This window comes from Sulfitobacter sp. M22 (genome assembly GCF_021736025.1).
GTDB lineage: Bacteria > Pseudomonadota > Alphaproteobacteria > Rhodobacterales > Rhodobacteraceae > Sulfitobacter > Sulfitobacter litoralis.
In genome coordinates this window covers 56,944-114,614 of record NZ_WMEC01000002.1, presented here as the reverse complement: position 1 = coordinate 114,614, position 57,671 = coordinate 56,944, and the positions used below count along the sequence as shown (strand labels likewise).

Genomic DNA, 57,671 nt, shown 5'->3' with positions numbered 1-57,671 from the left:
CGACAATTTAATGCTGCACTGGGCAGTGAGTGTCCCGGTGACCTTGCTCATCACATCTGGTGTTACCAATGGCTTTAACATGATTGACGGTGTTAACGGGTTGTCGTCTTTCACGGCCATAGGTGCAGCGCTTGGATTGGCATTTATTTCTTTCCAATCCGGCTATACTGAAATGGTACCGCTGACCCTGTTTTTGGCTTCGGTCGTGCTGGGTTTTTTTGTTCTGAACTATCCATTTGGGCTGATATTTTTGGGTGACGGAGGGGCATATACGCTGGGCTTCATCCTAAGCTGGTTTGGCGTGTTCATCCTTATCAATGCTCCTGACGTGTCCCCTTGGGCGGTTCTTCTAACGATGTTCTGGCCTGTGGCTGATATGGTGCTGTCGATTTATCGACGTTCACGAAGTAAGGCAGCAACGATGACGCCGGATCGCCTGCATGTACACCAAATGGTCATGCGGGCTTTGGAAATTCATTTTCTAGGTCGTGGCCGCCGACAGCTTGCCAACCCGCTTACGACTCTCGTTCTGGCTCCATTTATTATGGCCCCGATCGTTGTTGGCGTAATGCTTTGGGATCAAAGTAAATATGCGTTGATCGCGTTTGTTGTGTTTAGCGTCCTCTTCTTTGGATCTTATAGCCTGACATTGCCGATTTTGCGTAAATTGAAGCGACGGGTGCAGTGGGTTGTGGCGCACAGCTGAGACATGTGTTGTCGGAAGAAAGGGACCAGTTCAGATGTCTAGCGACAGCCTGTCCAGCCTGCACGGGTGAAGCTAGCTCCTGCGCGCGATATGTGAAAGGCGTGGTGCATATTTGTGGAATTAGGTTTGCGATGTCTTATAATTTGCTTCCTTTGGTGTAATTAGTGCCATCAAAAGGAGCGGCATAAAACCGCAACAGAACCATGCTTTGGCCGTAAGTCGCTTGGAAAAGGCCGCGCAAGCAGCTAGGAACATAGCGAGCGCTAGGGTGCTTTCCATCGCGCTTGTTATATTGGCCTACTCAAGCCACAGAAATATGGAATTATATGCGAGGAGCTCATCATGATAAGCTCCGTTCAGTCGATACAATCGCATTCTAGGCAGGTTTTTTCTGATGGTTTCTTCCATTCTCTGTGTTTGCACCGGAAATATCTGCCGTTCCCCCGTGGCTGAGGCCACTTTGCGCGCCGCGTTGCCTGATGTGGATGTGACCTCAGCTGGACTTCACGCCTTGGTTGGTCATGATATAGACGCTGACAGCGCCACAGCCGCGCGCGAACAAGACATTCCGTTGATCCCGCATGCTGCACGCCAGTTTAACACGGAGTTGGGCGAGCGGGCCGAACTGATCCTAGTGATGGACCAGGATCACCGTGACGAGATCACGCGCCGCTGGCCTCAGTTCAGTGGCAAGACCATGCTTCTGGGCCATTTTGAGAAGGGAAAATCTATTCCGGATCCTTATCGGATGGGCATCGGCATGCATCAACGCGCGGTCGAGATGATCCGCGAGAGCGTCCCGCTTTGGGTGCAACAACTGGCCGCGATGCGCGGATGAAGGGTTCGTCCATGACTGAGCGTTCACAAAAAACTATGTCGCATATCGAAGAAAATGATGGTGATCTCGACCTTGCCGATCTGCTGGCGCAGCTTCTTGCTCGAAAATGGCTGATTGTCTCCTTGGCTCTGCTGGGTGGGTTGATTGGGCTGATCATCGGGCAACTGGGACCGAATGAATATCGCGCGACATCCGTGGTGCAAATCGAAAAGCGTTCCAGCGGCGTGGTTCTGCCGGAAGAACTGATTGGCAACCTGCTTTCCGGGGACCAGGCCCGCGAGTCGTCTTTTGAGACAGAGATACATGTGATCCGCTCACGGCTTATCCTTGGCCCCGTCGTCGAGGAGTTGGGCATAAATGCCCGGGTGGAACCGGTACGCGCACCCATTATCGGGGATTTGCTGGCGCGCAGGTCAATTCCCATTCTGGGATCATTGTTGTCTGATGCCTATCAGAGACCTGGGGAAAACATCTCGCTGAACCAGCTTCGGGTCAGTGAAGCCCTGATTGGCCAGCCGATTTTGCTACGGGTGACCGGTTCTGATCGTTTCGAAATCACCGCTCCAAATGCAACCACTGTCACTGGCCAAGTTGGCACGCTTGTCACCTTGGGGGATGATCTCCAGTTACAGGTGACTGCATTGAATGCGCCTGAAGGGCGCGAATACCAGGTTTTTGCCGAGCCTTTGCGAAACGGTGTCGCGCGATTGCGCAAAGGCTTGTCCGTCAGCGAACGCCGAACAACCGGCATTGTTGACTTCGGCTTTACCAGCCCCGACCCAGACTTCAGCCTGGTCGCTGCCAACACGGTGGTGGAGTCATATCGTTCACAGAACCTGCAACGCCGCTCCGCTGAAATCGACCAGAGCATCGACTTTATCGAAAGTAAAATACCGGAGACACAGCTGGAATTGGAAGCCGCCTCTACGGCCCTATCCAACTACCGCGAATCCCAAGAAAACCTAGAGCTCAGTTTAGGCACACAGGAATTGCTGGACCAGGTTGTAGAGATTCAGGCGCGCTTGGAGGATCTGGAGTTTCAGGAGCAACAACTTGCGCAGCGTTTGACCCCGAACCACCCTGATTATCAGGCACTTCTGGCCGAGCGCACGCAATTGGAAAGTCGCCGTGACAACCTGCGTGCTGACTTGCAGGATGTGCCTGCAGCAGAGCAGGAATTTGCCCGCTTCCAAGAGCGCGTGATCAGTGCGCGCGAATTGGAGCGCCAATTGATCGCCCGCGCAGAACAGTTGCGCGTGTTGCGCGCCAGTGCCGTGGGCAATATCCGCGTGCTGGAACCGGCGGAAGTGGCCCGACTTGTCGGGCCCAACCGTCATATCCCTGCGCTTGGCGGTCTGTTCGGCGGGCTCGCTTTTGGTATGCTCCTGGTCTTCGCGCTCAACTTTCTGCGCCGTGGCATCGAAGATGCGCACGAAGTGGAAGAACTGGGCTTGTCTGTGTTGGGATCCGTCAACAAGGTGCCAAAACTGGCGGGCGCAAGAAATGGGATTCCTGCTTATGCTCTGGTCCGGCATGAGCCAAACAATGTCGCCGTTGAAGCCTTCCGCGGATTGCGTACAGGGATGAGATTTACCCTGGCGGCGCGCAATGCCAAAACGCTGATGATTACGTCGTGTGCGCCAGCGGATGGCAAATCCTTTGTCTCTCTGAACCTTGCCATGATCAACGCAACCTTGGGAACCCGGGTTTTGTTGATTGATGGCGATTTGCGTCGGGGCAAGCTGGGGCGAAATTTTGGGGTTGCAAGTAAGCAGCCAGGCCTTGTTCAGGTGTTGGTCGGCGAAGCTGATTTGTCGGCTGCAGTTCATAGGGATCCAGAAACCGGGCTCGATTTTATCGGAGCTGGGAGCCGCCCTCCCAATCCGGCAGAATTGTTGGAAAGTACTGCATTCGCAGACCTTCTATCTGTCCTTTCTGAACATTACGATCTGATCATTGTTGATGCGCCACCGATCCTGGCCGTTACAGATGCCGCCATTATCGGTCAGAAAACGGATATTTCATTGATGCTGGTTCGCCACCTGGTGACCACCAAGGCCCAGTTGCAATCTGCTCTCAAGGGGCTTGAGCTTGCTGGCATCACACCAGCAGGCGTGATCATCAACCAATACGACGTTAAGAAGAGCCGCTATGGCCAGTATGGCAGCTACCACTATGGGGCTTATAACTATGACTATGCCTCAGAGGACTGATCAAGCAGTGCTGCGCCCAAATAATTTCATCATGGCTACGATCATTGTGGACTCACACGAAGGCATCCGTAAGCCCGGGCGCGAACACATGTATTGTATGACTTGAAGTATCTCTTCCCTGCAAAGGACACGGATCTGCAGCTTTGACAGTGGCTGCCGCTGAGATGAAATGCGCCATAGAACAGAGGTTTCAAACAAGAACGACACTGCTTGCCGAAAATCAACTGATCCGGATATGTGGGTTCTGGATTTTTCAGTCTCAGTATCGCATACCTGCCCAGGAACATAATGCGGAACGAGCAATAATGTCTGTCCTCTCGTAGTAGGACGTGTGAATATTGAAAACTATAGAGAGCGGGCGGGATAATATGCAGAACGGAATACAGCGCAAGGCAGCAAAACTGGTCCTCGCAGCAATGGTTCTCGTTCTGGCAGGCTGCGCGGGACAGATGCGTTTTCCCATTTCCGAGAATGCGCAAGAGAAACTGGTCGAGCAGAACATCAATGTCGTGCGTATCTCGACGGAAAATATCGCCCAATATCGCACCCCCGTTTTCTTCAGCAATCGCACGCAACCCGCCAACCCGCCCGGGGATCCTGATCCATATACGTACCGGGTCGGGGCAGGCGATGAACTGCGGATCATGGTCTGGTCCAATCCAGAACGCACCCAAGCCGCCGGAGCCTCAGGCACCACAGGCAATGTTGATCAGGGTATTGTGGTCAATGAGCATGGCCAGTTTTTCTATCCCTTCGTGGGGGCCATCCGCGGTGCCGGGCGCAGTGCGAGTGACATCCGCGCAGATCTGACCAAGCAGTTGCGCACCTTCATTGCCGATCCGCAGGTCGAAGTGACCGTTTCGAGCTTCAACTCCCGGAAAGCAACGGTGACTGGCGTCGTCGGGACCCCTGGTCCAGTACCCATTACAAACGTACCGTTACGTTTGTTGGATGTTCTCAACCAAGCGGGAATCGACGAAGCCGGGGATCTGGCAAACGTCACGATCCGTCGCCGGGGCACTGCATATAACGTCAATCTAAAGGCGTTCGTGGATCATGGTGCATCCCGTCAGAACCCCATCATCCTGGATGGCGATATTATCAACGTATCACCGATCCGCGATAACAAGATATTCACCTTTGGGGAAATAGCCACCAAAGAAATACCGCTGCCCTCCAATGCACCGGTTTCCCTGACTGAAACACTTGCTGAAGTGGGCGGTATCGACCGCATCAGGGCAGATTCTCGCGGAATTTTTGTCTTCCGTCGCACCCCTTCCACACCTCAAGGCTTTGATGTCTTCCAGTTCAATCTCAAGTCAGCAACAGCTCTGGTGCTTGCGACAGACTTCAAGATGGCCCCACTGGACATCATCTTTGTCACCAACGATCCGATCACGCGCTGGAATGACACGGTGGGCTCGCTAGTTGCCCCATTGACTGGATTGATACGGGTTCAAACTGTCGTAGACTCAGATTAGGAAGCAATCTTTTTTGCTTCAATAGGCTTTGTGGTAGTACTCACCTGTGAAGGCTTGTCAGTGATCGATTGAATGTGAGGGAGATCTTCACCTGCGTCCATAAAGGCACTCAATGAGCTTTCAAACTGCTCGCCAGCCAGACAGTCTTCGGCGAAGCTTTAGATGAAATTAGAATAAATTGGGCCAAAGACATGCAATGGCTGTTCTGCAATAGGAGCTTCTAGCAAATATGCTAACAAAGCCGCAATTGAAGTTCCTGAAATCGCAGACCTCACCGAACCGAAACTTTTTCATTCCTCAATAAGATCAATGTCGCTTGGCCCGTCAGAAAATCTCTGCGCCTTGTTTGATGCTTGACCTTTTGAAGCCGATGCGACGCTGCTCACATTACCCAGAGCCCGCTCAGTTAGAGAAGGCGAGGGATGATCCGGAAACCCCTCTCCAAAGTGCCGTATCATCGCCATATATTTAAGCCCTAATGCGGACATTTTGCAGATCTGGTGGCCGTCGATCTGATCGCTCAGCACCAGCCCCCCAGACTTCGGCACAATTTCGAGGCCGTGTTCACTGAAGGCTGAGATCAACTCGCCCCAAGAATGGCAGGTGGCATAGGCATGCTGCGTAATTTCGCTCAGTGCTTTCAAATCCCACCGTAGCTGTGCATCCTTTGCGTCTGATGCCGTAGGCCCGATGTTTACAGGCGGTGGGGCCGCTGTAGCTATACCTGTTTCAGACATTGCCGAAACGGCCTCACCAACTTCCTGCGAGCCCAGAGGTGAGAATACCAATTCTGGCAGCACGGTTTCCCAGGAATCACGACGCGCATAGTGGGCGTACTTTTCATCCCCATCCGACTTGCGCCAGTGAACAACGGCACCAACAGTACCTGATGCAAAGGCGTATCCCTCCGGATGCAGCCAGGATTTCGACATCCGACCCATGACATTCCCTTGCAGATCAACCAACTCCCAGTGCGGCTCTTGGAACTCCAGCCGCAGTGGATCGCCGACCTTGCAGCCCCGGATAGCATTATGAACCCCGTGCCTGTCACCCTGGCGACCAGGGAAAGACAGATCAGAATACTTCAGATCTGGTAATTGGTAGACGCGCGCAGGCGGCGTAGAAGTGGTATCTAGCCTGACTCCTCTGCGAAGTACTGAAGGGCTATGGGTTTTCAACAGGGCATGTTCGCCCGAGGTCATGACAACAAGGCTCTTTTGAGCCCGCGTCATTGCAACATAGAACAGACGACGTGGTGCGTCTTGATCTTCATTCTTCGACGGCTTGTCCCACCCTCCGTTCAAAATCACCACGTGATCGAATTCGAGCCCCTTGGCCCGGTGCGCCGTCAGTAGAAGCAAACCGCGCTGATCACTGCGCGTATCTCGAGACCATTCTGCCAACCACTCGACAATGTCGGGCACTGGCATCGTCTTTGTCTTCAGCTCCCGCGCCAGCTCAGCTACGCCCTCCGCCAGCAGCTCTACCCACTTATTGATGTCCTGCTCATTAAGGACACCGATGATGTCATCTATGCCCAACAGCGCTCCTTGCCGCTTCCGAAGACCCGCCACGAGTGTTTGCATTTCACGCAGGCGCCATATGTTCGGCAGATCCTCGTTGGCCATCTCGACCTTCAGCCCCTGCTGTTCGGCATAGGACCGGACGGCACCAAGTTTCTTCCAATCGCGGGAAATGATGGCAGTGCGTGACCAAGACCATTCCGGATCAAGCCTCGCCAGACGCATCAGCTCGTCAACTGCCGCGATGGCCTGGGCGGCATCTCCGCTCGGGGCATCCAGAAGTTGTACCCTTCCTTGAGCCACGCTATCTACTTTCTCGAGAACGCCACCTTCCGGATCGCGCTTCCGGTCGGTGTTGATCCTGATCTCATGATCGACTTTCATCCGGTCCGATCCCGCGGAGATCACCGAGTTCGCCGCGGAGATGATATGGCTGGTTGATCGGTAGTTCTCGACTAGGAACGCAGGGCGGGCCTTGTAGTCCTCCTCGAACTTTCGAATGAATTCGATCGAGGCCCCGTTGAACGCATAGATGTTCTGATCATCATCGCCGACGGCGAACAGGCTAAGCTTCAGGTCAGCGTCCTCAAGTGATCGCCCTGCCACCGCAGAAATTAGCTGATACTCCTCCGGCCCGATATCCTGGTATTCATCCACCAAGATCCAACGATAGCCTTGAATCAAAGTGTCCCGCTGCGCCTCAGCCTCGGATTTCGACAGGCCTTCGCCCTCAAGCTGCCGCACGGCTTCCATAACAATGTTGTCGAAGTCCTCGGTGTCCGCGCGCTGCCCGGCAAAACTGGCACCAACAAGTTTCATCGCCAGTGCGTGACAAGTGGAAACGGTGACGCCGAATGCGTCAGCACCCACCAAAGCTCGCAACCGCACGCGAATCTCAGCAGCCGCGTGCCTATTGTATGCCAATACCAGAATACCGCGCGGATCTTCACGCTTCATACGCAGAAGATAAGCAATCCGGTGAACCAGCACGCGCGTTTTGCCCGACCCCGGTCCGGCGAGTACCAGGACGTTCGTCCGGTCTCGATCATCGGTTACAATATCCTGCTGGACCTTGTTACCAAGCTTCTCGACAATTGCGTCCCACGATTTGCTGGTAGTCTGGCGCCGGACCTCGCGCCCCATGCCTGGCATCCACCGCTTCATGAACTGCTCTTTATTGAGCAGGAAGTAATCCTCTGACAGACGCGCCGCATCGGTCATCGTCCGAAGACCGGTTTCCGCATATGTCGCCATAACATGGGTTTGCAGGGTCTGCTCACCGTAGTGATCTTCCAGTGGGGTGAAATGCGATTGACTAAACTGCCCGCCTGCCGGGTCGAGGTAGACAGTCATCGCCGACCGGAAGACAGTAAGCCCCTTACCAAGGGTCAACACGCCCTGCTCGTGAAGCCACATCAGGCCGCGCTCCAGTAGCTTAGTCATATCCCGCACACCACTGGTTTTCAGGAAAGCATCTTGTGTCAGTTGCGCCAACAGATCACCGACCGTTGTCTCGACCTGCAGGTCTTTGCCTCGCGCTCCCTTGTCCAGCCGCCCTGTCAGGTAAGTCAGCAGCAGCTCGGATGCGAGCCACCGCAGTTCTGCCGTTTCTTGAACCGTTTTCCAGGATCGCGCCAAGGTGACCATCATTGTGTTGCTGCTGGCCTTGCGCAGCGAGATGTTCCCACGACCCCCGTCCTGACCTCGGCCATCCTGGGCAATACCGCGGATCAGCTTGTCAATGATATTGGGCCGGACGTCAGGATGGCCCTTGTCGCGCAGACGCTGGCAGGTCTCAGAGAGATTCAGTGGAACAGGCGTCCTGTCATCGATGTCGGGTGCCAATTCCTGCATCTGTGAGATGAGGTCAGCTTCTAGGCTTGAGGCTTGCGCCAGACGTTGAGCAGATGATTGCGCGACACCGACATGCACAAAGACCGTCATCGCCACGTCATTGCGTGCGATCCCCAGATTTTCCAAAGTCGCCATGGCCTTGTGCAGAGCCCCGAAAGAGATGCCGGATACCCCACAGAGCTCATCCGTCGACACACCTTCGTCCGGTGCAGCCGCCATCAGATGCTCAACAATCGCGAGGAGCTGCTTACGATGCGCTTGCGTCAAATCCGCGTCCATGAGGCGCGTCTTCGCCTCCGCAACAGTCCGAACCCGAAGCGATGAAGGTAATACCTGAACACGGTTCTCTTCTCGGGACACAAGATGCGCCTCTTCGAGCCAGGAAACCGCAGTTTTAACGCGGGTGTCATCGGTTGCGCTATCGCGCTGGAATTCTTGGTCCTTTTCAGACTGCACGATCTCTCCCGGCGTGGCCACGACCTTACCAGTTTTCTTCGTTCGCTCATCGATCCGCCGAAGAGCTTTCAGGATTGCCCCTATCTCGTGACGCGCCAGCCGCGAACTGGCCGTCAGGCGAAACTGCCGTTCCACATCATCGGCGGCAAACAACAGGACGCAATGCGCGTCCTCCCTGTCACGGCCAGCCCGCCCGGCTTCCTGCAGATAGTTTTCCAGAGAGCCTGGAATATCCGCATGGACAACCAGCCGTATGTCCGGTTTGTCTATCCCCATACCGAAGGCATTGGTTGCGGCGATCACGCGTAATTCACCTACGCGAAACCGTTCCTGCACGCCCTGTTTATCGTCGGCGCTCATCCCGGCATGAAAATGCGCGGCATCCAACCCTTGGGATTTCAGGAATTCAGCCACGCGCTCGGTTTCCTTGCGCGAGGAACAATACACGACCGCCCCCGAGCGTCCTTGGGCTGGCAGCAGCTCCTCAATGACGGCCAGCACATCCGACAACTTACTGTTTTTCGTCGTCGGGCGCACGTCGAACGCCAGGTTCGTCCGCGAAGCGCCACCATCGAGAGGTAGAAGCTCGATACCTGCCTTCGTCTGGAAATGCTCGATAATATCCGCCACGACCTCAGGCTTGGCCGTCGCTGTCAGACAGATGACCGGCGCAGTGGCCTGATCGCCGGAGAATTCCTTGATGAAGCGACCAAGGTACCGATAGTCGGGTCTGAAATCGTGCCCCCATTTTGAAACGCAATGGGCTTCGTCGATCGCCCAAAGCCCGACCTCGCGCTGCGCGAGAACACTGCGGATCGAAGTACTCCGAAGCTGTTCCGGAGAGATGATCAGGATTCCGGCATCCCCCAGACGGACCCTATCAAGAGCATTCTGACGTTCGGGCATGGACATCATGCCGTTGATTGTGACGGAGCAGGAAATCCCGGCCCGCTCCATCCCCTGAACCTGATCTGACATCAGAGCGACCAATGGTGAGATGACGACAGTCAGGGCGCCGATTTTGTCGAACCGCGACAGCGCCGGTACCTGGTAGCACAGGGATTTCCCCGTCCCCGTCGGCAATATACCCAGCAGACTGTTGCCCGACATCGCCTCCTCAACGATGCGTTCCTGTAAAGGTCGACCGTCTGGATCAACCGGCTTCGGTCGAAAGCTCGGAAAACCAAACCACCTCTCCAATGCGCGAACGGGATCATTCTGCTCGGCGCACCAGCCGCATGACGCGTCCTTGCAGGAGGTGTCCCTCAGGTGCTTTACGATCAGCGACGCTTCCCGAAACTGGGCACGCACCCATGGAGGCATAACGGAATCCCCCCCAGCGACGGTGATCCAGGACAATGCATAGGCCATTGGCCAACCATTCTGGGGACTATTTAGACGATTCAGCGCCTGCTCGACGCGCTTTGCACAGGCGCGCGGGCCCAACAGACGGCGCACGGCCGCACATGTTTCCTCAAAGCTCGGGCAGTCCTTGCCGCGCACATAGCGGAACACGGCATCGAAACCGCCCGTCCTTTCCATGCGTGTGGTCAGATAGTGGTAGGCTGTGAGGGCGTCGGGCTCCTCAGCGTCCAGCTTTACGAAGGCATCGAGTTGGTTCGCAAGTACATCAAAGACGAGTCTTGCATCCAGTTCGGGGTCGTTCACATGCCCCGTCGCCAGACGGCCATCGTGGTAGTGCTTCACCAGATGATGATAAGGGTTTCGAGGAAATGCGAGCGGGTTGAGCCATAAGGTGTCGATCGGTGCCTGCATGATCTTGGTGAGGCGCGGACGTGCCGCAATGAGATGTTCCAGATCATGGTTTAGGAAATTATGACCGATTGGATAGGCCACGTCACCGAGCTGTGCCTCAAGCTGATCGAGAAGCGAGTCAGAGAGTACCCCGTTTGCCCTAAGGGCCGGACGCTCATCGTGGCGCACCGCCGCCAAGGCGAAAACTTTTGCCTTGCTCGGATCTACTTCGAGATCAATCGACAAACATCGGGATAAAATATGATCATGACGCAATTCCATATGCTTATGATTACCAATGAGTTCGAGCAGAACATAGCCCATCAAATGATATGGTTCGCGCCAGTGCCACAAAGGAGCATTTTAGTATCCACGCCTTGGTCCAAACCCCCCGTCTTCCAGACGGGATAGCTTCAGCGCGAAGAATCGTCCTTTGATCTTATCCTCCCAAAATGAGCCGCAGCTGGGGCAAAGGCTCATTTTGGGAGGATAAGATCATGCAATATTCGACTGGCAAGCATTGCGTCTTCTATCACCGTTATCACATCGTCTGGTCGACGAAATACCGCTACAAAGTGCTGACTGGACCACTCCGCCTGCGGGAGCGCGACATCTGCCGTCGGGTATGCCGCGAGAACGAGGTCGACATCTTGCGGGGGGTCCTGTCGAGCGATCACGTCCACATGTTCGTCTCGGTGCCGCCGAAGCTCGCCATCTCGGATCTGGTGCGCAAGATGAAGGGCCGTTCGTCCCATAAGGTGCAACCGGAATTTCCAGCCATCCGAAAGCGCTACTGGGGCTGCCGGTTTTGGGGCAGGGGGTATTTTTCAACCACCAACGGCGCCATCACGGAAGACATCGTACTTCAGTGTCTTGATAATCACATCCCTGATCCTACCGGCACCAGCCGGTAGTCGTTCAGTTGCGGGCACCTATGCATGCTTGTCCTACACTTATGTAATAATCGCGCGCTTCGTTGATGAAGCCGTAGATTTCAACATATTTGATCAATGCCTTTTCAAGCAGTTCAATTCGTTGTGCGTCCGTCATGTTGGTCTGCTCCCGCTGCGAGAAGATACTCGCATAAAACATGTTAATAACTGGTTAACGAGGCAGCGGTTCGCGCTTCTGGTCAACGGAGGATACAAACAGGGCGCAATGATACTGACATCAACCTACGACTTCGCGAAGTGTGGCGAGATCTCTGGGACCCCCTGGTCGCCACTGCGTTTGCTGAACCGCCTGCTGCGCCATCCCGTCGCCGTCCAGATTGAGGGCGCGAGCTATCGGCTACGCCATCATGCAGATCTGAACCCGGAGCACACACGCTCAAGCTTGCCTTGGCCGAGAGTGACTTACGCTCAGATTAGGCTGTTACTTCCCCTTGGGTAGTCGGCTGCAGCGGCAGCAAAATCGAGAATTGCGCGCCTTGGCCAAGCTGACTTTTTACACTGATTTTACCATCCATCCGGTCCACCATGCGTTTGACAATTGGCATACCCAAACCGGTGCCGCCGTAAGTTCTCGCCGTGGTATTTTCAGCTTGTTCAAACTCCTTAAAGATCTTCTCATGATGCTCCGGGGCAATGCCAATGCCTGTATCAGTGACAGCAAGGCTAACCTGTCCATAGGAATCTTCGTCAACTGTTACGGTGATAGAGCCTTGGTCTGTGAACTTGACGGCATTTCCAATCAGATTTTGGAGGATGGTTTGGACCGCAGATCGATCAGTGAAATAGGTGTTACCAACAAGTTGATCATCAACAAATAGGCTTACCGACTTTGCTTCCGCGAGATCCTGGAATTCAGCTAAGGTATCACTCACGAGCATACCTATGTCGGTTTCCTCTTCCACAGTTTCAAAGTGACCAGCATCAAGTTTGGCCAAGTCGAGCACGTCGTTCAAGAAGTCGAGCAGCTTGTCTGCCGAGCGGTTAAGTATGGACATCAGTTTTTGTGACTGCTCCTCGGTCTTGGCAGTCTCCAGCAATTTTATTGAACCTAAAATGCCTGTGAGCGGCGTCCTGATTTCATGACTGACGTGGGCCAGGTACCCACTCCGCGCCGCCATGAGCTCCTGCAGGTCAGTATGCAGATTATGCTTCTCCACAGCTAATGTCCTCGCCTTGATGATATCATCAACGCAGTGGGCCATACCTTCCAGAATTTTGACTTCACCTTGCGTCCAAACTCGGGGAGCTTCGGACATGCAGCATATCGCGCCAATGACCCTTCCGGAAATTGTGTGGATTGGGCTTCCGATGTAAGAACGCAAACCATTTTGGATTGCAAACTCATTATCCTGAGTGCGGGCGTCCTCTAGTAGATCAGGGATTACAACCGTTTTGCGACAGGCTCGCACATACTGACAAATCGACCCTTCGACTGGAATATCAGAGAAATCTGGATTGTCAGAATCAGGCCCGACGTATGCTGAAACATAGCAGCGCCTTTCCTTTTGCTCGATCACCGATATAAAAGCGACAGACACACCAAAAATGCTGGCCACAAGTGAACTGATATTACGCAGGCTTTCATTCACGGTGCCATGCAGTAATCCAAGAGTTTGAAATGTATATGTTTTAGCCATAGCAGGCCCTTTTTAAATATGTGGTATCAACCTATGCGCTACTAAAATTTCATAACTTTATTCATGGCAGAATTGAGACAAAAAGATACTGCAATCAATTTTAGTGAACAAAAGGGCTTAAAAACCACGAACACAGAGCATGATTTGTGATCAAAGCCAGCCTTGATATGCCTATTCTCCAAGTCATCAGTCTGACTGATGGATGATGAGGACTTTGCCCAACTCTCGTCATTGTTCGCCTGCTGCGCACTACTCAGCTGCTCAGTTCAAGGATGGCGAAATCCCTGCAGGTTGCCAGCAGGCATGGATTGAAGTCGGTTCCGGCCATTATACGGAGAATGTGCTTAACTTAGACATCCTTAAAAACACAAGATATCCGTCGACTCCCAACTTCATGCAGGGGCGGCAGCTCTCCAATAACGTGTAGCTGGCACTAGCAACACATATTAAAATATGGTTAATGACATGCATTCACCAAAAGAGCTGGTTCAGTTCTTAACGATTTGCCGAGTTATTTTTTACTGTTCGAGTTCACGCGCAATGGGCTCATTTCTGAGTAACGTAGGCACACAATATGTTCAAAACCATATCCCGACCTCTAAGATATATTCTTTGCATACTTGGCATGCATCGATGGACAGATAGCAGGAGTATGCCTGAAGAAGTCTGCAAAAAATGTGGGCGCAGACGCCCGAAGTATTGATGCTCATACGTTCTGGGCCTTACTCTGCCAAGAGTTGTGCTGGTTGCTTTCTTGTCAAGATCGCGTGCTGCGTGCTATTTAGATGCTTAATGTTAAGGATTGCTAAGTCTTGGTAGGTCACCGGCCTACGGGCCGAGAGATTGGCATGAGGTTCTGTATCTTCACACAGATGTAGATTAATCAGTCGCGACCTTGCTTAGGGACAAGATAGAGTTGCGCTGCTTTATCTTTACACAACTATCCACCCCTGCTAAGATTCGCGCACTTCAGGCAAAAACGCTTGAGTCTTTTTGGTGTGCCAACAGCGTCACTCCAAGTGTTGACCGGAACATCTGCTCGGTCTCTCCACTAAACAATCAAAAACGTCCTCTTTGGTCACCGGCTCACTGCCGTGTGTATTGTGCTCTTCGTTCCAGGTTTGTCTTGGCGGTCGGCGTGATGAAAGAGGTGCGAAAACCATCAGCGAGGTAAACAAAAATGAAAATCAATCGTCGTCAGACGCTGGGCCTGCTCGGGTCGACTGCTGCATTGGCCACGCCCGGCCTTCTTTTCGCGCAGGACAAACCGATCACGGTGTCCGCGCTTTATGATCTGTCCGGTGGGCTGGACGTTTATGGCAAGCCGATCGTGGACACTTTAAAGTTTGCTGTGGCCGAATTGAATAACAACGGTGGCCTTTTGGGGCGTGAGGTCGATTTGCAGGTATTCGATCCCCAATCCAACATGCAGATGTACGCCCAGTTCGGGCGGCGGACAGTGCTGGCCGACAAACCCGCTGTCGTTTTTGGTGGCATCACGTCATCATCGCGCGAAGTGCTGCGCCCCATTATGCGCCAGTTCAACACACCTTATTTCTACGCCAACCAATACGAGGGCGGCGTTTGTGACCGCAACATGTTCGCAACGGGTGTGACACCCGGCCAAACTGTTGAAAAACTGGTCAAATACTCGTCCGACACATTCGGTAAAAAAGTGTATATCGTTGCAGCCGACTACAACTATGGCCAGATCACAGCAGACTGGGTGCGCAAATTCACCGCGGACAACGGCGGCGAAGTTCTGGACGTTGAATTTTTCCCGCTGGACGTGACAGACTTTAAAACATCGATCTCGAAAATCCAGCAAGCCAAGCCTGATTACGTCTGGTCCGCACTTGTTGGTGGCGCGCACATCTCTTTCTATCGCCAGTGGTCTGCCGCTGGTATGCACGGCGAGATTCCGTTGTCTTCGACCACATTCGCGGGCGGCAACGAGCATGTGATCCTGACTCCCGAGGAATGCAACGGTTTCATGGTCTGTCAGAACTATCTGGAAGAGCTGGACAACCCCACGAACCAAGCCTTTGTGTCCAAGTTCCACGACATGTATGGCGCGGATTACCCTTATATCACAGAACTGGGCGTCGGTGCCTATCAGGGTTTCAAGTTGTGGGCCGCAGGCGTCGAACAGGCGGGTACAACGGATCGTATGCAGGTGATCGAAGCGCTGGAAACCGGCATCGCGCTGGAAGGTCCGAGTGGTCGCGTTCAAATCGACCCCAAAACTCACCACACCATCATGGACGTGCATATCGCGCGTGTTCAGGACGGTGGATTGGCTCCTGTGCAAACATTCGAGCAGCAGCAGCCTCTGGATACAGCGCTGTCTTGCGATCTTATCGAGAACCCCGACGATACCACGCAATACGTCATTGACTTCTAAGGGGCAGGAATGGATTTCGCATCAATTCTGACGATCGAAATCCTCGGGTCCGCCGCCGTTCTGGTGCTTATCAGCATAGGACTGGCGGTGGTCTTCGGGATGATGAAGGTCATTAACATGGCGCATGGCGAATTCCTCATGATCGGAGGATATGTCGCCATTTACGCAACCAATTGGGCAGGGCTGAACTTTTGGATCAGTTCGCTCATCGTTGCACCGCTGTGCGTCGGCTTTCTAGGGTTTGTTCTGGAATGGCTGGTCGTGCGCCACCTCTATGGTCGGATGATTGATACCATGCTGGCCACCTGGGGGATCAGTCTGGCGCTGATTGGCGGGATGACCATGCTGGTGGGCAACACTACAACAGGAATTTCCACGCCGCTTTCCAGTGTTATGATCGGCGAATATTCAGTGAGTGGTTATGGCATGTACCTGATCGCACTGGCGTTGGCGGTCTTTGCGATGCTTTACGGGCTGTTCAAGTTCACAACCTTCGGCCTGAAGGCCCGTGCCACGACGCAAAATGCGGACATGGTTGCGGCCCTCGGTGGCAATCCGCGCCGCATTTACTCCGCTACATTCGCTCTTGGCGCAGCCCTCGGCGGTCTTGGTGGCGCGGCGCTGGCCCCGATCACCGGCGTCATCCCGACCATTGGTGCGACCTATATCGCCAAGGCATTCATCACAGTCATCAGCGGCGGCGCTGCCGTTATCGCGGGAAACCTGTCCGCTTCGGTGCTGTTCGGCACTGTCAGCCAGATATTCACCTATGTTTATACGCCGGTCATCGGCGAGGTCATGATGCTGCTTGCGGCTGTCGTCCTAATCCGGATCCTGCCTACCGGCATCACCGGCCGTTTCTTCCGGAGGTCCATCTAATGACACGTACACTTCAGGCGCTTGGCCTGCTGGCTATCCTTGCTGTCGGCCTGGCCACTCCCGGTATGATCGAGCTCTACAGCGTCTACGAAATCACCATCTACATCATCATGGCCATTCTGGCCCTCAGCCTTGCGTTCATCTGGGGCAAGGGGGGCATCATGTGCCTTGGTCAAGCCAGCTTTTTCGGGGTGGGTGCCTATGCCTATGCAATCGCAGCGATCAACTTCGGTCCTGGCCTGTCTGCCGTAGCGATTTCGGTCGCGGTACCGACGGCCTTTGCTGCAGTACTGGGCTATTTTATGTTCTACGGGCGCATCAGCGACATCTACGTCGGGGTCATCACCCTGGCAGTGTCTTTGATCCTTATGAATCTTACCAACTCAACCTCGGGGCCGCAGTACCGCATCGGCGAGGCGCAGCTTGGCGGGTTCAACGGCATCACCGGAATCCCGACACTGGCATGGCCTGATGGCACACCGCTTGATCCCGGGGCCATCTTCCGGCTGGCGCTGATCGCGCTGGTTGTTTGTTTCGTCGCAATCAGCCTGTTCCTGCGCACCCGTGCCGGCAAGGTTGTGATCGCCATTCGTGAAAACGAATACCGTGCTGAACTACTGGGCTATAACGTCGCGCTGAGCAAGCTGACGACCTTTGCCGCCGGCGGTGCAATTGCCGGACTGGCGGGATGTCTCTTTGTAAACTGGGGCGCTTTTGTCAGTCCTACCATCTTTGCGCTCGTCCAATCCGCACAGGTGATCATCTGGGTGATCGTCGGTGGGCGGGGCACCCTGATCGGACCGATCATCGGCTGCATCGCATTGCAGTGGGCGACAACTCAGCTTGGCACACAGCAGACCATTCAGGTGAATCTTGTGCTGGGCGTCGTGCTGACTTTCTTTGTGCTGGTCGTGCCCGCCGGGATTGCGCCGCTGTTGGGTAAATGGCTGGGCAAACTGGCACGCGCCAAATCGGGCACCAGCCCCACGGGAACACAGGCATGAACTTAGATATCCATACCGATGTTATTCTGAAAGCCGAGGGTCTGGGCATCAGCTTTGGCGGTGTGCATGCGGTCAAATCAGTGGATTTCGAACTACGCGCGGGCGAATTGCGTTGCTTGATTGGACCGAACGGGGCAGGGAAGACAACCTTTTTCCGTCTGCTCAGTGGTCAGCATCAGCCAACGCGCGGTACCGTGAGTTTCAAGGGCAAGCCATTGAAGTCCTTGTTGCCTTTTCAGGTCTCGCGTCTTGGCATCGGGATCAAGACACAAGTGCCCAGCCTGTTTGAAGGTATGACTGTCGCCGAGAATATCGAACTGGCGGTCGAGCGCGGAGCAAGCCACAAGGAAAACGCAGCGATGGTCAATGAGGTGCTGGACCACATCGGTCTGACCGCACTGCGCGACGTGTCCTGTGCCGAGCTGGCACATGGTCAGCGGCAGTGGGTCGAGCTGGGGCAGATTCTGGCGTCGCGGCCTGCGGTTGCGCTGCTGGATGAGCCCGCTGCCGGCATGACCCATGCCGAAAGCGTCAAGACCGTCGAGATCATCCGTGGCATCACCAAATACAGCGCGGTGATCGTCGTTGAACACGATATGGATTTCATCCGCATGATCGGCGACCGCGTCACGGTTTTCGAGCAGGGCGAAATCATTGCTGAAGGCAATTTTCAGGAGGTGGCGAAAGATCCGCAAGTGCGGGCAGCCTACTTGGGGCGGAAAGGGGCCGATGATGCTTGATATCATGGGACTAAGTTCGGGATACGGGCGTGTGCCGGTGTTGCGTGGCGTGGACATACAGGTCGGGGATGCCGAGTGTGTGGGCCTGCTGGGCCGCAATGGTATGGGAAAAACGACCATGTTGCGCGCGATCATGGGTGAGTTACCTGCGTGGGGCGGCAAGATTACAAAGTCGGGCAAGGATCTGACAAAGACGCCGACGCAAGGGCGTGCGTGCGCCGGAATTGGTTACGTGCCGCAGGGCAAGCAATTGTTCAAGTTGCTGAGTGTGCGGGAAAACCTGCGCATGGGCTGCGTGAAAGACTTTAGCGGTTCTGCAAGGCAGATCAGAGAGGTGCTGGCCCTGTTTCCGCGCCTTGACCGGCTGCTGGACCGTCAGGCCGGTATGCTGTCGGGGGGCGAACAGCAGTTGCTGGCAATTGCCCGATGCCTGTGCGGCAACCCGGACCTGATCCTGCTGGACGAGCCAACCGAGGGCATCCAGCCTTCGATCTGTGACGAAATCATTGATGTACTGAAGCAGCTGCGCCGCGAGCGGGGTCTGTCGATCATTCTGGTGGAGCAGGACATAGATTTTCTGTGGCAGATCTGTGACCGCGTCCTTGCCATCGACAAGGGCAATGTCGCCAAGACCATCGAGCCGAAAGCGCCCGGTTCCACCGCAGAAGCCAAAAAATTCATTGGTATTGAGGGCTAGTTCATGACCATTCGAAAACCCGACGCTCAAGATGTCGCTGAGGCGAGCCTTTACTATAACCTTGATCTGAACGAGGGGGATGTCGAAGCGTTTCGCCAACTTCTGGATGGCGTGAATACCGATTATCAGATCGTCGACAGCCTGACAGAGGATCTGCCTGAAGTGCGTTTTCCCCGTACGACCGGCGTCCGGCCAGAGACGCAGGATAACCCTTTCAACGCATGGTATGTGCGCTCTTGTGTGACAGGTGCGGAAGGTGGCGCGCTTGCGGGGCTGCGGGTCGCGCTGAAGGACAATATCTGTCTGGCGGGCGTGCAAATGATGAATGGCTCCGACACCCTGCGCGGCTACACGCCAGACATTGATGCGACTGTCGTCACTCGTATGCTGGAGGCCGGCGTCGTGGTTGAGGGCAAGGCCCAGTGTGAATATTTCTGTGTTTCGGGCAGCAGCCACACCAGCGCGCTCGGCCCTGTGCGCAACCCTCATGACGAGACGCGTTCGGCGGGAGGGTCATCCTCGGGCTGCGGCGCATTGGTTGCATCGGGGCTGGTTGATGTGGCCATTGGTACAGACCAAGGTGGTTCTGTACGGATTCCGGCGGCATATTCAGGGTTCGTCGGCATGAAGGCGACCCATGGTCTGGTACCATATACAGGCGTAATGCCGGTAGAGATGACACTGGATCACGCAGGTATCATGTCAGGCAATGTGCGCGACAATGCCCGCGTTCTGGAAGTGATTGCTGGTACCGACGGGCTGGACCCGCGCCAAGTGTTGCTGCCGGAAAACCGCATCTATACCGATGATCTGGACACCGGCTGCAAGGGGCTGCGGATCGCGGTGGTGACCGAGGGCTTTGGTTGGGATAATTCAGAAGCCGACGTAGACGAAGCCGTGCAGGCTGCCGCCCGTCATTTTGCCGCGCTTGGCGCAATGGTGAAAGAGGTCAGCCTGCCAATGCATCGCAACGGTCATGCCATCTGGTCACCCATCGCCATCGAGGGCACTGTGCGCCAGCTGGAAGGCAACAACTATGGCTCCAACTGGAAGGGGTTATATGTGACGTCGCTGATGCGGGCCCAACAGAACTGGCGCGACAACGCGGCTCTGTTTCCCGACGACATGAAGTCCGTGCTGCTGGCTGCGCATTACTATGGCACACGCTATCACGGTCAATATTACGCCAAGGCCCAGAACCTCGTGCGCAAGCTGAAGGCGGCCTATGAGTCCGTTCTGGCAGATTACGATGTGCTACTGATGCCGACGGTGCCGCTGCAGGCACCAAAGCTGCCTGATCCCGATTGCGGCACAGCCACCTTTGTTGGTCGCGCGCTTGAGATGAATGCAAATACTGCCCCCTTCAATGCCACGGGTTTACCAGCAATGAGTTTGCCTTGTGCCATGCGGAACGGACTTCCTGTGGGCATGATGCTAGTCGGCAGGGATTTTTCTGAGAGTCTAGTGTATCGCGTGGGCGCAGCCTTTGAGGCGGCATACGACTGGAAGACGCTTTGATGCATCCACTGAACTGTACTTCAAAAGGCATCCCGGTCGGGCTCCTTTTTTCAGACAGCAGCCCGACCGCGGCTGTAGAGGCCACGCAAGCCGCCGCGACAGAACTGGCGATCAGCGAAGTCAACGCAGCAGGCGGTATCAACGGAACTCCTCTCGTACCGGTCACCGTGCCGGTAGGGCCTCGACCAGCTGACTACTTGCGGGCCGCCGAGACCCTTTGTGATCAGTTCGGCGTTCGTACGCTTTTCGGCACACATATGTCGAATTCGCGTAAGGCAGTGCTCCCAATGATCGAAGGGCGTCAGGCATTGTTGTTCTATCCGACACTATACGAGGGTTTCGAGTTCTCTAAGAACTGCATCTATACTGGCGCGGCGCCCAACCAAAACTGTCTGCCCCTCGCGCGGTACCTGCTGCGCCACCACGGCCCGCGCGGCTATTTCATTGGCAACAATTACATTTATGCCCATGAATCAAACCGCATCATGCGGGATCTGTATGAACAGGTTGGCGGGCAGATTCTGGGTGAGGATTATCTGCCGATCAACGTGTCCGAAGATGCACTGGACGCGGTGATGGCGCAGGTGGTCCAGGCTCAGCCTGATTTCATTTATTCCACTGTGGTGGGCAGTGACACAGTGCGCCTATACGAAGCTTTCGCCAGAACGTCTTTGCGCGCGCGGGGTGTTCCCATGGCCAGCCTTGCGACAAATGAATCTGATCTTGCACGGATGGGGGCCGATGTCGCTGAAGGGTGCATCGCCGCCGCTCCCTATTTCTCCTCAATTGACACGCCCGCAAGCCGCGGTTTTGTAAGCGGCATGCAAGAGCGGTATGGCCTGAACATGCCTGTTACATCGGGTGCCGAGGCGGCGTATTTTCAGGTTCACCTGTTCAGCGCCGCCGCGCGGAGCTGTGGCGATCTGACGGTCGAGCGGGTGCGCGAGGCATTGTGGGGCGAAACCTTTGAGGCGCCTGAAGGGCCTGTTCACCTCGATGCGGATACGCACCACAGCTATCTATGGCCGCGGGTTGCGCGGGCAGGAGACGACGGGCGTTTCCACGTTATCGAAGCCGCCTCCGAAGCCGTCCGGCCAGAACCTTACATGGTCGACCATAGCATAGGGGAACCTTCCGCCAAAGATGTCTAGCGCTCGCCGTAAGCCACGCATTAGCGAATTGAAGGGCACGCGTGTCCTTATTTTCCTGCCGCCTGGCGAAGAGGCAGAGGTTCTTGTGACGCACCTGATCAGGATCGGGTGTTTGCCGCGACTTGAATGGCCGATCCCGCCCCGACTTCCCGATGACACCGATGTGGTCATCGTCACGGTGGAGGCCGATGCTCGAGAGGAGGTGCGCAGGTTGATAGACAAGCTGACCGACCACACTCCGCCGATCATCGCGCTGACCGGCTATGAGGACCCCTCGACGCTACAGCTTGTGCTGGAACTGGGGGCGGTTGCAGTGATCGAACGCCCGATTAAACCTTTCGGATTGCTGACCAACCTGATGATCAGCAGGGATGCGTGGCGGCGCCGGCAAGGAGATGCCCGCCGCATCGCCGATGCCGAAAGCGGGGCGTTGTCGTTGTTCTCGGTGCATGTGGCCAAGCTGATCCTGTGCCATGTTCACCAGATAGACAGGGTTGAGGCGCACAAACACCTGCAGAAAACCGCGATGAACAGCCGCAAATCTATAGAGACGGTGGCACAGGAAATGATCGTCGAACACCCCGGCCTCGCTGTCCAGCTTGGCGATCCGGACCAGGCTGGCCCCAGTCAATCTGATGGCTAACGCCAGCCCCCCACTTTGCCGCTTGGCTACATGACTCAAGCAAGACGAAAGGTGTGCAATGCACAATTTGAACGATCCGAGCCTTCTGAAGAACGATTGTCTGATTAACGGATGCTGGCAGGGCGCTGCGACTGGCGCACAGATTGACGTGATTAATCCCGCCGATGGAACATTGGTTTCGACCGTCCCGGCGCTTGGCGCTGCTGAAATCGAAGCGGCGATAGCATACTCCGAACAGGTGCAAAAAGAGTGGGCAGCGCATGCTGCCGCCGAGCGCAGCAATATCCTGAAGCGGTGGTTCGCACTAATTATTGAATCCACCGAAGACCTGGCAAGGATCATGACGCTGGAACAAGGCAAGCCCCTGCATGAAGCGCGCGGCGAGATCCACTATGCCGCCTCGTTCATCGAATGGTACGCCGAAGAAGCCAAGCGGGTTTATGGCGACATCATTCCTGCACCAAAACGGGGGCAGCGCATTTCAGTATTACGCCAACCCATCGGAGTGACTGCGGCAATCACGCCATGGAACTTTCCCGCAGCGATGATCACCCGAAAGGTGGCACCAGCGCTGGCGGCCGGTTGCTCAATGATTGTGCGTCCGGCCGATTTGACACCGCTGACTGCGCTGGCGTTGGGCGAATTGGCCTGCCGCGCTGGTGTTCCTGCTGGTGTGCTACAGATCGTTACCGGATCCGGAATAGAGATTGGCAAAGTCCTGACTGCAAGCGATGTGGTGCGGAAGCTGTCGTTCACTGGCTCGACCGAGGTTGGCAGGCAGCTGATGGCGCAATGCGCGCCAACGATCAAAAAGGTCAGTCTTGAGCTTGGGGGCAACGCCCCGTTCATTGTCTTTGACGATGCCGATCTGGAGGCCGCTGTTGATGGTGCGATGGCGTCGAAGTTTCGGAATGCCGGCCAGACATGTGTCTGCGCCAACCGAATTCTGGTGCAGCGTGGTATCCACGACCGTTTTGTCGAAAAGTTTGTCGCGCGTGTCGCGGCGCTGCGGGTAGGCAATGGTCTTGAGAACGGCTCGGATGTCGGGCCTATGATCAGTGAAGCCGCGCTGATCAAGGTGCTTGCCCATATAGACGATGCAAGGGGTAAGGGCGCGAAGCTGTTGCTTGGCGGTACGCGCTCAGATGGCCTGTTTTTGACCCCGGCCGTTCTGACAGGGGTAAACACCAATATGGATGTGGCGCGCGAAGAGACCTTTGGCCCGATGGCACCGGTCTTCATCTTTGACACCGAGGACGAGGCCGTCGCAATGGCCAATGATACGATATTCGGACTGGCCGCATATTTCTACACCCGCGATCATGCGCGGACGGTCCGCGTGTCCGAGGCGTTGGAGTATGGCATGGTGGGTCATAACACCGGACTGATTTCCAACGAGGTCGCGCCCTTTGGCGGGGTCAAGCAATCGGGGCTTGGCCGTGAGGGCTCGCGCTACGGAATCGAGGACTATCTGGAGCTTAAATACATCTGCAGCGCAGTTTGAAACTGCCTGTCAGGTCCGGGCGGACGACCATCATTGGATGGCCTGAACCGACACCTACCATCAGGAGATAAGTGAAACATGACAGATTTTATCCAGCCCTTCCATTTCCAAACTCCGGGCACAATGCAGGTCGAATGGGGCGGGGCCGCCCGTCTGGGGGCCTTGCTGGCAGACATGTATGACGAACGTGATATTCTTGTCGTCACCGACAAGTTCTTGCATGAGGCCGGGGTGATTGACCCCGCCAAGGCGTCCTTGGCGGAAGCTGGCTTTCGTGTAACTGTCTTTGATGACGTGGTAGCCGACCCGCCCGAGGAGGTACTGGAACGCAGCGTTGTCGCGGGACGCGCTGCAGGGTGCGATATTGTGGTCGGGCTTGGTGGCGGTTCGTCGATGGACATCGCAAAGCTGGTTGCCGTCATGATGAACTCTGATCAGGCGCTGCCTGCAATGTACGGAATCGACAACATTCAGGGCGGTCGTGTTGCGCTGGTACAGGTGCCGACAACTGCGGGCACCGGCTCCGAGGTGACTAACATCACAATCCTCACCACCGGTGCCTCGACAAAGATGGGGGTTGTTGGCCGACAGCTTTTTGCCGATCTGGTGTTGCTTGACGGGGCGCTGACGGTGGGTCTGCCTGCCATCCAGACTGCCGCGACAGGAATTGATGCGATGGTCCATGCGATCGAGGCCTACACCAGTCTGAACAAGAAAAACCCGATGTCCGATTTGCTTGCCCGTGAGGCGCTTCGACTATTGGCTGACAACGTCGTGGCAGCGTGTGAAGACGGGACGAACCGCAAGGCGCGTGAAGCGATGCTTATTGGCTCTAACCTTGCGGGGCAGGCTTTTGCGAACAGTCCTGTGGCTGCGGTCCATGCGCTTGCCTATCCTCTTGGGGGGCACTTTCATGTGCCCCATGGTCTGAGCAATGCACTGATGCTTGGTCCGGTTTTGCGTTTCAATAGTACTGCGGCGGCACCGCTTTACGCGGAACTTGCGGACGTGGTCATGGGCCAATCGGATGCGGACACCCAGACGCGTTCCACGGCCTTTGTGGATTTCATGGACAATCTCATGACCCGCACGAGTGCCCCGCGGCGATTGCGCGATGTGGATGTGCCGGAGTCCAGCCTTCCTTTGCTTGCTCAAGACGCGATGAAGCAGACCCGCCTCCTTCAGAATAATCCTGTCAACGTAACAGAAGAAGTGGCCTTGATGCTCTACGGCGAAGCTTACTGAGCGTCTGGCCCAGTATACCCCGCCGTTCACCCCCGGATATTTGCAAACGCATCATTGAACGGTTGAAGAATGGCTGGACGTCCGAACAGAGTGGGACCTGGATTGGCGGATCGCAGAAATCCAAGCCCCTCCCACCGTTCTTAATTGCGACACCGTTCTTGGCATATCTGTTGCTAAATCCATAGAATATGGCTGCTCCAAGTAAGGGGTAGCAAAATGAAAATTTCATTCAAAAACGACGACAACGAGTATCAAACCTCGGTTGACAACAATGACGCCGTTGCGCCTAATATTGGTCAATATTCCAGAGCCCTAGGCCAAAATTGTTTGCTCTGCGGCCTTTAGTCGTGCAGTGTAAAATACCTATAATTTCGAAAGAGATGAATCCTGTTTGACCTCAGAGCAAGCACACAGAGCGGGGTCATGTCGGGAAGTAAAATGGTTTTTATGAGCTGGATTAAATTTGTATTTCTAACATTTATCTTGATTTTGCCCGTTAGCGTAGCGGCAAATTCTGTGGGACAAGCGATTGCAGTCAATCAAGGCGCGTTTCTTGATCGGGGCGGGCAGCGGTTTCAGTTAAATCAGGGTTTTGCACTTGTTCTGGATGATGTGATTACAACAGATGCCGCAGGTCAGGTGCAGCTCCTGTTTCAAGACGAAACACGGGTCGTTGTTGGTCCAGGTTCACAGCTAAAAGTCGAAAGCATTCTGTTCAATGGCCCGGCTACTGCTAGCCAGTTTACCGTGAGCGCCGTCGAAGGGGCATTTCGTTTTCTGAGCGGTAACAGTGCGAAGTCTGCCTATTCCATTCGTACGCCCAACGGTACGATGGGCATTCGCGGAACTGAATTTGATTTCAGTGTAGCGCCGCAAAGCGCTGTAAATCTGGTAACATTCCGTGGCGAGGTGCAGCTTTGCAACCGCCGCAACCAATGTGCGTTGTTACGTGGAGCATGTGCTGCCGTGTCGCTCAATAGTAATGGAGTATTTGCGGTTGCAAAAACCAAAGCTGAAAAAGCGACACTTTTGGCCGATGGCTTTCCCTTTGTAGCGGAGCAAAATGGGCTGCGCCGTGATTTCAGGACACGAACCTGGACCTGTGGTAGTCAGACGGCAACATTTGGAGAGCAATCGCCCCTCATTCAGTCCCCTGCGCCAGACAGACCCACTGATCCTGGCCCTGGCGGTGGTGGAGCAGGCGCAGGCGGTGGCGCAGGAGGAGGAGGCAGTGAAGGACCAGGTGCCTCAGCAGGTGGTGGTGGACCTGGAGCCGGCGCAGGAAATGGCGGCGGAGGCGCAGGAAGTGGCGGGTCGGGCGCTGGCGGTGCCAGTGGAGGAGCCGGTGGTGGCTGAGCTATGGGTATGCTTAATCACGGAAATCGGATAAACGCTGCGTTAAGCGGGCGTAAAAACCTGCTAAATCTATATTCAGAGACTGGGCCAGCGTCTCGCACTGTTCAACCCTGTCCACCGGTTCGACATCGCCTCGGGCAATCGCTGAGATGGCCGAGGTGTGAAGCGCACACAGTTTCTGAAACATGGGTGTCTCGCAAAGCATGTCATCACCGACCAGCGCGTAAATTTTTTGCCTTTGTGAAACACCTTTAAAGGACAGTTGACCGGCTTCAAGAAATGCCAGACCTTCGGAGGCCTTCATAACATCTTCGGAAACGAGAATATCATGCCCTACATCGCGGCAGCTGGCCTCAATCCGCGCGGCGCGGTTCACCACATCCCCAATAGCGGAATAGTCGAAGCGCTCCTTTGATCCGACATTTCCGATACACGCCGTTCCCATGCCAATGCCGATGGCAATCCCGATATCCTTGGGGGGGGGTGGATCCATGGAAAGATTCAGGTCGACCATGGCGTGCCGCATCGCAAGCGCTGCAAGACAGGATTTGCGGGGATAATCATCTACATCAACGGGTGCATTCCAGAAAGCCATAATGGAATCACCGATATATTTGTCGATTGTTCCCTTCTGACGCATAATTTCAGATGAGAGTGCGCTGAAGATATTGTTCAACAAGGTTACCATTTGCGGGGCAGCCATTGTTTCGCTCAGCGCAGTAAAGTTACGGATATCACAAAACATCACGGATACGGACTTCATCTCACCGCCAAGCTTGAGTTTATGACCACTCTGCTCGATCTGGTGCAAAACTTCGGGGGCAACATAGTGGGAGAATGAGCGTCGGATCATTTTCTTGTCACGATCTGCTACAAAATATTGAAATGCCGTCATAGCTGAAAAGAACAGAACTCCTCCAAACACTGGAAGTGTTACATCTAATAGAATGCCGTGTTTATAGAAGAGAAACCAACTTGTTGCTACGATCAGTGCTCCGATAGAGGTTGCTGTGAGGATAGATAGAAAAGCGCCTGACACAGACATGATCCAAAGGATCAGCCCGCCCAGGACTACAAATACAAGTATCTCGACACCTTCCACAAAATCGGTTCGTGACAAAAAGCTGCCTTGCAATATCTGTTCAATAATTTGGGCATGAATGGAGACACCCGGCACATTTTCGCCCAGTGCTGTTGTACGGATATCCAAAAGGCCGGCAGCAGATGTCCCGACCAAAACAATGCGCCCCTCGAAATTGGCACTCAGATTTTCCATGCTGCTCGTAAATACATCAGCAGCCGAGCGGTAGAGTGAAGGATGATCTGGACGAAACCGGACCCATAGACTGGCATCGGCTGTGGTTGGGATCTCTATCGATCCGACGCGGATTGATCGGGTAATGCCTGATGCGTTGGATTCGCCGTTTATAATGAAGCTCCCTTGTCCAAGAGCGACACGAAGTGCTTCTAGTGCAAGACTGGGTATGACCGCATCATTGGCATCGCGCCATAACAACGGAACCCGGCGAACACGTTCCGTTGTATCGTATGGGCTCATGTTGATACTCCCCAATCCCTTCGCTGCATCCGACAGCTCTGGTAGTGGTATTGAGAAACCAGATGAGCGAACAAATCCCTGACTTGGATTGTCGCCGATTTCTACAACGCCGCTCTTTTGCGGCAGTTTGCCCTCGCTTTCATTAACTGTGCTGGCAATGCCAAGAATAACCTGCCGGTCTTGTATGGCTTGAGCAAAAATCCTGTCATTATCCGGCAGTGTGTCTGGATCCCAGCCTTCTGAAAGTCCATCATAGCTTGGTTGGAGGAACAGTCGGTTGGGGGAAAGCCGGTCAGGCTCAAGAAACAGGACGTCAAATACAATCGCAGCTGCGCCACCGGCACTCAACCTGTCTACAAGGTCAGCCAGGACATTGCGTGGCCATGGCCATTGCCCAAATTCAGCCAATGATCGCTCATCAATGTCAACGACCCTTACAGGCAAATCTTCAAGTCTACGTGGATGCCATTTTTGGAGCTCGTCAAAGTATACTAACCGCAACGATTGCACCGGAGTTGGATCGCTGATCCGCAGTCCAACGAGTGCAAAGAGCAAGACAAGGCCAAAGCCAATGAACAATTTGCGCATGCGGCTCTCCTAACCGTCCTCTGGGTTCGATCTTTTGCCCTGCCGCGCATCAGCACCAGTGACATGAGCACCCGCAGTTTTCTTCGTTACCCTGAAGCCTTGGAACCTGCCCAACCGCACAGTGTAGCTGTGGCACACATATTTACCCGAAGATCAATTCAAAGGTACCACTGTAAAATCAAACTCGGTCCCACGGATCCCCATCGTCCCGTTGGGCGTACGAAGGGAATAGGCGGATTTGGCACTGTTCCCGCTCAGAAAGCGGAAGGCCCCCTCAACGGCGCTCACGGTGAATTCGCTTGCTGTATTGGCGCTGTCGAACAGAATACTTTCAACAACAAGATGCGAGTTTACGCCAATGGCAATGCGGGTTTCATCTCGAAACAGGAGTTGCACCTGGCCTGATGCATCTGTGGTAATCGCGTCCCCTATCGAAACAGAGGCACCTTGCGCGAGAGGTCTCCTCTGACCGTTACGCTCGACAAAGGCATTTTGGCTGATCGAGACGACTTGCCCAACAGGGTTTGCAAGCACTGCGCCTGGAAAAGCCACAAGGCTCAGGAGCATGGTCAAATATGTAATCTTGATCAGTGCTGGCATGATGTTATCTCCATCTAATAAGCTAAAGTTGTACAACCATTTTGTTCATAGACACCACTTTTGCGTGAGACACCCGGATGTCAGGACTAAACATCTAAACGCCTCAGCCTTTTCTGTTGGGTTTCTTCATCCTAACCAATAGTGCTGGTGCCATTTAGAACATCGTAGACAAGCCGATCCCGCGCAAAAAAAGCACGATGATCCATTTCATATGCTTGCAGTTCAAGTTCTTGGAGAGTCGTGTCTGAACGGCGGTGGTGATGGTGAAACAAAGCCCAGCGATCCAGTTTGGCTTGCTTGGCCAGGCTCATACTCTTTTCCCAAAATGTGTGACCGAACCCTTTATGTAAATTGTACTCTTGAAAAGTATAGGTTGCATCCAGAACGGCGAAGGATGCTTCAGACATGAAGTCAACAAGAGCCTTATCCAAATGGCCATTGTCATGTTCAAAATCAGGAGCATAGACAAATGAGCGCTCGTGGGCATCGAAACGAAATGCTGTACAGCCTCCTTTATGGTTCGTCTGCATCGTGCCAAGCCTGACGCCGTCACCAAGATCGATGCTCCCAGACTTTGGTAGAGCCTGATGAGTTAAACGGCATTTCAAGTCTTTCAATGAAAAAGGCAGAAACGGACCTCCCAAGAGCTTTTCAAGCAAGACCTTGCCATCAACAGCATCGTCGCAACCTGCGAACCAAATGGTGATATCGATATCTGGGGTCATCAATGGTGTAAAAAAAGGCAGCCCTTGAACATGGTCGTAGTGTGCGTGGGATATGAAAATATCGAGTTTCTTGGTAGCCGCCGCTGTCACTTGTTCGCCCAAAGGAATGATACCGGTACCTGCGTCCAGAACGAAAAGGCGCTCACTAAGTTGCAAGGCAAGGCAAGATGTATCTCCCCCATATGCAACAAAAGCAGAACCCGCCGCAGGTGAAGATCCACGCGTCCCATAAAAAGTCGCTTCGAAGGTTTTCATTCAGGATTTCTTTCGTCCCCAGCTAGAGGCGCGCCCATCGGCAATTTGTTGTGCTGCAGCCTGTAAAGCTGCTAGATTTGATTGAGAGTCACCGAATTCGGACACCTCAAGTACAGAAGACATTTTCTGATAGGCGTGTTCAAACTGACGCCGCCCCTTTGACCAATCCAGAAAACCCATACCTTTCAGGTTCTGGATCTCGAAGATGACATCTTTACCTGGATCCGTCATAGCTATTTTTCGCTCGGCATTTACGGTCATCGACCGCGTCAAAACAGCGAACATGCCGGGAAACCGCACACCTTTTCCAAAAAGCATTTTCCGCAATGCCCCAATTCGACCCGGGACATGATCATAGTCTGATCTTACACGCCATTCTGGGACACGCTTGAAATTCATAACAATATTGGCACCTGGCTTGAGCGTTCGCATGGTTTCCAGTGGTGCGTTGTCAATCAATGCGCCATCAATCAGCACTTCGCCGTCCTCTCCCAACATTGGCGGAAAAACACCGGGAATAGCCGTTGATGCGCGCACAGCCTGCCACAAAGGCCCCTGTCTTCTTATGCTGATGTCATTATGGGTAAGACTTGTTGCCACAGCATAAAAGTTCAGTGGAAGGTCTGCTATGTCGTAATTTCTATAGTGCTTTTTGAGTTGTTGATCGAAATAGCGGTGTTCAATAATGGAATGAACGGGCGCGGTCAGGCGCTTCATCGACCGGCTACGTAAAAACATGTCGTCACAAATATCCATGACTTCATCAGGTGAAACACCCATAGCAAAGGCCCCAGCCATAGCAGCGCCCATACTGGTGCCGCCAACCATGTCAAAATGGTAACCGTGTTCGGTAAGTGCCTTGACCATGCCAAGATGCGCGGTTCCAAAAGCGCCACCACCACAGAAAACGAGGCCAACTGCTTCGCCTCGAATAAAACGTGCCAGCCGTTGAAAATCGGCTTTGGTATCCAATGCAACATGATGATGCAGACCTGCGGGCCTGTCGGCAAGCCATTGTGCGGAGTTCTTCGCAGAACTCTCGCCAGAGTGCCGCATCAGTACAACATGGGTATTGGTCCGCAAGGAGGTGGTATAGATATGTTGTTCAAGCTCGGACACGGTGCTTTGGCTGGCAGCGCCTGAACTTGTATCCACAACGATGATGTTGATCTCGGAGGCTTCGGACACCTGTCTGGCCCAGTCAGATTGTTGTGTTGAGTTATCACAAACCAAAACGAGTCTTTGTTCGGCTGCCTCTTGGACCATGATCCAATCGGACACAGTTTGTCCGGAAGGCACATCACCTTCATGTACAATGTGCCAGTTGGATAAAGGCGCAAAAGCCTGCAAGAGTTCCCCTATGAACTTTGGATCGAGTCTTTCGTTGGATGCGGGGAAAATTCCTATGATTGATCCAGCACGTGGATGCAGGACCGGTGGCCGGGTATTGGCTGCTGTGATCCGATGTGCCAAGGCCCGAATAATCGACGATGGGAGTCCCGGGACACTCTTCACCAAGGCATCGTAGACTTGGCGTGTTAAGACCAGCACCTGGCTGCGGCGTGCTGCGACCACAGATGCGCTCCGCGTCTCGCCAGAAAAAAAGGCCATTTCACCAATTGGTTCGCCAGGCGCAATCTCTGCAATAGCAGTCTCACCCGAGAAGACGATGAACCTGCCGTTGAGGACAATGAAAAAATCATCTGCCGTCTCCCCCTCGACGATTAGCGTTTCTCCCCGCCTAAGCTCTCTAATTGTACAAAGTTCAGCAACTTTTGTGAGTGTCGTATCATCAAGTTGCTCAAGAACAGCCACCTTGCGCAGATTAGCGACAATATTGAAGATATCTGACGGCTGATTTTCCTGCATATTTATACCCTTACTGAAGTCCATCGCTGCAGCAAGCAAAGGCTGTAATTGCCTTGGGATCAACCAGCTTACACGATGCTGTACTGTTTAAAGGATGTCTCATGTTCCACCCCGCTAGGCGCTAGACTGCAGGATAAGGCTTGGCATACAAATGCTTTCACCTAAGTTGACGCAAGGTCAGGAAAAATATTTTATCGACGGCAGTCTGCCCTCAAAGGATGCTCGGCGAACGTTGTGCCTGAGCTGGCTCCCTTTTCTGTCTGGACACTCAGGCATGACCGAGACTGGTGGATATCTCCAAACGTGTTTGTTTATCCATAAGATCGTCAACGATGGCGGCGGTTGGTACCGCTCGATTTCCCCTGAGAAACTGCGGATCGTCGAGGAGGCACTGGGAGAGAGCGTCAGCATTCCCACTGGGGCAATGCCGCAATGGCGTTGCACAGAGCCTGTTGTATCGTTGCCGGGATCTGGTGCTGGAGAGAGGCCGTGTCAGTCGACAATGAACTTACAATCAATCCTGCCGTTCGGCAGATGAAAGGGCGCACCCAGCGACCTGAAGCGCTAGCGTTCATTAAAAAAATTAAATGCAAAATTATGGTTTCGAGTCAAGTGGCTAAGTTCAGAAAGTGCGGTTATCAGCTCAGACCGTGATATTTCAGCCGAAGATCAATTTTTTTTTGCGCTCGCGCTAAAATTGACTAACGCTTCAAAGGACCTCTATGGTAGCACCAGCGAGAATCTAATCAATCGAATAAAGTTGCGATTACTGAGCTTTAACTGAACTATTATGACGACATGAGAGTGTTTATGAATAAATATATTATCTTATGCGTAATTTCTGGCTCTCTTGCAGCGTGTGCAAAGTCAGAGATAAACGAGCGTTGCACACCTTCAGTCGCCACTTCCGTAAAGGGTGGTGAGTTAACTGATCCGCCTGTTGGGTATGACTGCGTCCCAATGCCCCTCATCGCCACACCAATTGAAAACATCAGTGACAATGATGGCGGTGATGACCCAGGTGGTGAGGACCCAGGTGGTGAAAATCCTGGGGGTGAGAATCCCGGCGGAGAGAACCCAGGTGGCGGCGACCTTGGTGGCGGCTCAAATGCCGGTAACGGAAGCAATTCTGGAGGCGGCAACCCTGGTGGGGGCGCAAGCGCAGGTGTCGGCAGCAATGGTGGCGGTAGTGGCGGCGGCAGCCCGAGCGGCGGCAGCCCGGGGGGAAGTGCCAGTGCTGGCAGCGGTGTTGGCGGTAGCGCAAGCGGCGGATAAATCTTAAAATTGCCGAGGAGGAACTCATGAAGAACGTTTTTTTAATAAGTATTGCGATGTCCTGCGGGTTTGGGGGCTCAATGCTTCATGCCCAGAATTACGGTACATCGGCATCGCATAACTGGAATTCCTCTTACGGAGGTTCGTCAGCTTTGGAGCGCAATACGCGCCTGAATTTTGCGGTTGAACAAAATAAGCTGAACAACGGCTTCTACGGTCCTTCCACCACAACGATTACGACAACAAACACTTACGACCACAGCATCTCCAACAATGTGAATGCGGCGGAAGGGGCATCTGTCGATCTTGAAAACAGATCTGCGGAAGGGACCGGAACAAGCAGCTATGTGGTCGGTGCCATTAACACATCGACAAATAATATTACTACGAACGGGAACGGGAACACCACAACCGTCAGTAATACTGCAAGCTCAGAAGCTGGATGTATCGATGGGGGAATTTCAAGCTATACAAACCGACCGGTTGGTAATGTCGATATATCGGCAGGAGCTGCCGTAAGCGGTACTGGCGCAAACACATATAGCGTGTCACCCAATAGTTGTAGTAGATGAAAATTACACTGAAACACCTTAGGCTTGCGCCAGTTTTAATTGGCGCAATTCTTTCAGCCTGTGCCCCCACGGCCAATAATCTGAGCCTGGTTGAGGGCCCAGCCATAATTGATGTTGTAACGCCTTTCGACAAAGCTTTATCATGTCTGGATGGCAAGATTGACAAGAGATTGGGATTTGCGGTTGGCAACATTCCTGATGGCACTGGCCGCGAGGCTTACAATGATGGCGGTTTAGGTAAATTCGTTACTCAATCAGGCGGCGATATTGTACAATCAGCGCTCTTCAAAACGGGTGTGAAGGTTATAAACCGCAGAGACATGGGAAGTGCGGCTCTTGAAGCCCAATGGGGCATTCGCTCCCTGAAAACCCAACAAAATGCCCATTTTGCAGTTACCGGAAGTGTCAACAGCTTGGACTTCATACCGGGTGCAGGTTCTTATATTAATATTGGGGGTGTGGGCGCAGGTTACAATCAAAGCCGAATTCTGGTCGGCTTGGACCTTGCGATGACCAATGTAGCGACTGGCCAAGTGATTTCCAATATCGCTTTGCAAAAGCAAATTGTATCAAATGATGCCGGAATTTTTGGTACTCGATACAGAAATAGCAAGTTGATTGATTCAGACATAGGCGGGGCACGTCGCGAAGCATTAAATGATGCACTGCGCTCTATGCTTCAACTCGCAACATTCGAACTTATGCTCCAACTTATGCCACCGCAAAAGTACGAAGAATGCATGGATCTTATCGACCCGCGTTATGGTGTCATCGGTGGAGAGAAGACAGCTGGCGAGCAATATGCTGCATATCGCAAAGAAGTGGAGCAAGTGCTGGAAGGCTCAGACAATCTGTCAGTTGATCAAGGGCCATCTGGAGAAAGTGACGATTTTTTTACGCCTCAAACTGCAGGCTCCAGCGATGCATCTGAACAGGAAAACATTCCCAGTAGCGCACTTGAGGCATCCTCAAACCTGGCGAATAACACTGCGTCCGACGATGCAAGCCCCCCTTTGCAAGAAGAAAAGCCCGTACCTCTTTATAAGAGAGATGACGGCCTGTCACGAGGACGCTGACATTTTGAATTTCACGAATAGGCATAAAAATAAATTACATACTTTTATGTCTTGTTGCATTCGGCAGCCCAACGCTGAAGGATGCTCCGTCGCAAAAAAAGAAATTGGGTATGACGGTGTCCCAGCTAACAGGAATGGAAATGATTATCATGAAAATCACTAAACTTTTCGTAGGCGCACTTGTTGCTGCCACTTTGTCAACCGCTGCTTCCGCACAGGTTGCTGCCAGCTTTGACGGGTTGGTTGAGGACGTTCTCTCTGAAGCCAACGCTGCATTCTTTTCGTCCGCAATAAACGTTGCCGACATTGATGCATCGGTTGATATTACAGCTGGTGTTGACGCTGTTGCAGGTTCGATCTCTGGATCCTTCACGACCTCCACTGATGTCGCAGGCTCGGACATTAACGGATCGACTCGCGATATCACTTCGACCGTAGTCGACGCGACAATTGAAGCAGATGCAATCACGCAGAACTTCGGTGAGATCTCGACAGTTGCCGCTGGTGCGATCAGCGACAGCACAATGGAACTGAATGAAACAGGTGCTCTTGCCTCCTCTGCGATCACAACCTCGTCCGGCCTCACAGACTTCAGTGGCAACGCGACTAACACTGCAGGCGGAACCCTTGGTGCGGTACAGGGTGCTCTGAACACAGGCAACATTAACGGTAGTGTTACCGTCGCAATGGCGAATGCAGCCGGTGGTGCATCGGCCGTCAAAACAGTTGCTGCTGGTGCGATCAACACAGGCGCCATCACAGCTACATTTGTGGGTGGCGATGCCGCAGAAACTAACGTAAACCCATAATTACCTTATCATAACCTCTATTAGGCCCCGCTGTATTTTATGCAGCGGGGTTTTTTATACTTTATCTCCAAAGCGCCGAGTGACCCATGCCCGCAAAGAGGATTATAGTCTCATGATTGACGAGGCAGTGTTGGAGCACGCTCGGGATAACCTAAAGCGTCGAACTGCTGCGCTAAACGACGTTCGGATCGCCAAGGTAGTTCAACGAGACTTCACTTTCAAAGAAATTAAAAACGGGTTGGCGCGTGGCGGACTCAACGACTGGATCAGGCCGTTACTCGGCCAACACCAAAGATCTGCGGCGATATATCGGTTGACCGTGAACGACCAAGATGGGGCGAATAGACTACGGCAAGCATTTCTTGATCGGGGTTCTCAAAACGGCAACGTGTTTGCGCGAAACAACAATGTCGCTGATAGCACAACTGTCTATGTTGGAAGTTCACAGAAAGTTGGCCAAAGACTTCAGCAGCATCTACTCACCGGACCAATAGGCACCTACGCTCTAAAAATGCATCTGTGGTGTCCTTACGCAGATAATTTTCTAAGCGTTGAAATTTCTGTTTTGCAAGGCACTGCCGAACCATCATTGTTACAAGATGTGGAGGACGCTCTCTGGATAACATCGCGGCCGATGTTTGGGAAATTCGGCGCACGTTAGCTCCGGCTCGGCCGTCTTTGTCCAGATTCAAGATCGAACCAGCTCCGGCAATTTTGGGCACCTGCCGGCGACCGTCCCCGCCCGTTTTTCATGCCAAGCCATTATGCGAGGTCCGATAATTCTTAGCGCTGAGCCTGGAAAGAAGTAATCCCAGGCTATCGCAAGAGATCGCCGTCCGGCAATCCAAAAATCCAGCTGTTATATGGGATGTAGCATTGCTGAAAATGCCCCGAGAACTGGGTCCAGATACCAAATACAAGCAGCAGCATTATATAAGGAAGCGCTGAATGTAGCGCGTGATTAGACTTGAAGGGCAAATATGGAAGACGCGCGAAAATCATCGCCTGAATTGGTATGAGATAATATCCGAACCTATCAGCAATAACAGTGGAGACAGGGATCAGAAGAAAGGCCAACGCCATGCCGATCGCACCTATGCTGACAATGCTGTAGTCTTGCGGAAAAGTTTGCATCCATTTCTTTCGGACGAATAGAAAGAAATAGAGCGCAGACATACCAAGTATGCCAACACGAAATACAGCACCAAAAGCCTCGCGCCCTGTCTCAATATATCGGCTGCTTGCAACCTCTGCACTATCCCCACTAATGAGTAGAAGTGCGCCTAGAATAGCAAGGATTGCGGCCATGAGTAACCGCGTCTTAGTGTAGCGACCAGTTGCAATTGGCAAAAGAAGCAAGAAAATCGATGCGCTTGAATGAAATCCAGCGGCGATTACAACCCAAAGCGCAAATCTGATTGGACGACGATCAATGAATGCGGCGAATCCGATGCAAAGCAGTCCAATGGCCGCACCCTGACGGATCGCTGACATTGGCATATTGATGATCAAAATTGGAAGCAGCAGCACCAGAAACCCTAGTGGATCGGGCTGTCGTCTAGCCAGTACATGTACGCCGATGAAAAATACGGCGCTGGAGGCCACATTGGCTACCGGATAGGGCAGACCCATGTCTTTTAGCCAGCCAAGAACGGCCCACCAAATGGGATCGCGCCTGTTGAAAATAAGCGACCAGTCAGTCGTCGTGGCAGCCAAGTACTGGTAGTAATATCCTGACCAATCACAGCCAACTTGGAACCGGAAGGCCGAGAACAGAAATAGCGCCCAAAGGACGACATAGTAGACCTGTCGGCGCGCACCCTGCGCGCTTGCCAACGCGTAGCGAAGAAGGAACAGCACATTGGCTATACCTAAATAGAGCATTAGCCATTAGCCCGATCTTCGACAATACTGCGCAACATCTGTGCCATTCGCGGCCCCCAGACTTGTAGCGAATACTGCTCCTCAACCTTCTTGCGGCCAGCGGCTCCCATTCGGCGTCGCAGGGCTGCATCATTCAGCAACATTCCAATAGCGGCGCGCCACTCTTCATCGCTTTCAGCGAGAAAGCCATTCACGCCATGCTCGACGATATCACGGTTCACGCCGACTGGTGATGCCACGATGGGCAGGCCGCAGGCCATGTACTGGATAAGCTTATAGCCGCATTTGCCGCGTGTCCAAGGCGTATCAGGCAACGGCATGACACCAATATCCATGCTCTGGATCAGCGAAACTTCGGTGTCTTCGGTCCAAGGTAGGATTTCGAGCGTTCCGGAAGTTTCAGGCTGCATGCCCGCTCCGACGGCTCGAAACAGCGCGCTTTGTTCTGTAAGCACAGGGTCTAGCACCTTATGAACTGGATGGGCAAATCCTTGCCATGTCTCTGGGGTGCCGATCCAGCCCACGCGTGGCGCATCCTGATGCATAGCGTCTGTTCGAACTTCATACGCATCAAGGTCGACAACAGTGGGCACTATTTCAACCCGTAGGGAACTGGCGCTCCGCGCGTGATTGGCGAGATAGGAGTTCCCAGCCATCACAAGATCTGAGGCTGCCATCACATGTTTGATCTTCTTCCCCAAAATAGCTCGGACGGTTCCCCGCTTATGCTTGTCATAACGGTGAAAGACTGCATCATCGTAATCGCTGACGATAGGAACTCCGTGCGGTAAAACTGCGCGTTCAAGCAGCCATGGCATCCAAGGCAATGCTTCTTTTTCCAGCCAGACTATATCCGGCGCGGGATTTACCCGCATCTGTCTGATCCGTCGGAGCATGTATGCCAATGTTGATCCGCGTTTCTTCTGCCCTGTGTAGAGCGCATGCAAATAGGCGTCATCGAAAAAGGGAGCAACCTGAACGTTGAAGCCTTCGCGCGCCAATGCAGGCAGATATTGCATCGTACGCAAACGGCTGGAGGCTCCCATGCGCGTGTATCGCGACAACAGCAGGATGTTCACGCGCGCTGCCCACGCCCTAGTGAAGCCGTGCCCTCCATCTTAAGAGCATTACGCAGGTTAAGACGATTATAGACTTTCCCATTGTAAGCCAACACATAGCGATTGAAATCCAAGGGCATTGGCTGCGCAGCCGTGACATTCACATCAAGGATAGCGAGCCGCCTGTGGTCCAGGCCGATAGCGCCTTCAGCCCAGTCCCCTTCATCATCGGACCCCCGGTGAATGAGGCGGGGGGGCGTCCCGGCCACCTGCCCAATTATGTCGTCATTCGGTGTGGAGATAAGAAGTTCTGTCAGGCCGCACATCAGGCATCTTTCACGTTGAGGATCGATGCATAGATTTCGCGATAAGCCTCGGTGCCTGTCTCGAGTGAAAAGACAGCTTCGGCTGTGGCGCGGCATCGTCTGGGCAGATCGCTGTCTTGCATCAGAGTCTGGAGTGCGTCGAATGCCGCTTCCATATGCGAGGCGCTTGCTCCCTCGACAATCACGCCGACGTTGTACTTACGAACAACATCAGCCACGTCACCGACCCCTTCATTCACTACGACAGGAAGCCCGCAACCCAGAACCTCTGCTAATCGAGTTGGTGCGCTTCCTAACTTACTCAGCCCGCTAGTGAAGAACATCACGGAGAGGTCCTGACGACGCACGGCGTCCGGCATGTCCTCTGAAGGCTGTGGGCTGATGCTAAGCCGCTCGGCCAACTCATTCGCCGGATCTAGTGCCGCGCGCACACGCGATGCATCATCGCGCGTTATAATCTCAAACCGTGTTTCAGGATCGCGAGACGCCGCGACCCGGATCCAACTGGCCAGCCAGTCCGTGCGGAACCAGCCTGACAGTACGGTGCCAATACAGCCATATACGGCGGGGCCAAGGCGCCTTTCTGCAGCGGGTGTGAAACGCTCCAGATCGGCACAGGTGGGGATTACGGCCAGACGCTGTTTTTTCAGTTCAACGGGATACACTGATTTCAGATGCGCCACTGCTGCATGGGTAAGTGAGATTACTCCAGCTGACTTTGCTAAACAGGCCCGCTCTGTTCTTACGATGGCGCGGTGGATCAATGAACCCTGACGCAACCGACCGGCGCTGATCAATTCTTCTGGCCAAAGCGCACGCATGTCAAAGATGAATGGCACGCCCGTCATGCGGCTAACGAGCAGTGCGACAGCTGCCGGAATGTAGGATCTCGCGTGGATCAATCGAATCCCCTCACGACGCACCTCACGCCTGACCAACCACACCATTCGTGTCATACTGAGCGCAGGGGCGATAACCTTTGGTTGCGGTCGAAATCGTTGCGGCAGCCACCGGATGCCATATGCTTCGCAGTCCGCGCGCGCACGCGTCATCGCCTCTGCATCTGACCAATCTTCGGGTTTTTCATAAGTGACCAGCGTGATCGCATGATCCTGCGATAGGCCACGAAGATAGGCCATCACCTGGCTTTGCCCAAGTGGTTCCAGCAGGCCATTGCGGGTGAGGTAAAGCGTGGGTGTCAGGGGCATAACAGTTCCAGATAACGCTTGGCTGCGATCTCAGGGGCAAACTCGCTGGCTCGCTGCTTTAGCAAGGCCGGATCATGTGACGTTGTGAGTGCGTCTTGCATTGCATCGGCAAGCGCCTGTGAGTCACGCACCGGGACAAGACGACCATATTTGCCATCCTCTAGTATTTCTGCCGGACCAGAGGGACAATCGGTCGAAACCACAGGTGTGCCGCAGGCCAAGGCCTCGACAATCACATTGCCGAACCCTTCGTAATCGGACGACAGCACGAACAAATCAGCGGTCTGGTAGAACGGCGTCGGATCAGGATGGAAACCGGCAAAGATCACCTGTGATGCTACCCCAAGGTCATCCGCAAGCGCACGCAGATCAGCCTCGCCTGCGCCCGTTCCGACGAACATCAGCCTTGCATCCGGACGGCTCATTTGGGCGAAGGCCCCTAGCAGCAGCGGGTGGTTCTTTTGTGCCTTCATACTCCCTACAGTGACGACGCGTGCGCCTTTGGGAGCGGACCAGAGCACCTCTGCGTCTTGTATAGCCTCATCGGACAACTTGGGGCGCGAGGGCACTGGGTTGTGGATCCTATCAAACGCATCCAAGGGCAGTCCAGACAAGGCGGCGATATCGGCAGCTACCCCAGAGGATACGCCCACACGACGATCTACGAACCGATAGCCTACAACCATTGAAGTCCGCAATGCGGCCCTGTGGCCCAAACCCCATTCGCGGTACTGTAGCGACAGACTGTTATGTTCTGACACCACTACCTTGCAGCGGTGCCCGGATAGAAAAACCGCGAGTGGAGCGATCACGGTTAGCGGCCACATCGCCACCAGCAGCGCGTCAGGACGGCGGCGGCGCAGGTAGCGGGCGAGTGTGAGCGGTATATTGCGAGCACGGGGCGCGGCGAGATCAATCAAGGAAAAGCTCTTCCGGGCCTCATTTAACAACTCGCCATGCGGTCGCATTAGCACGAATTCTACCTCGTGCCCAGTGCGAACAAATTCATGCGCGAGGTCGATGTTAACCCGTTCGGCCCCGCCACCACGAAGGTCAGGAAGGAGGATAGAAATCATAACTTCCTGATTTTTAAAAAATTAATGACGCGCCTTAAGCACAAAAAAATCCTAGCAAAAAAACCACCATAACAGACAAAGTTGTACTCCCCCCCTCCAGTTGACCAGATGTCTTGGCGTGGTGCTGACGGTGCTACTAGAAATCGCTCCATAACAGGTACGATCTTTGGATTGCGTTCCAAAAACCTTTTTGATTCTGCATCTGTCATGAGATTAATGGGATAGAAACCCGACCTCCCAAATCGCTCAAAAAACCGATGTTTGAGCATGCGTTTCTTACCGCGATAGGAAATTGGATAGGGCAACCAGCACACACTGGGGTAAATTGCACGCCCGTTTACGAGTCCGAGTTGCCTTGCTTTTTGGCTGTTTACACCTTCTCCAACTTCAAATTTTTTAAACAGTTTATAAAAACGCTCGACAGAGAACACACCAGTTGCAGAAAAGTTGGCCTTGCCGGAGATTTTGTGGAGATGTCTGATATAAGCCCCTGAATCGGGCATCGTCGCATGATCCTGCAAAAAGCTGTCGGCACTCAACTCTCTTACAAAGCTGGTTGATAGCTGAATTGAGTTTGGCACTTCTTCAAAGTACTTTTCATAACGAGAAAGCTCGTTGATCTCGAGCCGACGGACGAACTGCATGTCATCCTGTATGAAGATAACTAGGTCGAACTCTTCATGCTGTGCGATCGTCATTGCTTTGTTCATAGCACCGTAAAGACCACCGGTTTTCATCTCCACCGCATCTGCCTTATCGTGGAAAAGCACTTGGTATCTGAAAGACAATTCACCTAGGTATTCAACCGTCTCGGGGTCAGTACTATTATCGTCGAGGATAATCACCGGCACATGTTCGGGGATGCATGCTTCGATTGAGTTAATACAGTTTTCCAGAAAATTAGCTCGGTTGAAAGAAAATACAAAAATAGCAAGGCTGGTGTTCATCATAGCTGTATCGACCCACTCAGCAAAACAATTGAGTTACAATAATAAATATTCGAGTTCACCTGCAACGCGTTGACGTCGGGTGAGACAGATACTAACGGAAAAGGCTTCTCTGTGCTACCCGCCGCCCTACCCGCTTAAGAAATTTTTCGGTGCGGGGGAAAACAAGCCTTGCATCGCGGAAATCCTCTCTCAGTATTTGCCCATCGCTGCGCACCCTGCTTGCTCGAACGTTGAAGCGGCGGACATTTACTTCTGCCTGTTCAAGCGCGTGTCTGAGCAAGCGCTCTGCATGAAGACCAGAGGCATCTTGGGCAAACAGAAGCGCACGATTCTGCCGTGCTCCGTAGGCCCGAATAGCATCTGTCCCAATACACAGGGAAAACCTGTCATTAAGCCCCAGCCAATGCTGCCACGAGGGAATGAACGCGGTGCGGTCCGGGGCTTTTACAGCCTTGCCTAGTACCTTTTCAAAGCTATTCCAGTACATTAGATCAGGACGCACAAATATGCAGATATCTGGCTTCCAGTCTAACGCTGCAATGGTAACACGATCGAGAGAGTGTAGTTGATGAACAAGATTGCGCAGTGAACGAAATTCATCGTTCCAGACGTCCCCATAGGTCTTGAGAATTTGAAAACCCATCTTGTCGAGGCAGAGGTCAGGCTCTTCGAGTTCCAAGTGGTTAGGAGCGAGCAATTTGTGCTCATCATCCCTAAGCATCCCTTTTTCTCCTGAGCGTGGATTGTCGATCTCTACTTGGCGGAAAAAGTGTGCGAATGTCCGCACTTCGCCAACCATGCGGGCAGGTTCTAGTATATTCTTTTCGATTGACCCAATTGTCTGGGTTAGAGACCGGGTAATGCCAAAGAAACAAATCGCAATACGAAAATTCAGCGGTGTATCCTCATTATTTTATATAATTTCCTAGTGAATTTTTCTGCCCTTGTAATTATTTGAGATATTTTAATCAAAAAGTGCTCAAGTGGGAATGACAACTCTTCAGATTTGGTCGAGCTGCTTAAGCAAATTTCGATATTTCTCCAATGCTTGTCAAGCCGATCAAAAATATCAGATAGAGCTTTCTTGTCAGGAGGGGCTACTGCTTTTGCCAAAGGAATAATGTCATTCCATGAATGGACTATTACATTATCACCCATTTCAAGCGCCTCTAAAACGCCTTCAAATTTATTCATGTAACCTTTCTTCAAAACCAAGCCACATGGAACTCCGTATGAGGCTGCTGTGATAAACCCATGCATAGATGAGCCCACATAAAGTGCCGAGTTAGCAATTTTTTCAGCAAAACCCTTGAGCTTAAAGTCATCAAATATTTCTGCCTCGTGGCCCACTAAGCTTGAAATTTTCTTTGCATAATCATAATCACCATGACAGGGCCCAATTGGAAGAAATACTACTTTCAGCCCACTACTCGAAATAAAATCTTTTATCGCGTCTGCAACCTTTTCAGGAGCGCCACCATATCGAGAATTAACATGAAAAACTGCATATGGAGAAACATGATTCTGATCACTTTTAAGATGAGGCCACATCCTAGAGATATCAAACGCTGTATCTGGCACAAGATGTATTGATTTTTTTGTTATTCTAGATGTAAAATCCATACTTTTTTGATCGCGAAAGGAAATGTAGTCGGCTGTCGCTATAACTCGAGAAAATACAATTTTTTCAAACAGCGTCATTTCACGCTTTGCGATGCTAGGCGAATTAATTATATATGGAACCCCTTTAGTTCTTGCTGAGATGCAAGGATCTATAACTAAACTTGGATACGCACTTCCTGAGCATTTGGAATAAATATCAAGCGGCGTTCGGTTGAACCGGAAGATATTTCCACCACCAGTAAATGTTGCAATTGGCTCTTTTGTACTTAAATTTGAGCTATAGGAAGAATCGGAAAAACAGCTTTTGCCTTTCGTAGGTGAAATGTGCTGTATTTCATAGTCCCGCAAGCGCCATTCTATTATTTTTGGAAAGAGTAGATCACCGTAATTATCTACATCAAATGTTCCGTAGTGATGAATGGAATTCAATTTAGGCTTCTTTCTCTATTTTTTCCATCAAGATGCATCACTCAACTTTGCAATCCGCTGGAAAGCTGCGTTAGTCGCCATCAGCGTATCCCACCTGTCGCACCCAACTACACGCCCCCGTTCCATCACTATGATTCGATCGCAGTGTTTCACGGTGCTTAGCCTGTGGGCGATCATCAGTACGGTCTTGTCTCCAGGGAGGGCGTCGATGGCAGCCATAACCTCGGCCTCCGTCTGGTTGTCGAGTGCCGATGTCGCCTCGTCAAAAACTATGAGGTCGGCGTCATGGTAAAGGGCCCTGGCTATTCCTATACGCTGTCGCTGTCCTCCAGATAGCCGCACACCCCGCTCTCCTACAGTGGTATCATACCCCATTGGTAGCTCATTGCGGATAAAAGTGTCTATGCTAGCGAGCTGCGCTGAGCGTGAGACGCGGTTCATGTCAATTTGGTTCGATGCTATGCCTAGTGCAATATTTTCAGCCACGTTCGCGTCGGTTAGAAAGATATCTTGCGGGACATAGCCGACGGTCTGTTGCCAAGCGCGTAAGTTTGCGTCGTGGATTGGGGTTCCATCGGTTGTAAGCTCGCCTGACAGCGGTCGTAGAAGTCCCAAGACGACGTCGGCTAGCGTGGTCTTTCCCGCGCCGGTACTGCCTACAATTCCGATCTTTTCGCCAGCATGGATCTTCAGAGAAATGTCGATCACCCCTGCGTGTTCAGCTTGTGGGTAGCGATAGGAAACTTCCGTGAATTCCAGCGCCCGTTTCAGGCCAAGGGGAGCGGGCATATCGCGAGGCATGTCGGTAGCATCGCCTACAAGGTCGGCATGCACGGAATCTACTGCAGCGATGCCTGACTGTATCTCTGTAGCTGATCTATAGAACTTACTAAGTTCAGGCATCATCCGTTGCCCTGCAAAAGCAAAGACCCCGAGGATAGGAAGGAGGGTTGTCAGGGCGTTACCATCGGCAAAACTATCGCCTTCGACCAATAGCAGGCATAGCATCACCACGCCGCCAAGCGCGACCCCTTGGATTACATAGGTGGGCATTTGCGACAGCACCTGGATGCGCGTCTGCGCTCGGGCCATGCGGTGCGAGGGGATGCAAAAGCGGTCGACATAAGCACGCTCGCGCCCTAGCAGCTTTATTTCTTTGACGCCACCAAGTGCTTCGGTAGCGAGGCGGTAGCGTTCCTTGTTGGCCTCGACCCGCTGTATGCCCAGTTGACGTAGCTTCATGCGGCTGAACGCATAGGTGAACCCGTAGATTCCGCCGAAGACTGAGAAGGCGGCGACTGCCACGAGGGGCTCGACCCAAAGTAAGAAGCCGACCAGTGCGGCTATGGTCAACGTCGAGGTGATGAGTTCGGTCATCGGCCTTAAGAAGCGGTTAACGACCTCTCCCGCTTCGGCTAAGATGCGGGTGCCCATGTCGCCCGAATGGCGGTCCAGAAAGTATTCATAGGGCTGGCCAAGGTAGCGTGCCATGAGCCGATAGCTAAGGCAGTGTACCCGCATCATTGCGAACCGCGCGATGCCATAAATCTTGAGCATCTGAATTGCTAGGGCTAGCGCAATGACTATAAGTGCCCCTAATCCTAACGCAACAAGGAAAGCATAAGACGAGGTGAAGCCAAACCGCGTATATGCCCACGCAAGCAAAGGCGTATCCGCGATCTCCGACGGATTTGAAAGCACGGACAGGAATGGCATCACTGAACCCACCATGGCGGCGGACGCAAAGGCTGACATAGACGCTATTGCCAGCACTTTCAGCGCATTGCGCCGCTCCTGTGCGTCAAGCAGCGCCCATACTTTTCGTATAGTGACAAGATTGATCATATCCGGTTAACCATTCTATACTGTTCGTTTGAAAACTGCATCAGACATCACAGTCGCAGGTCACTGTCACTGCGCGCAAAGACGCTTTTTAGATCACAGAACACATGATCAGGTCGGCCATAGCCGCGCAGAGCGCTCGCTCCGGCGCCGCCATAGATGTCGTGTGCAACCGCTAATATCACACCTTCATACACAGCTAACGCGGGCGTTTTAACTAAGTCCAGCCCGTATTGGAGCTTAGCCTCGTTAGGATCTACCCAAGGATCGTGAACATCAACATGAATACCATAATCCCGCAATTCGCCCACAACGTCGACGACACGCGTATTCCGCAGGTCAGGACAGTTTTCCTTGAAGGTCAGACCCAGAATTAAAACCCGGGCGCCATCGACCTGGATCCGCCGTTTGAGCATGGCCTTGACCAGTTGCCCGGCAACATAGGCCCCCATGCCATCATTGATCCGCCGTCCTGCAAGGATCACCTGAGGGTGATATCCCATCGCTTCGGCTTTGTGCGTCAGGTAATACGGATCAACCCCGATGCAGTGTCCGCCGACCAAGCCCGGCCGGAACGGCAGGAAGTTCCACTTGGTACCGGCTGCTTTCAGTACTGCCTCGGTGTCGATGCCCATCTTGTTGAAGATGATTGCCAGTTCATTGATCAGCGCAATGTTCAGATCACGCTGTGTGTTCTCAATCACCTTGGCCGCCTCTGCCACACGGATGCTTTCCGCCTTGTAGGTGCCTGCAGTGATAATGCTGGCGTAAAGCTGATCCACCTCTTCGGCGATGTCGGGCGTCGATCCAGACGTAACCTTGCGAATGTCTGGCAGACGGTGCGTCTTGTCACCGGGGTTGATCCGCTCGGGGGAATATCCGGCAAAGAAGTCCTCGTTGAAGGTCAGACCCGAGACCCGTTCCAGCACCGGCACGCAGTCTTCTTCCGTGGCACCGGGATAGACGGTGGATTCGTAGATCACGATATCACCGCGCTTGAGAACCTTTCCCAAGGTTTCGGAAGCCTTGATCAGCGGGGTCAGATCAGGACGCTTGTGCGCGTCAATGGGGGTCGGAACGGTGACGATGTAGATGCTCGCGTCCGCCAGATCCGCAGTGCTTGTCGTGAACGACAGATGCGACGCTTCGCGAAGTTCATCTTCGGAAACCTCCAGTGTGCTGTCCCGGCCATCGCACAGCGCATCAATGCGGCCTTGATTGATATCGAAACCAATCACAGAGCGGGTCTTGCCAAACTCCACGGCGAGCGGAAGGCCGACATAGCCAAGGCCGATAACAGCAATTGTCTTCATGTCAGATGTCATTTCCCTGAATATTCCCGATACCAGTCTACAAATCTCGCAATGCCATCCCGGAAATCCGTCTGAGGACGATAGCCGGTCAGCGTTTTCAGAAGCTCCGCATTGGCCCAAGTGGCGGGCACATCGCCGGTCTGCATGCCCATATAATTCCGCTCGGCCTTCTGCCCGAGACAGTCTTCAATCGCGTCAACGAAATCCAACAGGCGCACTTTGTCGGAGTTGCCGATATTCACCACGCGGTAAGGGGCCACCGGCGAGAGGCTGTCGCCCTCGGGTACAACCCCGTCCTCTGGACGCACGGGTGCCGCATCAATCAGCAGCCGGATCGCGCGGACCAGGTCGTCGACATAGGTGAAGTCGCGGTACATGTCGCCGTGATTGTAGATATCGATCGGGCGACCATCGAGGATCGCATCAACGAATTTGTAAAGCGCAAGATCCGGTCGCCCCCAGGGCCCATAGACGGTGAAGAACCGGAACATCGTGGTCGGCAAGTTGTAGAGGTGGGCATAAGAATGCGCCATGCTCTCATTGGCCTTCTTCGTCGCTGCATAGATCGTCAGCTGCGTGTCAGCCTTTTCGGTCTCGATGAACGGCATATCGACGTTGGCACCGTAGACCGACGAGGTCGATGCCATCAGCAGGTGCTGTACTTCAAGCCGCCGCGCAGCGTCCATAACATTGAACGTCCCGATCACATTGCTGTCGAGATAGGCGCGCGGATTCTCAAGGCTATAGCGCACGCCGGCCTGTGCGGCGAGATGGACGATCACATCAGGTGCAAAGTCATCCGCAACACGGTCGAACAGCGCCTGGTCTTCCAGCATGCCTTCGGTTGCTGCAAAGTTCGGGTTCTGAAGCAGCATCTGGTGACGCCGCTGCTTCAGGGCCACATCGTAGTAATCCGTCATCCCGTCAAAGCCATGGATGATGAAGCCTTCAGCAAGCAGCAGCTTTGCAAGGTGGAAGCCGATAAAACCAGCGGTGCCAGTGATGAGAATGCGTTTCAATGAAAGCTCTTTCCGTTTTGCGGTTACTTTTGGGGGCGAGGTGCCATATCGGCACCCAGTTCCATCTCGCTCTGCAGTTTATCAATTTCTTCTTTGAGCGCCTCGTATTCGTCCATCTTGCGCTTGAGAAACCTCGACGTGAGCGCGGCCTTCTCGGACAAGCCCTTTGGCGTCAGGATATAGGCATAGCGCCGTTTGTCTTGCGCGGCCGAGAAGTTCCCCAATTTGACCATGCCTTTTTCAACCAGCGCGTTCAGACAGTAATGCACGCCGCCAACACTGATCCCGACCGCAGCCGCGATATCGCGTTGGGACATTTCAGGGTTTTCCTGAAGCAGGCGCAGAACGCGGAAACGCAGGTCCTCTTGCGCTTTACTGCGCTGTCCGGCCATCAGAGAGAGTCCTTTTCGCAGGCTACCGCACAAGAAGTGCCTTTGGCTCTTCTCGGGTTTGCTCTGTTTCGAATGGGAAGCTTTGGTACAAGCATATCGTTCAATTTTGAGCGATAGCATAATGCTGCAGCTGCGAGAAGCTCGAACTGTTCGAATGGTACTATTTATTTGTGACACCCAGACGCAGCCAGTTGAACTTGCGTGTCTCACAAAGGAGCAGACAAGCGTAGAGCCCAAAGGACAGGCATTGCCCTCTGCAGGGGCCTGAATCTTCCGTAAATGAGCGCCAGCAAAGACGCAATCGGAAGAGAAGGTCTGCATCTCGTCAACCTTTATCCAAGGGCTTTCGCAAAAAGTTCAGGGTTGAACGCTGACGATATTAGAGGCACCGTCCGTTCAAAGTTGAGCAAGAGGGCCAGAATGAGCTATCATGACAGCGAAGCGACCTGGTTTCTGGCGCAGTTCAAACCCAACAGTCACAAGATCGCAGAACGCAATCTGGTGCGGCAGGGGTTCAGGACATTTCTGCCGCTGCATGAAGAAACCATGCGCGTGCGCGGCAGTTTCACCGTCCAAAGGCGACCGCTGTTTCAGGGTTATCTGTTTGTGGCTCTTGATATGCTGCAGGGGCACTGGCGCGCGGTCAACTCTACCTATGGCATCACACGGATCGTCAGCCTTGGAAAAGAGCCAACACCTGTCCCGCGTGATCTGGTCAGTCAGCTGATGCTGCGCTGCGATCAGGAGGGCAAACTGATGCCGCCAAAGCTCCTGCAGCCCGGCGATCAGGTCACGATGACCAAGGGGCCGTTTGCGGATATCATCGCCACAATCGAGTCCGTATTGCCAGACCGGCGCGTCTGGATGTTGATGGACATCATGGGTGCGCAGACCCGGATAGCAGTGGAGGCCAACCAGCTGCGCGCAGTGAAGTGAAGTGATCCTTCACCGCCCGCTGAGGTGATATGCAAGCTGCCCGACATGTTCGCGGATTGCGGTATTCAGCACAGTCAGGTTCTGTGTGAGACCCCAACCGATGCGGTCGCCAAACCCTGCCGTGCGATAATCGACGGGCCAGGCCACAAGGCCTTTCCAGCCCGCGGCCTCAAAGCTACGCATAGCACGCGGCATGTGAAAGGCGCTGGTGACCAGAACCCAAGTCTCTTCCGGGACAGGGTCGGCAAGTGTCAGGCTAAGACGAGCGTTCTCAGTTGTGTTGCGCGATTGGCTCTCCAGAAGCAGGCGCCCGGTTGCTATCCCTTGCGCAAGAAAGAAACGCTCGGCAATGGAGGCCTCAGAGGTGTCGGCACCGACCGCGTCCCGAAGCGCGCCGCTGCCACCAGTGAACAGCACATGTGCCTCTGGGAACCGCCGCGCGAGGGCGAGAGCGGCCGTATAGCGCTCGGCACCGTCGTTGAATTGCACCTGATCCCAAAAGGCGCTGGCACGCGCGTCCTCCCCCCCGCCGAGCACAATGATGCCATCGACAGCGTCAAGGTCAGGATTGGCCGGATAGAGCCGCTCGATAGGCTGCAAGAGAAGATCGCCAAGCGGCAGGATACTCAGCGCGATCAGAAACCCCAATGCGATACTACTGATATAGAGTGCCATACGCCTGCGTTGCAGGATCAACGCAAGGATGATGCCCGCCAAGGCGATGACAATCCAGGTGTCCGCTCGCAGGAGTGCGCCTACCAGTTTCGATGCGATGAAAAAGAGCGTGTCCATTGCGATTAGCCCTGCCCGTCGCCAGTGAGGGCGACGAGGGCCTTGCGGTAAGCTGCGACAACCAACGCCTGATCGAATTCGCGTTCCATCTTTGCCCGCCCAGCCTGCCCCATTTTGGCTTGGGCTTGCGGCGAGAGCGTCAGAAATCGCTCCATCGCCGTGGCAAGGCTATCAGCGTTTCGCACGTCACACAGCAAACCTGACACGTTGTGATCGACCACCGCACGGCAGCCGGGCACGTCAGTCGCGATGAGCGGCCGGGCCATGGCGGCGGCCTCAATCAGCGTGCGTGGCGCACCTTCGCGGTAAGAAGGTAGCACAACACAGGAGGCCGCAGCGATCGCCGGGCGCACATCGCTGGTCGTGCCGAGATATTCCACCACGCCTTCGGCGACCCAAGCTTGAACAGTTGCGCTATCGATGGCTGTACGGTTTTCTGAATCGGCTGCTCCAAGCAGCTGGAAGCGCGCATTCGGATGGCGTGCCTTGATCCGCCGCGCGGCCTCGACAAATTCAATCACGCCCTTGTCGCGCAGAAGGCGCGCAATCATCAGGAACACAGGCGGCGTGTTTGCAGACGGCATCTCAGCCTGGGCAAAGCGGGCCAGATCAATGCCGGAGCCCGGCAACAATTGCGCCTGTTCAGCGCGCACAAGCTTGCGGTCAAGAAACAGATCCCGGTCATCCTCATTCTGGAAAAAGACGACCGGCAATTTGCCAAAGGCGCGGCGATAGAGCTGCTCTGCGATGGTCTGCAAAAAGCCACCCGACAGAAAGGCGGTGCCAAGTCCCGTGACGTTGGGAACGAAGGGCACACCGGTTGCATGCGCAGCCCGGGCCCCGAAGACGTTGTTCTTGATTGTGAAGCTCAGAATGGCGTCTGGCTGTTCCTCATGGAAAATCCGCTTGAGCCTGCGCTGCAGCTTGATGTCTTCAACCGGGTTCAGACCTTTGACGTTCATCTCAAGCGGGCGAAAACGACACCCCATCCTTTCAAGGTCCACCACAGAGTCGTCGGGTGGGGCCAGAATGGTTACTTGGTGTCCATCAGCCGACAGGGCTTCGACAAGCGGCCGCCGAAAATTCCAGATGTTCCAAGCGGCGTTCACCGTCATCATAATGTGCATGTCGCAGCCTTTTCAGAGCGCTTAGCGGTGTCTTTCGCCAGGATTGAAACATTTTGCGATGTTAAGACGGTATTGTTAATGACCAAGCTCTATACTTATCGAACTCCCCGCAATCGGCCGCGGAGGTACTGGCTAACTGTCGGATGAAACCACTGGCGACTAAACTCATTCGCAGCTGACTTTTCCTTCATTCCCAAAGAATGTGGTAGATTAGAAAGGATGCCCCTAATGGCATCAAGTGCCTTGGCTTGCTGTAGAAGCGGATAGGTAACAAAGGTGTCGTCACGCGATGGGCGCACCCGGACCTGGCGAAGCGGATGGCCTGTATCTACGCCTGCATCCACAAGGTGAATCGTCACTCCAAAATTGTCCGGATCATCATTCCACAGAGCCCAATACCCCCCATGCACGCCACGATACATGGGCGTTATACCAACATGTGTATTTATGAAGTCTGCCTTTACGCAGCTTAGGACGTCTGGCTTGATTATGCGGGTACCATTAACAAGCACGATATCGGGGGCGAATTGCGCCAACTGATTTGACACACTTGGCTCATTCACGCTAGTGACCTCAAGCGCGTCCTTCAGGCTTTCGACAGACGCGTCAAGATTGTATTCGGCCATAATTTGATTAATCCGCTTCGTTGAGCTGAACCGGATTAGCGGCACGATCATCAATTGAAAGAAAAGTTGTCCACACACGACGGCCACACCCAGTCGACGCCGTCTGTGCCGCAACATCGCTCGCTTACTTGGTGGACGCTCGAGTACCAAAAAAAATTCAGCGTTCGGATGCCAAGTGCGCACTGCATTTGCAAGGATTGTAGAGGATGATCCACGGCCAAGAAGCATCGCAATTCTCATTTTAAGGCCTCCATCGTTGTCGATTTCATCCCAAAGTCAGCGCGCAGCGTCGTAAAATGCGTAATAATTTGGCCTAGGCCTTCAAGATTTGCTTCAAGGTTCTGTCCAAAGTTATGCGGGTGCCACCACAGATGGTAGCCTTTCCCGTCCCGTGCTGCGGCCGTCATGCCGCGCTTGATTGTGGCAATATGCAGAGGGTGGAACGCGGTCAAACGGCCAGCACAAGGTCGCAAGAAACGACTGGCAGCCACATCCTTTGGTTGACCTCTCCCAATATCAAATGCTTGTGATCCCAGCACCCCGGAATAAGCATCAATCAACCTGAGAGCACGACGTATCGAAGTCTGCTCTGAGCCCTTCGCGGCTTGGTACGCCCAAGGGCTGGGGTTTCCCCGATAATGGGTGATCCCATGCTTGGCGCAGAGTGCCAGATGCTCCGTGGCAAACTGGTTGCGCGGGAACACGATCGACCGCAGTTCGATACCCCGCCTGTCAGCGAGGCTTTTAGCAGCTATGATATCCGCTTCGAAAGCTGAAAGTGTTGGACCATCTTCAAGGCAATAGAAATGGGACAACGTATGTGTACCGATTTCCTGACCTGGTGTTTGATGGATCGCTGAGATTAGGGAGGGCGCAAAATAATAGGGGTCGGAACGCTCATCACTGCCGACTTCGTCAATATAGGAAAAGTTTGACAGGCGCGGGTTTGAATAGGTTGGCAGTTCATCAGGAAGAGATGCCAGTAATTCTTCCTTGTTTTCACAAAACAAGAACCCGACAGTTGCCCATGTGGCGCAGATTTTATTCTCGGCAAAAAGCTCCAACATCTTTGGGACTGCATCCCGCGCACCGAGCACATTTTTACCATAAGTATCTCGATCAGCATGATCGCGAACACCCCAGAGCAACTCGAAATCCAGCGAAATCACAAACTGCGCATTCATTCGGCTATTGTTCCTGTCACATGGCTGGCTATTTTTTGGCAAAAAGGGGCTTTGCTTCACAAATCAGCCTGGAGTTGGTCTTGCCCTTATCCCTGACGGATTTAGCCTACAGATTCTGTTATGGGAATACCGAGTGCTGTTAAACTTTTGAGGATGGCCGCACGATTTTGGATTTCCACGGCCCGCCGATCGAAGTCGCTCATATAGACACTGCCTAGCAGTTCGACGCAGTGCATCTTTGCTTCGACGCGGCTGTCGGCGGTGATATCAAGTTGCCCATGTCGCCAGCGATCATGCTGGATTCATGAGGTGAATCCTGTCAGGCCACTCATGCAACAATGCCCTGCCGCTGTCGATCATCACTGATCGCCACGTCATTCGGGCCAACATCCTCAAGGATCGGCAAGAAATCTGCGGCGATTTGCGAAGAAGTATCGACGATGCAGAAACGCGCAGGTCATGGATAATGTTGCTCCATCGCCACGCGCTGAGATAATATGGCAACTAAAACAAAGAACTGTTGTGTATTTATGACTAATTTGAGATTTGATGCAATCATAACGTGAAACCATGAAAGAATTCAAAATGAAGATCTCTCTTTACCTCGCAACTGTTGCAACACTGGTCTCCGCCCCGGCATTTGCAGGCGACCTCGCTGCACCAGTTATGGAAACACCGGTGATGGTGGCAGAGCCAGTTGTAGTGCCATCTTGGACCGGCGGCTATGTTGGCGGAAACGTCAGCTATGGATTTGGCTCACTTGATGCGACAGGTCAGGCAGCTGCGGCTTTGGCGAATGAAGGTTTTGGTAGCAATCTGTCTGAGCCCGATGGTGTGGCTGGCGCAATTCGCGGCGGCTATGACTGGCAGTTTGGTCGGGGCGTATTCGGTCTTGGTGCTGAATATAACTTTGGTTCATATGAAGATGGCCTCAACCTCGACGGTGTTCAAGGTCCCGACCTCTCCGGCGTCAATGTTGAGATCAACGATGTTGCAACGATTTTTGCCCGTGGCGGCTATGCTGTAAACGACCAGTTTCTTGCGTATGGTCTTCTCGGCTATACCAAAGCCAAAGGTGAGGTTTCGCAGGGCGGTGACCGCATCAGTGAAGACCTTGATGGCGTAACCATCGGTCTGGGTGGCGAGTACATGTTCACTCAAAACTGGGCTGGCTATGCCGAGTATAGCTATACCGACTTTGGTGACATTGATAACACCGAAGGGCTGCTCGAAGCCGATCTTCACCAGGTCAAGCTTGGTGTAAACTACCGCTTCTAAAACTAAGTCTATCCTGATTTTAAAAGCTGAACGGCTGCCTGGTTCAATCTAGGCAGCCGTTCTTTTTGGTGTGCTTGCTACTCCGCCAATATATAGTCGGGGAGGTATCTCTTGCTTCTTCTCCTATCGCGCAGCACAATGATGCTTCATCTGGATTACGCGCCAAGGTTCACGCACAGCGTGCTTCCAGTATGACCGCGATGTGGGTTTTGCCGGTACTGGTGCTCACTCCAACACGAACATGCTACTCCTTCCGGACATTGAGGTCGGCCGCGAGCGTTACTGTTCAGAGCCATGCCGATGGCTGTAAGTGAATTATGTAAAAGCTCGGAAATTTATTCGGAAAAGATCGCGCCATCCATCTTCAGGCTGAAAGTTTCCACATAGGCTATTGATAACCAGCTCAAGTTATATGACGAAGCTGCGGATTGTTTCGAGGACTGATATGAGCTTTGAAGTATTTTACATCAACTTGGACCGTGTTCCTCATCGGCGGGAATTCATGAGCCTCGAGCTTCAGAAAATCAAGCTAGGCAAAGTGAATCGATTTCCCGCAGTAGATGCGAAAGTACCAGGATCCTTAAGTGAGGCCCGTTTCAGATCAGGCATCAGTGATCGATGGGCATTGCCCAAAAGTGCCATCGCATGTTTTGAAAGCCACCGAGCTGTTTGGCAAATGATAGTGGACAAAGGACTTGATGCAGCCCTGATCTTAGAAGACGATGTGGTGCTGTCGCATGAATTAACGGCCATTTTATCCAAGTTAAATGCATCTCCCCAAAAAATCGATGTCGTTAAGATGGACTTTACTGATGGCAATGTTTGCTTGGGACCAGTCTCTGATATCAATGGAGTTCAAGTTAGGACTCTCTCGAAATGTGCTCCCTCTGCAGGAGCTTATTTCGTGACCAAATCTGGTGTTGAAAGACTACTATCTGAATCTGAAGTTTACGGCGATACAGTTGATGATTTTATTTTTGCACCCCGCAAAAACTGGAAAATTTACCATTTGGTTCCTGCTCGCGCTATGCAGTTGGTCTTTAATGGGGTGGATTCCGGTGGGGGGCAGGATCGTATCATAAGGCGGTAACGGGTTGTTTTTTCCACCTGTACTCGCCTGTGAGAAGGATATGCGCCCATCCGAGAGGCGAGATGTGCGCCAGAAGCTCATGAGAACAATCCAGACCGGCACGTCTTCGTGCCGCGACTGCCTGTCCGAGATATTTTGTATTCCAGTAGATGATGATGGCCGCCAACAGGTTTAACCCGGCCATGCGATAATGCTGCCCCTCGGGGGTTCGGTCGCGGATTTCGCCCTGACGTCCGATGCGCAGGGCGTTTTTCAGAGCATGATGGGCCTCGCCCTTGTTGAGACCGATCTGGGCACGGCGCTGCATGTCGGCATCAAGTAGCCAGTCGATGATGAAGAGGGTGCGCTCGATGCGGCCGATTTCGCGCAAGGCCACGGCCAGCTCGTGCTGGCGGGGATAGGCCGCGAACTTTTTGAGCAACCGACTGGGCGGCATGATGCCCGCAGCCATCGTGGCTACGGCCCGCAGGATATCCGGCCAGTTCTGGACGATGAGGCCCTCTCTGATCTTGCCGCCGATCAGGCCGCGCAACTCCTTGGGCGCTGCAGCGGGTTCGAAGAGATAGAGCCGCTTCGAGGGCAAGTCGCGGATGCGTGGAATGAACCTGAAGGCCAGCAGCGAGGTGACGGCAAAGACATGGTCGGTGAAGCCGCCGGTATCGGCATACTGCTCTTTGATGTTACGGCCTGTTTCGTTCATCAACAGCCCGTCGAGGATGTAGGGTGCCTCGCTCACGGTGGCCGGGATGTTCTGGGTCGCGAAGGGGCCGAATTGATCTGAGACATGCGTATAGGCCTTCAAGCCCGGCTCGGAGCCGTATTTGGCGTTGATGAGGTTCATCGCTTCACCCTGCCGGGCAGCCGGGAAGAATTGCCCGTCGCTGGACGCGGTGACGCCGCCACCCCAGAATTTGGCCATTGGCAGGTTCGCTTGCGCATCGATCACCACTGCGAGCGCCCGGTTGATGGCATCGCTTTCGATGTGCCACCGCGACAGACGCGACAGCTGCAGGTAGTCGTGCGTGCTGGTGGCTTCGGCCATCTTGCTCAGCCCAAGGTTCAGGCCCTCGGCGAGCAAGACGTTCAACAGCCCGATGCGATCTTTGCACGGTGAACCGGTGCGCACATTCGTGAAGGCATCCGTGAAGCCAGTTGCATCGTCGACCTCCAGCAGCAGATCGGTAATGCGCACAGCGGGCAGGCGGTTATAGAGATCGAGAACCAGAGCTTCGGCGGTCTCTGGCACGGCTGCGGTCAGACGGTCGATTTTCAGGATGCCGTTTTCGATGGAGCCGCCGGGGATAGCACCCGACCGCGCCGCCTTGGCCAAACGGTCCAGCCCATCTGTCAGCCGCGCCTTGCGGTCTTCAATCCAGCTTTCCGGATCAAGGGGAACTGTTAATCTTGGCGTGGCCTGTGCAGCTTCAACCGGCACCAAGGCCTGTTTCAGATCGCCGTAGCGCCGCGAATGAGCCAACCAGATATCACCCGATCGAAACGCTTCGCGGAGATGGGACAAAACGGCCACCTCCCAGAGCCGGTGACCATCGTCCACCTCAAAGTTGAGGTGGCGGTGCCATTTGGAACCCCGCCGCAAAAAGCTGGTGGACCGGGGTTCGCCATTCCGGTCATCA

Annotated in this window: 49 protein-coding genes and 1 pseudogene (2 of these 50 only partly in view); 25 read left to right on the top strand and 25 right to left on the bottom strand. The window is 53.6% G+C overall.

What is annotated here, in order from left to right; genetic code table 11:
* The 4 genes from GLP52_RS15830 to GLP52_RS15815 all read left to right on the top strand — a co-directional run.
* Positions 1–706: the 3' portion of an MraY family glycosyltransferase gene (locus tag GLP52_RS15830; protein ID WP_237273683.1), read on the top strand. The gene continues 410 nt to the left of window position 1, outside the view; 706 of the gene's 1,116 nt are visible here — the last part of the coding sequence; the start codon falls outside the window, past its left edge; the stop codon is at positions 704–706.
* A gap of 394 nt (positions 707–1,100) precedes the next feature.
* The gene (locus tag GLP52_RS15825) at positions 1,101–1,544 is read left to right on the top strand and encodes a low molecular weight protein-tyrosine-phosphatase (protein WP_272903635.1); all 444 of its coding nucleotides are present in this window, start codon (positions 1,101–1,103) and stop codon (positions 1,542–1,544) included.
* Between the two features lie 11 nt (positions 1,545–1,555).
* On the top strand, positions 1,556–3,757 hold the full coding sequence (locus GLP52_RS15820) for a polysaccharide biosynthesis tyrosine autokinase (protein WP_237273681.1): 2,202 nt from the start codon (positions 1,556–1,558) through the stop codon (positions 3,755–3,757).
* A 368-nt stretch (positions 3,758–4,125) separates the two neighbouring features.
* Entirely contained in the window at positions 4,126–5,238 is a 1,113-nt protein-coding gene (locus GLP52_RS15815) for a polysaccharide biosynthesis/export family protein (protein ID WP_237273680.1), read from the top strand.
* 290 nt (positions 5,239–5,528) lie between these two features.
* On the opposite strand, the gene GLP52_RS15810 is transcribed toward GLP52_RS15815, so the two are convergent.
* A complete protein-coding gene (locus tag GLP52_RS15810) occupies positions 5,529–11,024 on the bottom strand; it encodes a RecQ family ATP-dependent DNA helicase (protein ID WP_237273772.1) in 5,496 nt (1,831 codons plus the stop codon).
* A 299-nt stretch (positions 11,025–11,323) separates the two neighbouring features.
* On the opposite strand from GLP52_RS15810, the gene tnpA reads away from it, so the two are divergent.
* Positions 11,324–11,740 (top strand): IS200/IS605 family transposase, encoded by a 417-nt coding sequence (tnpA, locus tag GLP52_RS15805; protein ID WP_237273679.1) that lies wholly within the window; start codon positions 11,324–11,326, stop codon positions 11,738–11,740.
* A 4-nt stretch (positions 11,741–11,744) separates the two neighbouring features.
* Here the strand turns inward: tnpA and GLP52_RS19525 are convergent, their stop codons facing one another.
* A complete protein-coding gene (locus GLP52_RS19525) occupies positions 11,745–11,876 on the bottom strand; it encodes a hypothetical protein (RefSeq protein ID WP_272903652.1) in 132 nt (43 codons plus the stop codon).
* On the opposite strand from GLP52_RS19525, the gene GLP52_RS19520 reads away from it, so the two are divergent.
* Positions 11,862–12,218, top strand: a complete 357-nt coding sequence (locus GLP52_RS19520) for an ATP-binding protein (RefSeq protein ID WP_272903647.1) — start codon at positions 11,862–11,864, stop codon at positions 12,216–12,218. The genes GLP52_RS19525 and GLP52_RS19520 overlap by 15 nt on opposite strands.
* Here GLP52_RS19520 and GLP52_RS15795 read toward each other — a convergent pair.
* Positions 12,193–13,416, bottom strand: coding sequence for a GAF domain-containing sensor histidine kinase (locus GLP52_RS15795; RefSeq protein ID WP_237273678.1), 1,224 nt, complete (start codon positions 13,414–13,416; stop codon positions 12,193–12,195). The two genes, GLP52_RS19520 and GLP52_RS15795, sit on opposite strands and share 26 nt — an antisense overlap.
* Positions 13,417–14,596: 1,180 nt before the next feature.
* Here GLP52_RS15795 and GLP52_RS15790 point away from each other — a divergent pair.
* The 11 genes from GLP52_RS15790 (at position 14,597) to GLP52_RS15740 (ending at position 26,557) form a co-directional block, all read left to right on the top strand.
* Positions 14,597–15,820 (top strand): urea ABC transporter substrate-binding protein, encoded by a 1,224-nt coding sequence (locus GLP52_RS15790; RefSeq protein WP_237273677.1) that lies wholly within the window; start codon positions 14,597–14,599, stop codon positions 15,818–15,820.
* A gap of 9 nt (positions 15,821–15,829) precedes the next feature.
* Positions 15,830–16,699: a branched-chain amino acid ABC transporter permease gene (locus tag GLP52_RS15785; protein WP_237273676.1), complete on the top strand. Its 870-nt coding sequence runs from the start codon at positions 15,830–15,832 to the stop codon at positions 16,697–16,699.
* Complete coding sequence (locus GLP52_RS15780; protein WP_237273675.1) at positions 16,699–17,703, top strand: ABC transporter permease subunit; 1,005 nt, start codon at positions 16,699–16,701, stop codon at positions 17,701–17,703. Before GLP52_RS15785 ends, GLP52_RS15780 begins: the two co-directional genes overlap by 1 nt.
* Entirely contained in the window at positions 17,700–18,443 is a 744-nt protein-coding gene (locus GLP52_RS15775; protein ID WP_237273674.1) for an ABC transporter ATP-binding protein, read from the top strand. The genes GLP52_RS15780 and GLP52_RS15775 overlap by 4 nt, the downstream gene beginning before the upstream one ends.
* The gene (locus GLP52_RS15770; RefSeq protein ID WP_237273673.1) at positions 18,433–19,140 is read left to right on the top strand and encodes an ABC transporter ATP-binding protein; all 708 of its coding nucleotides are present in this window, start codon (positions 18,433–18,435) and stop codon (positions 19,138–19,140) included. The genes GLP52_RS15775 and GLP52_RS15770 overlap by 11 nt, the downstream gene beginning before the upstream one ends.
* A gap of 3 nt (positions 19,141–19,143) precedes the next feature.
* Positions 19,144–20,658, top strand: a complete 1,515-nt coding sequence (locus GLP52_RS15765) for an amidase (RefSeq protein WP_237273672.1) — start codon at positions 19,144–19,146, stop codon at positions 20,656–20,658.
* Positions 20,658–21,809: a transporter substrate-binding domain-containing protein gene (locus GLP52_RS15760; RefSeq protein ID WP_237273771.1), complete on the top strand. Its 1,152-nt coding sequence runs from the start codon at positions 20,658–20,660 to the stop codon at positions 21,807–21,809. Before GLP52_RS15765 ends, GLP52_RS15760 begins: the two co-directional genes overlap by 1 nt.
* On the top strand, positions 21,802–22,452 hold the full coding sequence (locus tag GLP52_RS15755) for an ANTAR domain-containing response regulator (RefSeq protein WP_237273671.1): 651 nt from the start codon (positions 21,802–21,804) through the stop codon (positions 22,450–22,452). The genes GLP52_RS15760 and GLP52_RS15755 overlap by 8 nt, the downstream gene beginning before the upstream one ends.
* A gap of 58 nt (positions 22,453–22,510) precedes the next feature.
* Positions 22,511–23,956 (top strand): NAD-dependent succinate-semialdehyde dehydrogenase, encoded by a 1,446-nt coding sequence (locus GLP52_RS15750; protein ID WP_237273670.1) that lies wholly within the window; start codon positions 22,511–22,513, stop codon positions 23,954–23,956.
* 78 nt (positions 23,957–24,034) lie between these two features.
* Entirely contained in the window at positions 24,035–25,201 is a 1,167-nt protein-coding gene (locus GLP52_RS15745) for an iron-containing alcohol dehydrogenase (protein WP_237273669.1), read from the top strand.
* Positions 25,202–25,648: 447 nt separating this feature from the next.
* On the top strand, positions 25,649–26,557 hold the full coding sequence (locus GLP52_RS15740) for a FecR family protein (protein WP_237273668.1): 909 nt from the start codon (positions 25,649–25,651) through the stop codon (positions 26,555–26,557).
* A 13-nt stretch (positions 26,558–26,570) separates the two neighbouring features.
* Here the strand turns inward: GLP52_RS15740 and GLP52_RS15735 are convergent, their stop codons facing one another.
* From GLP52_RS15735 to GLP52_RS15720, 4 genes are all read right to left on the bottom strand, one after another.
* A complete protein-coding gene (locus tag GLP52_RS15735) occupies positions 26,571–28,703 on the bottom strand; it encodes a CHASE2 domain-containing protein (RefSeq protein WP_237273667.1) in 2,133 nt (710 codons plus the stop codon).
* 153 nt (positions 28,704–28,856) lie between these two features.
* The gene (locus GLP52_RS15730) at positions 28,857–29,303 is read right to left on the bottom strand and encodes a FecR family protein (protein WP_237273666.1); all 447 of its coding nucleotides are present in this window, start codon (positions 29,301–29,303) and stop codon (positions 28,857–28,859) included.
* A gap of 131 nt (positions 29,304–29,434) precedes the next feature.
* Complete coding sequence (locus GLP52_RS15725) at positions 29,435–30,283, bottom strand: MBL fold metallo-hydrolase (RefSeq protein ID WP_237273665.1); 849 nt, start codon at positions 30,281–30,283, stop codon at positions 29,435–29,437.
* Positions 30,284–32,176: a patatin-like phospholipase family protein gene (locus tag GLP52_RS15720; protein ID WP_237273664.1), complete on the bottom strand. Its 1,893-nt coding sequence runs from the start codon at positions 32,174–32,176 to the stop codon at positions 30,284–30,286.
* A 976-nt stretch (positions 32,177–33,152) separates the two neighbouring features.
* On the opposite strand from GLP52_RS15720, the gene GLP52_RS15715 reads away from it, so the two are divergent.
* The 5 genes from GLP52_RS15715 to GLP52_RS15695 all read left to right on the top strand — a co-directional run bounded on the left by GLP52_RS15715 (position 33,153) and on the right by GLP52_RS15695 (position 36,545).
* Positions 33,153–33,434 carry a hypothetical protein gene (locus GLP52_RS15715; RefSeq protein WP_237273663.1) on the top strand — a complete coding sequence of 94 codons (282 nt, stop codon included), beginning with the start codon at positions 33,153–33,155 and terminating at the stop codon, positions 33,432–33,434.
* A 19-nt stretch (positions 33,435–33,453) separates the two neighbouring features.
* Positions 33,454–33,999 (top strand): hypothetical protein, encoded by a 546-nt coding sequence (locus tag GLP52_RS15710; RefSeq protein WP_237273662.1) that lies wholly within the window; start codon positions 33,454–33,456, stop codon positions 33,997–33,999.
* Entirely contained in the window at positions 33,996–35,075 is a 1,080-nt protein-coding gene (locus tag GLP52_RS15705) for a CsgG/HfaB family protein (protein WP_237273661.1), read from the top strand. Before GLP52_RS15710 ends, GLP52_RS15705 begins: the two co-directional genes overlap by 4 nt.
* A 134-nt stretch (positions 35,076–35,209) precedes the next feature.
* Positions 35,210–35,884, top strand: a complete 675-nt coding sequence (locus GLP52_RS15700) for a hypothetical protein (protein ID WP_237273660.1) — start codon at positions 35,210–35,212, stop codon at positions 35,882–35,884.
* Positions 35,885–35,996: 112 nt separating this feature from the next.
* Positions 35,997–36,545 (top strand): hypothetical protein, encoded by a 549-nt coding sequence (locus GLP52_RS15695; RefSeq protein ID WP_237273659.1) that lies wholly within the window; start codon positions 35,997–35,999, stop codon positions 36,543–36,545.
* 155 nt (positions 36,546–36,700) lie between these two features.
* Here GLP52_RS15695 and GLP52_RS15690 read toward each other — a convergent pair whose 3' ends face one another.
* The 12 genes from GLP52_RS15690 to GLP52_RS15640 form a co-directional block, all read right to left on the bottom strand.
* Positions 36,701–37,768: an EpsG family protein gene (locus tag GLP52_RS15690; protein ID WP_237273658.1), complete on the bottom strand. Its 1,068-nt coding sequence runs from the start codon at positions 37,766–37,768 to the stop codon at positions 36,701–36,703.
* Entirely contained in the window at positions 37,768–38,847 is a 1,080-nt protein-coding gene (locus GLP52_RS15685) for a glycosyltransferase family 4 protein (protein ID WP_237273657.1), read from the bottom strand. Before GLP52_RS15685 ends, GLP52_RS15690 begins: the two co-directional genes overlap by 1 nt.
* Positions 38,844–39,152 carry a hypothetical protein gene (locus GLP52_RS19720; protein WP_443069451.1) on the bottom strand — a complete coding sequence of 103 codons (309 nt, stop codon included), beginning with the start codon at positions 39,150–39,152 and terminating at the stop codon, positions 38,844–38,846. The genes GLP52_RS15685 and GLP52_RS19720 overlap by 4 nt, the downstream gene beginning before the upstream one ends.
* The gene (locus GLP52_RS15680; RefSeq protein WP_237273656.1) at positions 39,152–40,360 is read right to left on the bottom strand and encodes a glycosyltransferase; all 1,209 of its coding nucleotides are present in this window, start codon (positions 40,358–40,360) and stop codon (positions 39,152–39,154) included. Before GLP52_RS15680 ends, GLP52_RS19720 begins: the two co-directional genes overlap by 1 nt.
* On the bottom strand, positions 40,351–41,436 hold the full coding sequence (locus GLP52_RS15675) for a glycosyltransferase (RefSeq protein ID WP_237273655.1): 1,086 nt from the start codon (positions 41,434–41,436) through the stop codon (positions 40,351–40,353). Before GLP52_RS15675 ends, GLP52_RS15680 begins: the two co-directional genes overlap by 10 nt.
* Complete coding sequence (locus tag GLP52_RS15670) at positions 41,433–42,386, bottom strand: glycosyltransferase family 2 protein (protein ID WP_237273654.1); 954 nt, start codon at positions 42,384–42,386, stop codon at positions 41,433–41,435. Before GLP52_RS15670 ends, GLP52_RS15675 begins: the two co-directional genes overlap by 4 nt.
* 91 nt (positions 42,387–42,477) lie before the next feature.
* Complete coding sequence (locus tag GLP52_RS15665; RefSeq protein WP_237273653.1) at positions 42,478–43,185, bottom strand: hypothetical protein; 708 nt, start codon at positions 43,183–43,185, stop codon at positions 42,478–42,480.
* Positions 43,186–43,277: 92 nt separating this feature from the next.
* Positions 43,278–44,438: a polysaccharide pyruvyl transferase family protein gene (locus tag GLP52_RS15660; RefSeq protein WP_237273652.1), complete on the bottom strand. Its 1,161-nt coding sequence runs from the start codon at positions 44,436–44,438 to the stop codon at positions 43,278–43,280.
* A 27-nt stretch (positions 44,439–44,465) separates the two neighbouring features.
* A complete protein-coding gene (locus GLP52_RS15655) occupies positions 44,466–46,283 on the bottom strand; it encodes an ABC transporter ATP-binding protein (RefSeq protein ID WP_237273651.1) in 1,818 nt (605 codons plus the stop codon).
* A gap of 47 nt (positions 46,284–46,330) precedes the next feature.
* Entirely contained in the window at positions 46,331–47,593 is a 1,263-nt protein-coding gene (gene tviB / locus GLP52_RS15650; RefSeq protein WP_237273650.1) for a Vi polysaccharide biosynthesis UDP-N-acetylglucosamine C-6 dehydrogenase TviB, read from the bottom strand.
* An 8-nt stretch (positions 47,594–47,601) separates the two neighbouring features.
* The gene (locus GLP52_RS15645) at positions 47,602–48,612 is read right to left on the bottom strand and encodes an NAD-dependent epimerase/dehydratase family protein (protein ID WP_237273649.1); all 1,011 of its coding nucleotides are present in this window, start codon (positions 48,610–48,612) and stop codon (positions 47,602–47,604) included.
* 23 nt (positions 48,613–48,635) lie between these two features.
* A complete protein-coding gene (locus GLP52_RS15640; protein WP_237273648.1) occupies positions 48,636–49,004 on the bottom strand; it encodes a MarR family EPS-associated transcriptional regulator in 369 nt (122 codons plus the stop codon).
* Between the two features lie 420 nt (positions 49,005–49,424).
* On the opposite strand from GLP52_RS15640, the gene nusG reads away from it, so the two are divergent.
* A complete protein-coding gene (gene nusG, locus GLP52_RS15635; RefSeq protein WP_237273647.1) occupies positions 49,425–49,940 on the top strand; it encodes a transcription termination/antitermination protein NusG in 516 nt (171 codons plus the stop codon).
* A 9-nt stretch (positions 49,941–49,949) separates the two neighbouring features.
* Here the strand turns inward: nusG and GLP52_RS15630 are convergent, their stop codons facing one another.
* From GLP52_RS15630 to GLP52_RS15610, 5 genes and pseudogenes are all read right to left on the bottom strand, one after another.
* Positions 49,950–50,732, bottom strand: a complete 783-nt coding sequence (locus GLP52_RS15630; protein WP_237273646.1) for a YdcF family protein — start codon at positions 50,730–50,732, stop codon at positions 49,950–49,952.
* 5 nt (positions 50,733–50,737) lie between these two features.
* Positions 50,738–51,859, bottom strand: a complete 1,122-nt coding sequence (locus GLP52_RS15625) for a glycosyltransferase family 4 protein (protein WP_237273645.1) — start codon at positions 51,857–51,859, stop codon at positions 50,738–50,740.
* A 95-nt stretch (positions 51,860–51,954) separates the two neighbouring features.
* A complete protein-coding gene (locus tag GLP52_RS15620; protein ID WP_237273644.1) occupies positions 51,955–52,725 on the bottom strand; it encodes a formyl transferase in 771 nt (256 codons plus the stop codon).
* Positions 52,722–53,669 carry a polysaccharide deacetylase family protein gene (locus GLP52_RS15615; RefSeq protein ID WP_237273643.1) on the bottom strand — a complete coding sequence of 316 codons (948 nt, stop codon included), beginning with the start codon at positions 53,667–53,669 and terminating at the stop codon, positions 52,722–52,724. Before GLP52_RS15615 ends, GLP52_RS15620 begins: the two co-directional genes overlap by 4 nt.
* Positions 53,670–53,770: 101 nt before the next feature.
* Positions 53,771–53,936 (bottom strand): annotated as a pseudogene (locus GLP52_RS15610) (IS5/IS1182 family transposase); the annotation flags it as partial.
* 303 nt (positions 53,937–54,239) lie between these two features.
* Between GLP52_RS15610 and GLP52_RS15605 the strand changes: the two are divergent.
* Together GLP52_RS15605 and GLP52_RS15600 are read left to right on the top strand one after the other, a co-directional pair.
* A complete protein-coding gene (locus GLP52_RS15605) occupies positions 54,240–54,947 on the top strand; it encodes an outer membrane protein (protein ID WP_237273642.1) in 708 nt (235 codons plus the stop codon).
* Positions 54,948–55,392: 445 nt separating this feature from the next.
* Complete coding sequence (locus GLP52_RS15600; RefSeq protein WP_237273641.1) at positions 55,393–56,037, top strand: glycosyltransferase family 25 protein; 645 nt, start codon at positions 55,393–55,395, stop codon at positions 56,035–56,037.
* Here GLP52_RS15600 and GLP52_RS15595 read toward each other — a convergent pair.
* Positions 56,024–57,671, bottom strand: partial view of a Tn3 family transposase gene (locus tag GLP52_RS15595; protein WP_237273640.1) — the 3' portion only. 1,256 nt of this gene lie beyond the right edge of the window; 1,648 of the gene's 2,904 nt are visible here — the last part of the coding sequence; its start codon lies off the right edge, out of view — the gene reads right to left on this strand; it ends in the stop codon at positions 56,024–56,026. The genes GLP52_RS15600 and GLP52_RS15595 overlap by 14 nt on opposite strands.

Excerpts from the sequence above, each read along its gene's own strand:
- GLP52_RS15745 (WP_237273669.1), top strand. The coding sequence starts at position 24,035 with ATGACAGATTTTATCCAGCCCTTCCATTTCCAAACTCCGGGCACAATG.
- GLP52_RS15730 (WP_237273666.1), bottom strand. The coding sequence starts at position 29,303 with ATGCCAGCACTGATCAAGATTACATATTTGACCATGCTCCTGAGCCTT.
- GLP52_RS15765 (WP_237273672.1), top strand. The coding sequence starts at position 19,144 with ATGACCATTCGAAAACCCGACGCTCAAGATGTCGCTGAGGCGAGCCTT.
- GLP52_RS15655 (WP_237273651.1), bottom strand. The coding sequence starts at position 46,283 with ATGATCAATCTTGTCACTATACGAAAAGTATGGGCGCTGCTTGACGCA.
- tnpA (WP_237273679.1), top strand. The coding sequence starts at position 11,324 with ATGCAATATTCGACTGGCAAGCATTGCGTCTTCTATCACCGTTATCAC.
- GLP52_RS15620 (WP_237273644.1), bottom strand. The coding sequence starts at position 52,725 with ATGAGAATTGCGATGCTTCTTGGCCGTGGATCATCCTCTACAATCCTT.
- GLP52_RS15790 (WP_237273677.1), top strand. The coding sequence starts at position 14,597 with ATGAAAATCAATCGTCGTCAGACGCTGGGCCTGCTCGGGTCGACTGCT.
- GLP52_RS15785 (WP_237273676.1), top strand. The coding sequence starts at position 15,830 with ATGGATTTCGCATCAATTCTGACGATCGAAATCCTCGGGTCCGCCGCC.
- tviB (WP_237273650.1), bottom strand. The coding sequence starts at position 47,593 with ATGAAGACAATTGCTGTTATCGGCCTTGGCTATGTCGGCCTTCCGCTC.
- GLP52_RS15690 (WP_237273658.1), bottom strand. The coding sequence starts at position 37,768 with ATGCTCTATTTAGGTATAGCCAATGTGCTGTTCCTTCTTCGCTACGCG.
- GLP52_RS15825 (WP_272903635.1), top strand. The coding sequence starts at position 1,101 with ATGGTTTCTTCCATTCTCTGTGTTTGCACCGGAAATATCTGCCGTTCC.
- GLP52_RS15820 (WP_237273681.1), top strand. The coding sequence starts at position 1,556 with ATGACTGAGCGTTCACAAAAAACTATGTCGCATATCGAAGAAAATGAT.
- GLP52_RS15720 (WP_237273664.1), bottom strand. The coding sequence starts at position 32,176 with ATGGACTTCAGTAAGGGTATAAATATGCAGGAAAATCAGCCGTCAGAT.
- GLP52_RS15815 (WP_237273680.1), top strand. The coding sequence starts at position 4,126 with ATGCAGAACGGAATACAGCGCAAGGCAGCAAAACTGGTCCTCGCAGCA.
- GLP52_RS15775 (WP_237273674.1), top strand. The coding sequence starts at position 17,700 with ATGAACTTAGATATCCATACCGATGTTATTCTGAAAGCCGAGGGTCTG.
- GLP52_RS15640 (WP_237273648.1), bottom strand. The coding sequence starts at position 49,004 with ATGGCCGGACAGCGCAGTAAAGCGCAAGAGGACCTGCGTTTCCGCGTT.
- GLP52_RS19525 (WP_272903652.1), bottom strand. The coding sequence starts at position 11,876 with ATGACGGACGCACAACGAATTGAACTGCTTGAAAAGGCATTGATCAAA.
- GLP52_RS15750 (WP_237273670.1), top strand. The coding sequence starts at position 22,511 with ATGCACAATTTGAACGATCCGAGCCTTCTGAAGAACGATTGTCTGATT.
- GLP52_RS15760 (WP_237273771.1), top strand. The coding sequence starts at position 20,658 with ATGCATCCACTGAACTGTACTTCAAAAGGCATCCCGGTCGGGCTCCTT.
- GLP52_RS19720 (WP_443069451.1), bottom strand. The coding sequence starts at position 39,152 with ATGTGCGGCCTGACAGAACTTCTTATCTCCACACCGAATGACGACATA.
- GLP52_RS15615 (WP_237273643.1), bottom strand. The coding sequence starts at position 53,669 with ATGAATGCGCAGTTTGTGATTTCGCTGGATTTCGAGTTGCTCTGGGGT.
- GLP52_RS15715 (WP_237273663.1), top strand. The coding sequence starts at position 33,153 with ATGATGGCGGTGATGACCCAGGTGGTGAGGACCCAGGTGGTGAAAATC.
- GLP52_RS15795 (WP_237273678.1), bottom strand. The coding sequence starts at position 13,416 with ATGGCTAAAACATATACATTTCAAACTCTTGGATTACTGCATGGCACC.
- GLP52_RS15665 (WP_237273653.1), bottom strand. The coding sequence starts at position 43,185 with ATGGTTGGCGAAGTGCGGACATTCGCACACTTTTTCCGCCAAGTAGAG.
- GLP52_RS15670 (WP_237273654.1), bottom strand. The coding sequence starts at position 42,386 with ATGATGAACACCAGCCTTGCTATTTTTGTATTTTCTTTCAACCGAGCT.
- GLP52_RS15755 (WP_237273671.1), top strand. The coding sequence starts at position 21,802 with ATGTCTAGCGCTCGCCGTAAGCCACGCATTAGCGAATTGAAGGGCACG.
- GLP52_RS15680 (WP_237273656.1), bottom strand. The coding sequence starts at position 40,360 with ATGCCCCTGACACCCACGCTTTACCTCACCCGCAATGGCCTGCTGGAA.
- GLP52_RS15710 (WP_237273662.1), top strand. The coding sequence starts at position 33,454 with ATGAAGAACGTTTTTTTAATAAGTATTGCGATGTCCTGCGGGTTTGGG.
- nusG (WP_237273647.1), top strand. The coding sequence starts at position 49,425 with ATGAGCTATCATGACAGCGAAGCGACCTGGTTTCTGGCGCAGTTCAAA.
- GLP52_RS15700 (WP_237273660.1), top strand. The coding sequence starts at position 35,210 with ATGGAAATGATTATCATGAAAATCACTAAACTTTTCGTAGGCGCACTT.
- GLP52_RS15675 (WP_237273655.1), bottom strand. The coding sequence starts at position 41,436 with ATGATTTCTATCCTCCTTCCTGACCTTCGTGGTGGCGGGGCCGAACGG.
- GLP52_RS15725 (WP_237273665.1), bottom strand. The coding sequence starts at position 30,283 with ATGAAAACCTTCGAAGCGACTTTTTATGGGACGCGTGGATCTTCACCT.
- GLP52_RS15740 (WP_237273668.1), top strand. The coding sequence starts at position 25,649 with ATGAGCTGGATTAAATTTGTATTTCTAACATTTATCTTGATTTTGCCC.
- GLP52_RS15780 (WP_237273675.1), top strand. The coding sequence starts at position 16,699 with ATGACACGTACACTTCAGGCGCTTGGCCTGCTGGCTATCCTTGCTGTC.
- GLP52_RS15625 (WP_237273645.1), bottom strand. The coding sequence starts at position 51,859 with ATGCACATTATGATGACGGTGAACGCCGCTTGGAACATCTGGAATTTT.
- GLP52_RS15705 (WP_237273661.1), top strand. The coding sequence starts at position 33,996 with ATGAAAATTACACTGAAACACCTTAGGCTTGCGCCAGTTTTAATTGGC.
- GLP52_RS15770 (WP_237273673.1), top strand. The coding sequence starts at position 18,433 with ATGATGCTTGATATCATGGGACTAAGTTCGGGATACGGGCGTGTGCCG.
- GLP52_RS15695 (WP_237273659.1), top strand. The coding sequence starts at position 35,997 with ATGATTGACGAGGCAGTGTTGGAGCACGCTCGGGATAACCTAAAGCGT.
- GLP52_RS15630 (WP_237273646.1), bottom strand. The coding sequence starts at position 50,732 with ATGGACACGCTCTTTTTCATCGCATCGAAACTGGTAGGCGCACTCCTG.
- GLP52_RS15600 (WP_237273641.1), top strand. The coding sequence starts at position 55,393 with ATGAGCTTTGAAGTATTTTACATCAACTTGGACCGTGTTCCTCATCGG.
- GLP52_RS15735 (WP_237273667.1), bottom strand. The coding sequence starts at position 28,703 with ATGCGCAAATTGTTCATTGGCTTTGGCCTTGTCTTGCTCTTTGCACTC.
- GLP52_RS15605 (WP_237273642.1), top strand. The coding sequence starts at position 54,240 with ATGAAAGAATTCAAAATGAAGATCTCTCTTTACCTCGCAACTGTTGCA.